The 51,715-nt window shown below is 66.2% G+C and carries 45 protein-coding genes and 4 pseudogenes; 34 read left to right on the top strand and 15 right to left on the bottom strand.

The features are described 5' to 3' along the window. Positions 1–448: 448 nt before the first annotated feature. Both C1I98_RS02070 and C1I98_RS02065 read left to right on the top strand, forming a co-directional pair. On the top strand, positions 449–1,576 hold the full coding sequence (locus C1I98_RS02070) for an NAD(P)-dependent alcohol dehydrogenase (protein ID WP_199536662.1): 1,128 nt from the start codon (positions 449–451) through the stop codon (positions 1,574–1,576). Between the two features lie 20 nt (positions 1,577–1,596). Further along, positions 1,597–3,072, top strand: coding sequence for an aldehyde dehydrogenase family protein (locus C1I98_RS02065; protein WP_111165330.1), 1,476 nt, complete (start codon positions 1,597–1,599; stop codon positions 3,070–3,072). A 38-nt stretch (positions 3,073–3,110) separates the two neighbouring features. Here the strand turns inward: C1I98_RS02065 and C1I98_RS02060 are convergent, their stop codons facing one another. Continuing rightward, positions 3,111–3,860, bottom strand: a complete 750-nt coding sequence (locus C1I98_RS02060; RefSeq protein WP_111165329.1) for an IclR family transcriptional regulator — start codon at positions 3,858–3,860, stop codon at positions 3,111–3,113. Between the two features lie 182 nt (positions 3,861–4,042). Here C1I98_RS02060 and C1I98_RS02055 point away from each other — a divergent pair, with 182 nt between their 5' ends. From C1I98_RS02055 to C1I98_RS01990, 16 genes and pseudogenes are all read left to right on the top strand, one after another. Further along, on the top strand, positions 4,043–4,687 hold the full coding sequence (locus tag C1I98_RS02055; protein ID WP_233507026.1) for a nuclear transport factor 2 family protein: 645 nt from the start codon (positions 4,043–4,045) through the stop codon (positions 4,685–4,687). Continuing rightward, complete coding sequence (locus C1I98_RS02050; RefSeq protein WP_199536661.1) at positions 4,684–5,772, top strand: maleylacetate reductase; 1,089 nt, start codon at positions 4,684–4,686, stop codon at positions 5,770–5,772. Before C1I98_RS02055 ends, C1I98_RS02050 begins: the two co-directional genes overlap by 4 nt. Then, a pseudogene (locus C1I98_RS45475) lies at positions 5,769–6,263 on the top strand (dioxygenase); the annotation flags it as partial. The gene C1I98_RS02050 and the pseudogene C1I98_RS45475, both read left to right, overlap by 4 nt. 46 nt (positions 6,264–6,309) lie before the next feature. After that, positions 6,310–7,101 (top strand): annotated as a pseudogene (locus C1I98_RS02040) (urea carboxylase-associated family protein); the annotation flags it as partial. Position 7,102: 1 nt separating this feature from the next. Further along, a complete protein-coding gene (locus C1I98_RS02035) occupies positions 7,103–7,930 on the top strand; it encodes a LamB/YcsF family protein (protein WP_111165326.1) in 828 nt (275 codons plus the stop codon). After that, positions 7,927–9,324, top strand: coding sequence for a dipeptidase (locus tag C1I98_RS02030; protein WP_111165325.1), 1,398 nt, complete (start codon positions 7,927–7,929; stop codon positions 9,322–9,324). The genes C1I98_RS02035 and C1I98_RS02030 overlap by 4 nt, the downstream gene beginning before the upstream one ends. Then, a complete protein-coding gene (locus C1I98_RS02025; protein ID WP_233507022.1) occupies positions 9,321–9,959 on the top strand; it encodes a 5-oxoprolinase subunit B family protein in 639 nt (212 codons plus the stop codon). The genes C1I98_RS02030 and C1I98_RS02025 overlap by 4 nt, the downstream gene beginning before the upstream one ends. Beyond that, positions 9,956–10,630 carry a 5-oxoprolinase subunit C family protein gene (locus C1I98_RS02020; protein WP_111165324.1) on the top strand — a complete coding sequence of 225 codons (675 nt, stop codon included), beginning with the start codon at positions 9,956–9,958 and terminating at the stop codon, positions 10,628–10,630. The genes C1I98_RS02025 and C1I98_RS02020 overlap by 4 nt, the downstream gene beginning before the upstream one ends. A gap of 907 nt (positions 10,631–11,537) precedes the next feature. After that, entirely contained in the window at positions 11,538–11,783 is a 246-nt protein-coding gene (locus tag C1I98_RS40280; protein WP_146607250.1) for a hypothetical protein, read from the top strand. 194 nt (positions 11,784–11,977) lie between these two features. Continuing rightward, entirely contained in the window at positions 11,978–12,148 is a 171-nt protein-coding gene (locus tag C1I98_RS41090; protein ID WP_158557863.1) for a hypothetical protein, read from the top strand. 712 nt (positions 12,149–12,860) lie between these two features. Beyond that, complete coding sequence (locus C1I98_RS02015; protein ID WP_111165323.1) at positions 12,861–14,789, top strand: sigma factor-like helix-turn-helix DNA-binding protein; 1,929 nt, start codon at positions 12,861–12,863, stop codon at positions 14,787–14,789. Positions 14,790–14,809: 20 nt separating this feature from the next. Then, positions 14,810–16,918 (top strand): DEAD/DEAH box helicase family protein, encoded by a 2,109-nt coding sequence (locus C1I98_RS02010; protein ID WP_199536660.1) that lies wholly within the window; start codon positions 14,810–14,812, stop codon positions 16,916–16,918. 17 nt (positions 16,919–16,935) lie between these two features. Next, a complete protein-coding gene (locus C1I98_RS02005; RefSeq protein ID WP_111165322.1) occupies positions 16,936–17,121 on the top strand; it encodes a hypothetical protein in 186 nt (61 codons plus the stop codon). Continuing rightward, a complete protein-coding gene (locus C1I98_RS02000) occupies positions 17,118–19,187 on the top strand; it encodes an AAA family ATPase (protein WP_111165321.1) in 2,070 nt (689 codons plus the stop codon). The genes C1I98_RS02005 and C1I98_RS02000 overlap by 4 nt, the downstream gene beginning before the upstream one ends. Continuing rightward, positions 19,184–19,660 (top strand): DNA phosphorothioation-associated protein 4, encoded by a 477-nt coding sequence (locus C1I98_RS01995; protein ID WP_111165320.1) that lies wholly within the window; start codon positions 19,184–19,186, stop codon positions 19,658–19,660. The genes C1I98_RS02000 and C1I98_RS01995 overlap by 4 nt, the downstream gene beginning before the upstream one ends. A 16-nt stretch (positions 19,661–19,676) precedes the next feature. Beyond that, positions 19,677–21,125: a DNA phosphorothioation-associated putative methyltransferase gene (locus tag C1I98_RS01990; RefSeq protein ID WP_233507020.1), complete on the top strand. Its 1,449-nt coding sequence runs from the start codon at positions 19,677–19,679 to the stop codon at positions 21,123–21,125. Here C1I98_RS01990 and dndA read toward each other — a convergent pair. Continuing rightward, positions 21,112–22,275, bottom strand: a complete 1,164-nt coding sequence (gene dndA, locus C1I98_RS01985) for a cysteine desulfurase DndA (protein ID WP_233507018.1) — start codon at positions 22,273–22,275, stop codon at positions 21,112–21,114. The genes C1I98_RS01990 and dndA overlap by 14 nt on opposite strands. A gap of 68 nt (positions 22,276–22,343) precedes the next feature. Between dndA and dndB the strand changes: the two genes are divergently transcribed. The 5 genes from dndB to C1I98_RS01960 all read left to right on the top strand — a co-directional run bounded on the left by dndB (position 22,344) and on the right by C1I98_RS01960 (position 28,564). Beyond that, the gene (gene dndB, locus C1I98_RS01980; protein ID WP_233507017.1) at positions 22,344–23,486 is read left to right on the top strand and encodes a DNA sulfur modification protein DndB; all 1,143 of its coding nucleotides are present in this window, start codon (positions 22,344–22,346) and stop codon (positions 23,484–23,486) included. Then, the gene (gene dndC, locus C1I98_RS01975; RefSeq protein ID WP_233507015.1) at positions 23,483–25,006 is read left to right on the top strand and encodes a DNA phosphorothioation system sulfurtransferase DndC; all 1,524 of its coding nucleotides are present in this window, start codon (positions 23,483–23,485) and stop codon (positions 25,004–25,006) included. The genes dndB and dndC overlap by 4 nt, the downstream gene beginning before the upstream one ends. Further along, on the top strand, positions 24,993–26,981 hold the full coding sequence (dndD, locus tag C1I98_RS01970) for a DNA sulfur modification protein DndD (RefSeq protein ID WP_111165318.1): 1,989 nt from the start codon (positions 24,993–24,995) through the stop codon (positions 26,979–26,981). Before dndC ends, dndD begins: the two co-directional genes overlap by 14 nt. Continuing rightward, entirely contained in the window at positions 26,971–27,348 is a 378-nt protein-coding gene (gene dndE, locus C1I98_RS01965; RefSeq protein ID WP_111165317.1) for a DNA sulfur modification protein DndE, read from the top strand. Before dndD ends, dndE begins: the two co-directional genes overlap by 11 nt. A 493-nt stretch (positions 27,349–27,841) precedes the next feature. After that, positions 27,842–28,564, top strand: coding sequence for a transposase (locus C1I98_RS01960; protein WP_111165316.1), 723 nt, complete (start codon positions 27,842–27,844; stop codon positions 28,562–28,564). Positions 28,565–28,593: 29 nt separating this feature from the next. On the opposite strand, the gene C1I98_RS01955 is transcribed toward C1I98_RS01960, so the two are convergent. Further along, positions 28,594–29,331: a tetratricopeptide repeat protein gene (locus C1I98_RS01955; protein WP_111165315.1), complete on the bottom strand. Its 738-nt coding sequence runs from the start codon at positions 29,329–29,331 to the stop codon at positions 28,594–28,596. 309 nt (positions 29,332–29,640) lie between these two features. Further along, complete coding sequence (locus tag C1I98_RS01950) at positions 29,641–29,898, bottom strand: hypothetical protein (RefSeq protein WP_146607249.1); 258 nt, start codon at positions 29,896–29,898, stop codon at positions 29,641–29,643. Between the two features lie 113 nt (positions 29,899–30,011). On the opposite strand from C1I98_RS01950, the gene C1I98_RS40275 reads away from it, so the two are divergent. From C1I98_RS40275 to C1I98_RS01925, 6 genes are all read left to right on the top strand, one after another. Next, the gene (locus C1I98_RS40275; protein WP_146607248.1) at positions 30,012–30,242 is read left to right on the top strand and encodes a hypothetical protein; all 231 of its coding nucleotides are present in this window, start codon (positions 30,012–30,014) and stop codon (positions 30,240–30,242) included. 578 nt (positions 30,243–30,820) lie between these two features. Next, the gene (locus C1I98_RS01945; protein WP_111165313.1) at positions 30,821–31,006 is read left to right on the top strand and encodes a hypothetical protein; all 186 of its coding nucleotides are present in this window, start codon (positions 30,821–30,823) and stop codon (positions 31,004–31,006) included. Positions 31,007–31,014: 8 nt separating this feature from the next. Then, positions 31,015–32,577 carry a hypothetical protein gene (locus tag C1I98_RS01940; protein WP_146607247.1) on the top strand — a complete coding sequence of 521 codons (1,563 nt, stop codon included), beginning with the start codon at positions 31,015–31,017 and terminating at the stop codon, positions 32,575–32,577. Positions 32,578–32,749: 172 nt separating this feature from the next. Then, a complete protein-coding gene (locus tag C1I98_RS01935) occupies positions 32,750–33,220 on the top strand; it encodes a hypothetical protein (RefSeq protein ID WP_146607246.1) in 471 nt (156 codons plus the stop codon). After that, the gene (locus C1I98_RS01930) at positions 33,133–34,038 is read left to right on the top strand and encodes a lanthionine synthetase C family protein (RefSeq protein ID WP_111165310.1); all 906 of its coding nucleotides are present in this window, start codon (positions 33,133–33,135) and stop codon (positions 34,036–34,038) included. Before C1I98_RS01935 ends, C1I98_RS01930 begins: the two co-directional genes overlap by 88 nt. Further along, complete coding sequence (locus C1I98_RS01925; protein ID WP_111165309.1) at positions 34,035–36,986, top strand: lantibiotic dehydratase; 2,952 nt, start codon at positions 34,035–34,037, stop codon at positions 36,984–36,986. The genes C1I98_RS01930 and C1I98_RS01925 overlap by 4 nt, the downstream gene beginning before the upstream one ends. Before the next feature lie 10 nt (positions 36,987–36,996). On the opposite strand, the gene C1I98_RS01920 is transcribed toward C1I98_RS01925, so the two are convergent. From C1I98_RS01920 to C1I98_RS01910, 3 genes are all read right to left on the bottom strand, one after another. After that, positions 36,997–38,769 carry an N-acetylmuramoyl-L-alanine amidase gene (locus C1I98_RS01920; protein ID WP_111165334.1) on the bottom strand — a complete coding sequence of 591 codons (1,773 nt, stop codon included), beginning with the start codon at positions 38,767–38,769 and terminating at the stop codon, positions 36,997–36,999. A gap of 408 nt (positions 38,770–39,177) precedes the next feature. Further along, positions 39,178–39,819: a phenylacetate--CoA ligase family protein gene (locus tag C1I98_RS01915; RefSeq protein ID WP_111165308.1), complete on the bottom strand. Its 642-nt coding sequence runs from the start codon at positions 39,817–39,819 to the stop codon at positions 39,178–39,180. A gap of 150 nt (positions 39,820–39,969) precedes the next feature. Then, complete coding sequence (locus C1I98_RS01910; RefSeq protein ID WP_199536659.1) at positions 39,970–40,875, bottom strand: hypothetical protein; 906 nt, start codon at positions 40,873–40,875, stop codon at positions 39,970–39,972. Positions 40,876–41,582: 707 nt separating this feature from the next. On the opposite strand from C1I98_RS01910, the gene C1I98_RS01905 reads away from it, so the two are divergent. The 4 genes and pseudogenes from C1I98_RS01905 to C1I98_RS45270 all read left to right on the top strand — a co-directional run. Then, on the top strand, positions 41,583–42,470 hold the full coding sequence (locus C1I98_RS01905; RefSeq protein ID WP_111165333.1) for a phosphorothioated DNA-binding restriction endonuclease: 888 nt from the start codon (positions 41,583–41,585) through the stop codon (positions 42,468–42,470). Positions 42,471–42,679: 209 nt separating this feature from the next. Further along, complete coding sequence (locus C1I98_RS01900; RefSeq protein ID WP_233507031.1) at positions 42,680–44,041, top strand: IS1380 family transposase; 1,362 nt, start codon at positions 42,680–42,682, stop codon at positions 44,039–44,041. A 377-nt stretch (positions 44,042–44,418) separates the two neighbouring features. Next, a complete protein-coding gene (locus C1I98_RS40270) occupies positions 44,419–45,369 on the top strand; it encodes a hypothetical protein (protein ID WP_146607245.1) in 951 nt (316 codons plus the stop codon). A gap of 56 nt (positions 45,370–45,425) precedes the next feature. Continuing rightward, positions 45,426–45,605: pseudogene (locus tag C1I98_RS45270) on the top strand (hypothetical protein); the annotation flags it as partial. Here the strand turns inward: C1I98_RS45270 and C1I98_RS42560 are convergent. The 6 genes and pseudogenes from C1I98_RS42560 to C1I98_RS01875 all read right to left on the bottom strand — a co-directional run. Next, a pseudogene (locus C1I98_RS42560) lies at positions 45,581–45,902 on the bottom strand (IS701 family transposase); the annotation flags it as partial. The pseudogenes C1I98_RS45270 and C1I98_RS42560 overlap by 25 nt on opposite strands. Before the next feature lie 10 nt (positions 45,903–45,912). Continuing rightward, positions 45,913–46,260 carry a transposase gene (locus C1I98_RS01890; RefSeq protein WP_146607244.1) on the bottom strand — a complete coding sequence of 116 codons (348 nt, stop codon included), beginning with the start codon at positions 46,258–46,260 and terminating at the stop codon, positions 45,913–45,915. 100 nt (positions 46,261–46,360) lie between these two features. Further along, a complete protein-coding gene (locus tag C1I98_RS01885) occupies positions 46,361–47,023 on the bottom strand; it encodes a hypothetical protein (protein WP_199536657.1) in 663 nt (220 codons plus the stop codon). Between the two features lie 48 nt (positions 47,024–47,071). Further along, positions 47,072–47,347 carry a hypothetical protein gene (locus tag C1I98_RS42555; RefSeq protein ID WP_199536656.1) on the bottom strand — a complete coding sequence of 92 codons (276 nt, stop codon included), beginning with the start codon at positions 47,345–47,347 and terminating at the stop codon, positions 47,072–47,074. Between the two features lie 291 nt (positions 47,348–47,638). Then, complete coding sequence (locus C1I98_RS01880; RefSeq protein ID WP_158557861.1) at positions 47,639–48,064, bottom strand: SRPBCC family protein; 426 nt, start codon at positions 48,062–48,064, stop codon at positions 47,639–47,641. Next, positions 48,061–48,399 carry an ArsR/SmtB family transcription factor gene (locus C1I98_RS01875; RefSeq protein ID WP_111165305.1) on the bottom strand — a complete coding sequence of 113 codons (339 nt, stop codon included), beginning with the start codon at positions 48,397–48,399 and terminating at the stop codon, positions 48,061–48,063. Before C1I98_RS01875 ends, C1I98_RS01880 begins: the two co-directional genes overlap by 4 nt. 87 nt (positions 48,400–48,486) lie before the next feature. On the opposite strand from C1I98_RS01875, the gene C1I98_RS01870 reads away from it, so the two are divergent. Then, positions 48,487–48,975 (top strand): DUF1579 family protein, encoded by a 489-nt coding sequence (locus tag C1I98_RS01870; RefSeq protein WP_111165304.1) that lies wholly within the window; start codon positions 48,487–48,489, stop codon positions 48,973–48,975. 133 nt (positions 48,976–49,108) lie between these two features. On the opposite strand, the gene istB is transcribed toward C1I98_RS01870, so the two are convergent. Then, positions 49,109–49,894 carry an IS21-like element helper ATPase IstB gene (gene istB, locus C1I98_RS01865; RefSeq protein ID WP_111165303.1) on the bottom strand — a complete coding sequence of 262 codons (786 nt, stop codon included), beginning with the start codon at positions 49,892–49,894 and terminating at the stop codon, positions 49,109–49,111. Further along, positions 49,891–51,534 carry an IS21 family transposase gene (istA, locus tag C1I98_RS01860; protein ID WP_111165302.1) on the bottom strand — a complete coding sequence of 548 codons (1,644 nt, stop codon included), beginning with the start codon at positions 51,532–51,534 and terminating at the stop codon, positions 49,891–49,893. Before istA ends, istB begins: the two co-directional genes overlap by 4 nt. Positions 51,535–51,715: the final 181 nt, after the last annotated feature.

Here is a 51,715-nt window from a genome sequence, read left to right as displayed (position 1 = left end):
AGTCACCGCCGCCATCACCGGCGCTCGCACCCCGGCCCAGGTCACCGGCTGGCTCTACGCCTCCACCCTCCACCTCACCCCCGCCGACCTACAAGAAATCGCCACAGCCCTCCACAAAACCGCCGCCGGCCACGGCCCCCTGACGCCCTAACACCGCAAAACCGGGCCGGACGGACTGTGGTTCCGTCCGGCCCGCGGCTTTTCGGCTGTGGGTCGTAAGCGTGCTCGTGGTCGTTCACCCAGTGCACCCGCTCCGACGTCGGATTGATCCAGATGTAGGCCATGTGCATCTTTGCTGAGATCGACATCGATTGGGTATCGCCACCGGTAGAGGACGCGTGCCTCTGCCACTGAGCAGCAACCGTCCGTGGGCAAGCGCACGCGCTCGGCATAGCCTTTTGCTTTCGCCGCGCTGTCTGCGGCATCCGGCAGGAAGGCAGAAAGGGGGGTGGGCAACGCCATGCAGGTGCGTGCGGCGGTCGTCGCCCGACCCGGCGGCGCTTTCGTCATCGAGAGCCTCGACATGGAAGCGCCGCGCCATGACGAGGTGCTCGTGCGAATCACGGCCTCGGGGATGTGCAGGACCGACCTGCACATCCGCGACCAGACGTACCCCGTACCGCTCCCGGTCGTTGCCGGGCACGAGGGCGTGGGAGTCGTTGAAGAGGTGGGATCGGCGATCTCGTCCTTTCGGCCCGGCCAGCGGGTCATCTTGTCCTACCCGCGCTGCGACCAGTGCGCGGCGTGCCTGGCGGCGCGGCCTCAGTACTGCGCGCACGGCTTCGCGCTGTCCTTCGGCGGCTCGCGACGAGACGGGAGCACCGCCCTGCGGGACCCGCGATCGGCCGGCCCGGTCCACGGACACATCTTCCAGCAGTCGTCGTTCGCTAGTCACGCACTCACGTGGCCCTCCAACCTGGTCCCCGTCCCTGACGGTGTGCCTCTTGAGGCAATGGCGCCCCTCGCCTGCGGCATGCAGACGGGGGCAGGGGCGGTCGTGAACGTGCTGCGCCCGGCTCCCGGTTCGTCCCTGCTCATCGTCGGCTGTGGAAGCGTCGGATTCGCCGCCCTCATGATCGCCGCGCGACTCGGACTCAGCCACCTGATCGTCGTGGATCCCGACCCCGGCCGCCTGCGTCTGGCGCGCGAACTCGGGGCGACCTGCGCATTGGACCCTCGCGACGGCGCCGTGTATGACCAGATTGCGGACATCTGTCCTGATGGCGTGTCCTACGCCATAGACACAAGCGCGTCTCCCGATGCCATCTCCGGCGCGGTCGCGGCCCTCGCCATGGACGGCACCCTCGTCCTGCTCGGGGCACCGCCGACGGGGACCACCGCATCGGTGGATCTCAACACGATCCTGAACGGACGGACCATACGTGGCGTCATCCAGGGAGACGCCGTCCCGCAGCTCTTCATCCCGTCCTTGATCGAGCTGCACCGTCGCGGTCTGTTCCCAATGGATCGCATCGTGACCTACTACGACTTCGACCAGATCAACCAGGCGGCCGCCGACATGGAGAGCGGATCGACGATCAAGCCGGTGCTGCGCATGCCCGAGCAGCACTCGTGAAACGACCAAGGAGCACACGAATGTCCGGGGTAATCCGGCCGCGCCCAGTGGCCCTCAACCTGATCGACGGCCAGTGGGTCGACTCTCCCGACCACCGTCCGAGCCACGACCCCGCAACAGGCGGTGAGCTGGGGCACTTCGCCTACGCCGACAAGGTCCTCACGCAGACGGCGATCGACGCCGCGGCGCGGGCGTTCGAGGAATCGGACTGGAAGCAGAACCGCCGGCTCCGCCACAGAGTGCTGAACAGCATGGCTGACCTCGTGGAACAGCACAGCTCGCAGCTCATCGAGATGCTGGCGCTGGAGAACGGCAAGGTCCGGGGCGAGGCCGCCTTCGAGGTGGGCATGATCCCGCCCAAACTGCGCTGGTGGGCGGCCATGGCCCTCACCGCCCAGGGCCGGTCGGCGGACATGGGCGAGGGGCGCACTTCGATCCTGCTGCGCGAACCGGTCGGCGTGGCGGGCGTCATCGTGCCGTTCAATTCACCCCTCATTCTGTCCGTTCGCTCGCTGGGGCCGGCGTTGGCGGCCGGCACGACGGTGGTGGTGAAGTTCCCCGAGGAGACCGCGCTGGTCAACTCGTTCTTCGCGGAGGTACTGCACCGGGCCGACGGGCTCCCGGACGGCGTCTTCAACGCTGTGAACAGCGACCGCGAGGGAGGGGCCGCGCTGGTCGACTCGCCGCAGGTTCCCGTCATCAGCTTCACCGGTGGCACGCGGACCGGGCGGGCCATCGCGACGGCCGCGGCCGAGCGCCTCAAGCGCTGCTCTCTCGAACTGGGCGGCAAGAGCCCGATGATCCTGTTCGAGACCGCCGATCTGGACGCCGCCGAGCCCGTCCTGGAGAAGGCGATCACCACGTTCGCGGGTCAGTTCTGCATGGCGGGCTCGCGACTGCTGGTCCATGAAAGCATCGCCGACCAGGTCCGCGAGCGCATGACGGCCAGGCTCGGCAAGGTCGAGGTCGGTCCCGCCGCCGATCCGTCCAGCAGCATGGGACCGCTGATGAAGCCGCAGGACGTCGAACGGGTCGACGCGGTCGTGCGCGAGGCGATCGACTCGGGCGCGCGGGTCCTCGTGCGCGGGGGTCCGGTGACCGAAGGTCCCCTGTCCCGCGGGGCGTTCTACCGGCCGACGCTGCTCGAAATCGACGACCCCAAGCTACCGATCGTTCAGGAAGAGACGTTCGGTCCGGTCCTCACGCTGCAGACCTTCTCCACCGAGGACGAGGCCGTCAGGCTCGCGAACGACTCCGACTACGGTCTCGCCGCGAGCGTGTGGTCGCGCGACCTGGACCAGCCGCTGCGGGTGGCTCGAAAGCTCCGGGTCGGGACCGTGTGGATCAACGAGTGGGCGGTGGTTCACGACGAGTTCGAAGAGGGCGGGTACAAGCAAAGCGGCCTCGAGCGTCTCAACGGCTTCTCCGGCATGGACGATTTCCTGGAGGCCAAGCACATCACGCAGAGCGACGCGGCCGGCCGATCAGGCCACTGAGGCTCGGAGACCGCAGTGGTGACCGCGTCAAAGCGATGTCAAGCGATCTGGCGCGAGATGGTCACGCTTGAGGTCAGGACCGCAGCGGCGAGGTTGTCGAGCCGCTTCGCGGAGCGGACCACAATGCCCAGGGCCCCGTGCAGGCGCCCCTGCCCGGTGAGGATGGGCGCGGCCACGGACACCGCTCCCAGGGTCATCTCCTCGCGTGAGTACGCCACTCCCCGGGCGCGCACCTGGCGGAGGTGGCGGTGCAGCCTGCCGGGCTCGGTGATGGTGTACATCGTGCGCCGGTCCAGGCCTCCCTCGATGACCCGGGCCAGCAGGTCGGGCGGAGACCACGCGAGCAGGCACTTGCCGACCGCCGTGGCGTGAAGAGGCAGGCGACCGCCCACCTGGGTCTCGTTCCGTACCGCGGTGGTCCCCGACACCTTCTCGACGCACAGCGCCTCAGTGCCGTCCAGGACGACCAACTGGACGGCCTCGCGCGTGGCGAGGAACAGGTCGTTCATGTACGGCAGCGCCGAGTCGGACAGCCCTCGCCGTTGCGGGGCCAGGGTGCCGACCGCCCACAGGCGCATCCCGATCCGGTAGCGGTCCTCGGGCGTCCGCTCCAGGGCGCCCCACGCGACGAGCTCTCCGATGAGGCGGCGAGTCGTGCTGATCGGCAGTCCCGTGGCTCGCGCGATCTCGGTCAGGCTCAGGTCCGGCCGCGCCATCGTGAAGCTCCCGAGGACCGCGAACAGCCGGCCCGCCAGCGAGGCTCCGGGTGAGCCGGTGTTGCCGGCCATGGCTCGCTCCTTTGTCCGGCGGACAATGTCGGGCCATCTTACGCATCTTGCCACTGAGCGGCACCAAAGGGTGGGCGGTGAGCCGGCCGGTCGCGTAACTTCGCTGGCTGAGCGGGCGGATGGATCGATCCGCTGCTGTGAGCACAGGCGAATGTGTCGTCGGTCAGAGGCGGAAAGAGAACATGGCGCGTGAGATGCGGGAGCGGGCGGTCGAGTCGTCCGACCTCCAGGACGTACTGGCCATCGAGCAGGTCATCGCTCGCTGGGCGGTCTGGCGCGACGCCGGAGACTGGGAGCGGTTCGGGACGCTGTGGCACCCCGACGGCTACATGACGGCGACGTGGTTCCAGGGGCCGGCACGAGAGTTCATCGAGGTCAGCCGGACAGGCTTCGAGAAGGGAGTGCGGATCAGTCACTTCCTGGGCGGCAGCTCCGTGGACGTCGTCGGGGGGCGCGCGATCGCGCAGACCAAGATGACGATCACTCAGCGGGCGTACGTGCACGAGGTCGAGGCGGACGTGGTGTGCCACGGGCGCTTCTACGACTTCATGGCACGCCTGGGCGACGCGTGGAAGATCGTGCGCCGGCAGCCGATCTACGAACATGACCGCATCGACCCACTGGATCCCGCCGCGACCCTGGATCTGGACCCGACCCGCCTGAGCCGGTTCCCGGTCGGCTACCGGCACCTGGCCTACATGCAGTCCGAGGCCGGGTTCACGGTGAAGCCCGGACTGCCCGGCTTGACCGGCAGCGCGGTGACCAGGCTCTACGCCGAGGGTGAAGCCTGGCTGCAGGGGTCGGACCGTCCAGGCGTCCCGCTGTGACCGGCGACGCCCTGCCGGCATCGGCCACCCGGCTCTCGTTCGTCCAGGAGCTGCCGTCGACTCGGGTCGTCTTCGGCAGGGGCTCCGCGGCGGACCTGCTGCCAGAGGTCGAGCGACTGGGCCTGGAGAGGATCGTCGTGATCGCGGACGCCGGCGCGGCCGAGGTCGCATCGAACTTGATCGCACCGCTCGGCGGGCGCGTCGCGGCGAGCTTCGACGGTGTTCGACCACACGTCCCGGCGGAGATGGCCACGCGGGCGCGCGAGCTAGCGGCCGACGCGAGAGCCGACGGCCTGCTGGCCATCGGCGGAGGCTCGACGACCGGCACCGCGAAGGCCGTCGCGCTGACCTCCCGGCTGCCGGTGCTGGCCGTGCCCACGACCTATGCCGGATCAGAGATGACCCCGGTGTGGGGAATCACGAGCGGGTCCACAAAGCGGACCGGCCGGTCCCTCGACGTGCTGCCCAGGACCGTGGTCTACGACCCCGGCCTCCTCGACGGGTTGCCGGCCCGTCTCGCGGCGACCTCATCGCTGAACGCGATGGCCCACTGCGTCGAGGCGCTGTCCGCGCCGGCGAGCAGCCCGCTCATCCGTATCGTCGCGTTGGAGGGGGTCAAGGCACTTCGCGAAGGACTCGACAAGATGGCGGCCGGTGCGACCCGCCGACCGGACGAGCTGCTCTACGGGGCGCACGTCGCCGGGACGGCCTTCGGCGTCGCGGGTTCGGGCCTGCACCACAAGATCTGTCACGTGCTGGGCGGCAGATTCGACCTCGCGCATGCGGAGCTGCACGCGGCGATCCTGCCGGCGGTGATCGAGTTCAACGCCCCCGCGTTGCCGGCCCGGATGGCGGACCTGGCGGCGAGTCTCGCCGCCGCGGATGCCGGGGTGGGGCTGCGGGCCCTCTACGACCGGCTGCGCCTGAACCCCACGCTGGAGTCGGCAGGTCTGCACCCGGCCGACTTCGAGGCGGCGGTGGACGCGGTGGCCGGGGTCTTGCCGCTCGACAACGTCCGGGCCGTCTCGCGAGCAGACGTGCGCGCGATTCTTGAGTCGGCATTCGCGGGAAGGAGGCGTACATGAGGACGAGTCCGACCGACCAGATCGAGCAGGCGGCACGAGAGCGGGCGGTTACCGAGGAGGTCGTCCGCAGCTTCGACCGGACGGAGTCCGAGCGTCTCCGCCAGCTCATGGCGTCCCTCGTGCGGCACCTGCACGCTTTCGCGCGAGACGTGCGACTGACCGAGGACGAGTGGCGGTACGCGATCCGGTACCTCACCGAGACCGGCCGGATCTGCACCGACACCCGGCAGGAGTTCATCCTGCTGTCCGACGTCCTGGGCCTGTCCACGCTGACCGTCGGGATCAACTCCCCGGTGCAGGGAGCCGCCACGCAGTCCACCGTGTTCGGGCCCTTCTTCGTGGAAGGCAGCCCCGAGGTCCCGCTCGGCGGCAGCATCGCCGGTGACCTCCAGGGCACACCGTGTTACGTGCAGGGGCGGGTCACCGGCACCGATGGACGGCCGGTGGCCGGCGCCCGGATCGAGATCTGGGAGGCCGACGAGGACGGCTTCTACGACGTGCAATACGCTGACGAGCGATACGGAGGCCGGGCTCAACTTCTACGATCGGCTGGCCGAGCGCACCGGCGAGCGCGAGATGACCGAATCGTTCGTCATCCCGATCCGGTCCGGCCGGGCATGGGAGGTCCCCGCGGGACATCTGTGCCGGATCATCACGACGGACGAGGGGCCACAGGTCGGCGACTTCAACGTCTGGAACCGCCACAACCCCAGGGAACGCCTCTGGGCCGCGCGGACCCGCCAGCTCCAACGCGCTCACGTGAGCCGTTACGACCGGCTTTGGTCCACACTTCCCTACCTGCGACCGCTGTTGACGGTCACCGGCGACTCCCTGGAGTCCTACGGGGTGGACGGCGACGGCGGACGGGTGCACGACCTGCTCGGCTCACGCTGCGACCCCTACGTCAACCGCATCCTCACCGGCGAGGACTTCGACTTCCACTGCCACTCCAACCTGGTCCGCGCCGTGCTGCCGTACGGCCTGACCGAGTCGGACGTCCACGACGTGCTCAACATCTTCCAGTGCACCGGCCTGAACGACGAGGACCGCTACTTCATGAAGGCGTCGCCCGCCAAGCCAGGGGACTTCTTCGAGTTCTTCGCCGAACAGGACCTGCTGTGCGCGCTGTCCACGTGCCCGGCGGGCGACCTCTCCCTGCCGTTCTGGGGTCCGGAGGCCCGCGATCCTCTGGAGGTGTGCAGGCCGCTGGCGGTCGAGGTCCACCGCCCGGCCGCCGGTCTGATCGATGGCTGGTCTCCGACGCCCCCGGCGTCGTATCAGGGCGTGCACGGCCTCCGTGCACCGGTCTGGTCTGTGAACGGGGGCTGATGTGTCCGAGCGCGCCCGGCCGGCCATCGACCTCAACGCCGACCTCGCCGAGGGGTTCGGCCGCTACGCGCTGGAGGGCGACATCGCGGTCATGCCCCTGGTCGACTCGGCCAACATCGCCTGCGGGTTCCACGCGGGCGACCCCAGGACCATCGACGCGGCGGTGTCCGCCGCCAAGCGGCACGGGGTGCGCGTCGGGGCGCACCCCGGGTTCCCCGATCTGGTCGGCTTCGGCCGCCGGATGATGGCGCTCGGAACCCATGAGATCACCACCGACCTGGTGTACCAGATCGGCGCGGTGGACGCGTTCTGCCGGCGGCACGGGGTCAGGCTCCGGCACGTCAAGCCGCACGGCGCGCTCGGCAACCTGGCATGGCAGGACCCCTCCGTGGCCGACGCCGTCGTGGCCGCGGTGGCGTCCGTCGATCCTGAGCTGGCCGTGCTGGCGATCAGCGGCTCCGCGCTGGAGAGCCGCGCCCGCGCGGCCGGGCTGCCCGTGGCCAGGGAGGCGTACCTGGACCGGGCCTACCGCGCCGACGGGACACTCGTGCCGCGCGCGGAGCCCGGCGCGGTGCTGCACGACGAGCACGCGATCGTCGAGCGGGCTCTGGAACTCGTCCGGCACGGAACCGTACGGGCCGTCGATGGCACCGTGCTCGACGTCGGCCCCGACACCCTGTGCCTGCACGGCGACACCGACATGGCCGCTCCCCTCCTCTCCGCCGTACGGACCGCGCTGGAGTCCGAGGGGGTGGCGCTGCGCGCCTTCGGTGACCCCGCTGATCTCCCGCGAACCGCCCACCCCGCCCCGAGGAGCACCCGCCGATGACCGTGGAAGCCGACGTCAGGGCCTTCATCCAGGCGAACGGCGATGCGTTCTTCGCCGACCTCGCCGAATGGCTGGCCATCCCCTCGATCTCCATCGACCCTGACCGAGCCGACGACGTCCGGCGATCCGCGGACTGGATCGCCGGCGCCCTCCGGCGGGCGGGCTTCCCGGCGGTGGAGGTGTGGCCGACGGCAGGCCATCCCGCGGTGTTCGCGGAGTGGCCCGCCGCGGAGCCGGACGCCACCACCGTGCTCGTGTACGGGCACCACGACGTCCAGCCGGTCGATCCGGTCGAACTGTGGGACACGCCGCCCTTCGAGCCGACGGTACGCGGCGAGCGGCTGTACGCGCGGGGCGCATCGGACGACAAGGGACAGATGCTCTTCCACGCCCTCGCCGTACGCGCGCACCTCGCGGTCACGGGCAGGTCCGCACCCGCGATCCACCTCAAGCTCCTCATCGAAGGCGAGGAAGAGGCCGGGTCGCCCAACCTCGACTCGCTCGTGCGCGGGCACGCCGATCGCCTCGCCTGCGACGTCGTCGTCAACTCCGACGCCAGCATGTGGTCCAAGGACGTCCCCACCACGTGCACCGGGATGCGCGGCGTCGTCGGAGCGCGGATCGTGTTCCGCGGGCCGTCGAGCGACGTGCACTCCGGGTCCTTCGGCGGTGCCGTGCGCAACCCTCTGACCGAGCTGTGCCGGGTGCTCGCCCGCCTGCACGACGACCAGGCCCGGGTCGCCATCCCCGGCTTCTACGATCGCGTGGCCGAGATCACCGAGGCCGAACGGGACCTGTTCGGGCGGCTGCCGTTCGACGAACGGGAGTGGCTGGCCAAGGCGCGGTCGCGGGTCGCGTACGGCGAGCAGGGCTACACCACGCTGGAACGCGTTTGGGCCCGGCCCACCGCCGAGCTGAACGGCATCTGGGGCGGGCACCGGGGCCCCGGGCTCAACACCATCATCCCCAGCGAGGCCGGGGCCACGGTCACCTTCCGGCTCGTGGCCCACCAGGAACCCCTGGAGATCCAGCACGCCGTCCGGCGGTGGGTGGAGGACCTGACGCCCCCCGGCATCGAGGCTCAGGTCGAGTTCTACGCCGATGGCGTCCGGCCCATCCTCACGCCGCTCGGCCATCCGGCCCTCGGGGCGGTGACCCGTGCCCTGGAGCGCGCCTTCGACCGTGAGGTGCTCTACACCCGCGAGGGGGGATCGGGCCCCTCGGCCGTCCTTCGCGATGTGCTCGGAGCCCCCGTCGTGTTCGTCGTGATGACGGTGCCCGACGACGCCTACCACGGGCCGAATGAGAAGGTGGAGATGCCGTTGCTGCTCAAGGGCGCGGAGGCGGTCGCGTACCTGTGGGACGAACTCGCGAGTCCCGGCGAGCTGCGGTGACCAGCGGTGCGGGCAGGGTCGCCGGAATCCGCCCGGCCGGCGACCGGGCGGTCCTGATCGAGCTGGACGACCTGGACAGCGTGCGGCGGCTGCACGAGGAACTGTCGCGGGCCCACATCACAGGCGTGGCCGACATCGTCCCCGGGGCTCGCACGCTCCTCGTGATCGCGGACCGGCCGCACGGCACCGCCCTGGCCGCCGCCGTACGCCTCGCCCGCGGACCGGCGGCCCCGTCCGGCGGGACGGCGCCGCCGGCGACCGTGCGGCTCCCCATCCGGTACGACGGCGCGGACCTCGCGGACGTGGCGAGACGTTGCGGGATCACCGTCGCGGAGGTGATCGAGCGGCACAGCCGTCCCAGGTACACCGCCGCCTTCCTCGGACTGTCGCCTGGGTTCGCCTATCTCGTCGGCCTGGATCCGGTCCTGCGGCTACCGCGGCGAGACACCCCCCGGACCTCGGTACCCGCCGGCGCGGTCGCCATGGCCAGTGAGTTCACGGGCGTCTATCCGAGGTCGTCACCGGGCGGCTGGCACCTGCTCGGCACCGTGGAGGAACGCCTGTGGGATCTCGATCGCGACCCCCCGGCACTGATCACGGCCGGGGTCGCCGTGCGTTTCGAGCCGATCGCATGAGAACCATCGACGTACCGTACTTCCTGGTCCGAGAACCGGGACCGCTCACCCTGGTGGAGGATCTCGGCCGTCCCGGCCACGCCGCCCTCGGCGTCCCGCCGTCGGGAGCGCTCGACGCGCCCGCGCTGAAACTCGCCAACCGCCTGGTCGGAAACCCCGAAGGCGCCGCGGGTCTCGAAATCGCCTTCGGGCACCTGATCGGCGAGTTCTCCGACGGCCGATGGTTCGCCGTGACCGGCGCCGATCTCGACGCCCGGCTCCACGAGACCCCGCTGACCCCCAACGTGCCCTACTACGCCGCACCGGGGCAGGTGCTGCGCCTGGGGGGCCGCCGGGGGCGTGGTGTGCGGGCCTACCTCGCGATCTCCGGCGGTATCGAGGTGCCCGCGGCACTGGGCAGCAGATCGGCGGACCTGATGTCGGGCCTTGGCCCCGCCCCGCTGCGCCGCGACCGGCGGCTCCCGCTCGGGCGTCCGTCCGGCCGGCTGCCCGGCGTCGATGTCGCACCCGTCGGCGCGATCGTCCAATCACCCACTCTGGAGATCGTCCCGGGCCCTCGCGACGACTGGTTCACACCGGACGCTGTCTGGAACCACCGGGGCCCCTCAAGCGGAGGCCAATCCGCGCCCTCAGGTGGCTTGAGCTGGGCAAATAGCCCATGCGTCGCGTAGGTTGCGCAAGATCACCCCTCGAATATCCCCAGCTCTGGATCGTGAGGGCAAGCCAACCTCACGATGACGATCGAGAAGGACCATGCGATTGAGGCAGGAGTTGCTACTGAACGCGGCGCCTTGTTTGACGTTCGTTGAACGCTAGTTCCCATGGTTGTCGAAACTGCGCAGGATCGCCACCAAGCTGACTCACCAGTCGCTCAAGGGTTGGCCAGCTAGGCAGATAGCGTCCAGCAAAGATCGCATACGCCGTCGATCGCCCCATTCGTGCCCGGAACGCATGTAACTCCACTTTCCACGGCGACCCGTTGCGAAGTTCGTCCAGCATGTTCAGGAGTTGCTGGTGAGCCGGGCCAGGTTTCTGATGTTTCTTATCGGGGAGGCTGGAATCTACGCTCCGTGACTCATCGACTGCATCTGTCCAGAGGCGAAGAAGCTCCTTCGCCGCTTCCTGTCCCGCGAGTGCCTCCGCAAGAGTCTCCGTGATGGCGTGACTCGGTAAGTTTGGGCCGGTCAGAGCCTTATAGACAGCTTGATGAGAGCAGGGAACCATCTTGGCAATAGCGGCAACGGATAGGTCACCGTTCTCTAGGACAAGCTTCTGCATAGACCTAAAGAAGTCAAGCTGTCTCCCTTCAGGAAGGGATGGGAGACGGAGCCGCTTCTTCGCCATGACTCATTCACCTCGGCGAACATCGTAGCGAGTTCGGTGCTACTCCTACGACCTCATCTTCATATCAACCTTATGGACGTTAAATATCAGAATGCATGAGACGTGTGACCTGGGGGTTTGTGTGTGTGCAAGACTGAATTTCCATAGACAGCATGAGGACCCGTGTGTCACGCCGACGCTGGCGGCCAACCTGACCGGCGCGTCACACGGGCCCTCTCAAGACGAAGGAGCACGATGACCGAACTCCGTCCGCATACCATCATGCCTGAAGAAGGCAGGCCAAAGGCCAAGAAGGCATCATCCGCACACAGCCACATGAGCGCTCGGGCCAAGTCGTTCGTGGATTTGGCCGCGCTCGTCGTGGTCGTAGCTGCCCCGGTCCTCCTGGTGTGGGTGGGGCAGGCGAGCGTGGCCGTGATCCTTGCTGTCGCCGAGTTTGTGGCGATCGTCCTGCGCGCGTGGTGGCGCGGGCACAACTAGCTAGGTGGGCGAGCCGGTTCTGGCTGGTCGGGCAGCCGGAACCGGCCTATCGGTCATGGCCACGTCGAAGGCAGTGCCTCGGAGGTTCTCGAAGCGCCTGGGGAGAGCTGGGCATCCGCACCAGACAGTCAGGAGGGCGGCGGGTCTACGCATGCCCGCTCGTAAGCGGTAAGGACGTAGTCAGGGATCGGCTCGTGAACGACAAGATCAATGCCGTGTCCGAGTGCCCACTGCCGGACGGTCCTGGCGTCGTGCTGGATTTTCTCAGCAGGGATCTTAACGCCAGATATCTTGGGCCTTGGGCGTATCAGGAGGTCGAGAAACTCATCCACCGAAGGCACTTCGGCTCCGCGGTCCGCGCGTGAGGGTGGTTCCTCCCAGAGGGGAATCTGTGACATGCAGGGGCGCTCCTGGTCGATCGCGGCGGTTGCTCAGGGGGCGGGCAGTACGTCGCTCGCTCACAGTCCGGCTTGTCGGCGACTCTCACATGCGGCAATGCTGACCCAATAGGAAGGTAGTGTGACAAAGGGGATATTTAGTGCATAGGGTCCACTTTGGCGGCGATCTAGTCGAGATTAAGTATGCTAATCCATGCTGGCATGCCGCTCTGTGTCTCGGATGTCGGGTATCCGGCTGGCAGGCTGGCGACCGCGTCCAGGGATGCGGTGTGCGAGGCTAGGTTCGTGTTGAATTGCAGGGTTATGAACGAACGAGTCCCCGCTCTCGGCATCACCTGTGACGCTCCATTGCTGGCCAGGTCATCGATGAGGAAGTCGTGGCCAGCGCTGACTGCTGGCAACGGTCTGCCCAACCATCGCCACGACGATCGCCAATCGCCGGTCTCGCTGATTTGGACTTCTCCAAGAGGATGTAGAAAACAAGATATTGTGTGCAGATTCTTGGTGGATCGGCCTCGCTTAGGATCAGCTTCTATTCAGTCCTATCAATCGATCTGCAGCAGGTGACCCTGTTGTATACAGTGAGGGTAGCCTCCGCTTGTAGAGGAGGCGCACTCCGGAAACTGTCGGTGCGCTCTACTAGACATGCCGCCGTGCCTAGTTGTTGAGGAGGTAGATCATGACTCTCAATGGCATGCTGGAAGCGTTAAACGCCGCAGCTCCGGATGCGCGTCAAGGACTGGTTTCCGCCTATGCTGGGCAGTTGGCGTCATACGAGGGCTCCGAGTCCCTAGGGCAACTCCTGGGTGTGCCGGATCCGGCGGCGAGCGATGTGGCGCGGCGTTGTAAGACTGTGCGAGCGCGCAATATCCTGATCAACAACGCCATTGGTGATTCGAGGGACTTGCTGCGCTGGGTCGTCTCTGACATTCGGCACCTCCGCACCTGCGGTAGGCAGTCACTTGTTGATATCTTGAGCGCCCTGCTTATCTCGCTGGTGGATGGTAATACCGGGGATCAAAACGACGGCGAACAGACGTCTCGCCTCAGGATTGATGCGACCCTAGGCGATCTATTGGAACGATGGGCGGCCTCGCTAGATGAGCGACGGCGGCTGATCTTTCGCCATCGGGTGGTCCGCAGAGATCGGAACCTTGATTACTTGGGCAACGAGCTGGGTGTGAGTCGTGAGCGGATTCGCCAGCTCGAAAAGAAAGTGGCTGAAGACTTCGCCGGTTGGCGCGAAACGACAGCGGTTGCGGAGCGTGTCTCAGAGCTGAGCGATGCAGTCCGCGTACACGCATCCCCGCTCATGACGATTGAGCAAGCGATTGCGAGGATCGCCGAGCTTTCCGCTGAAATTTATTCGTTCAGTCTCGAGCTGTCCGCCTTCCTCGGGGTGCTACTGCCCGATCTTGACATCGACGAACCTTGGCTGGCGATGACATCGCTGTCGGATCTCCGTGATGCAACCTTCCATGCAGCCGTCTGTTGTGATTTGGTCGAGGGGCAATGTGCAACCCTGGACCAGATTCGCGCTGAGCTGCTGCTGGACGCTGCGGACTGGGCTGCCTGGCTGAATTACTGCGGGCTTCGTTCGCTTGGGGATCTGGTGGTTCGCAAGGGTGCGTCCCAGCCTGAGCTGACGGTCGCTGTCCTCAGAGCGGAAGGACGTCCCTTGAGCGTAGAAGAGATCGCAGAGCGGATTCAGGTCGATACGATCAGATCGCTACGCAATCGACTGCAGGAGGACGATCGGATTTCAAGGGTGGGCCCCAACTCATATGGGTTGCCCGAGTGGGACCTTGAGACGTACGAGGGCATCCGCGAGGAGATTGTTCAACGCATCGAACGCGGCGGCGGCAGGGCATGGCTGTCTGACGTGGTTGATGAACTCGTCGAACAGTTTGGCGTCTCGCCGGCCAGTGTTCGCGCCTACGCGGCGCGGCGGGAGTTCTCTCGTAGGGATGGGTGGATCAGTTTGGCAGGGAATGGAGATGACGGGCCAAGCCAGGCACCACGCAGAATGCCCACCCCTGGAGAGACCCGTAGGTGCTTCTTCCTCAGGGGACAGTGGTGGTTCCGTGTAGACATCAACAAGGAGGTTCTGCGCGGGTCGGGCTTTACGGCGCCACGTGGCGTAATGGCCTTGTTCCAAGTCGCGGAGGGGACTGAACGCGTCTTCGCTGCTCTGGCCCAGGAGATCCGCATCTCCTGGGCAGCACCCCAGCCGCAATTCGGAAGCATCCGTTCACTGGCCACAGAGCTTCAGGCCAAGATCGGTGATGTGCTCTGGCTCGCACCGACCGACCATGGCACGGTTCGTGCCCGGCTGGTTCGGGCCTGGAGTAAGACCGAGGATGACGAGATCGCGCTTCGCGCCGGTGCCCCACGGGGATTGAGTGGAGAGGACCTGCGATCCGCCATAGCCGGCGCCCTTGCACTCTCTGCGCAAACCTCCTGGGCTGCTCTCGTGATGGCCTTGCGTGCTCGCGGCGACCTTAACCTCGCCGAAATCTTAGAGAGCTACACCCTGAGTGAGTCTTTTCGAGCACACGATTCTGTTCCTGATCTCGATGACTTCTTCGCTGCGCTTGGTGGCCAGTGATGGCTGAAATGCTGCGCGCCTTGACCATCGAGGACAGTTACAGGAGCGACCGTAGCAACGCCGTGGGCGAGTTCTATGTCCCCTGCCTCTCGCTCGCGAACCGATACGACCGAGCAGTCGGATACTTCACCAGCAAGTCTCTCGCACTGGTCGCTCGCGGGTTGGAAGGCTTTAGACGTAACGGAGGTCGTATTCGCCTCATAGCCAGTCCGCACCTAACGGACAGCGACATCGAGGAGATGCGGGCTGGGTATGCGTACCGAGAGATCATCGCCAAGGCAGTGCTCCGTGAGCTGGACCTAGACACCGAGCGTCCTCGGAAAGAACTCGCCGGGCTTGGGCTCCTCGGCCATCTCATTGCTCAAGGCGTGCTGGATGTGAAGATCGCTATCGTCCACGGCAGGGAAGGCCTTGCGCTCTACCACGAGAAGATTGGCCTCATCTCCGACAAGTATGGGGACACCGTCGCATTCACCGGTTCGATGAACGAGACCAGCTCCGCCTTCCTTGACAACTTCGAATCGATCCAGGTCTTCAGATCGTGGGAAGAGAACGACAAGGGCCGGGTGGACATCCTCCGATACGACTTCGATGAGCTGTGGGCCGGACGCACGCCACGGCTGGAGATCCTCCACTTTCCCGCTGTCGCGAAGGAGCGGTTCATCGCATTGGGCGAACGTGCCGGCGAGTTGCCGACCGGGACCGAAAGTCCTGAGCCACTGGTCGTGTCCACCGATCTCACGACCATGGGATGGGTGCGAGTGCCGCATGATGTGGAGCTGCGGGACTACCAGAAGACTGCGGTAGCGAAGTGGCTGAGCGCCAATGGCCGTGGCATGCTCCAGATGGCTACCGGCACTGGAAAGACGATCACCGCATTGGCGGCGCTCGACCAGATGGGGCGACAGCTTCACGCTCGTGATCTGTCCTTGGTCACGGTGGTTGTCGTCCCGCTCCTGGACCTTGTCGAGCAGTGGTCCGCAAAGCTTCGCAACTTCGGCGTTGTGCCGATCAAGTGCCGTGACTTGGTCGCGTCGTGGGAGCCGGCGGCGCGCAATGCGATAGCCGCTCTTCGGGCGCGCCGAGAAGGGAGCATCACATTGGTGGTCACCAATGCAACCTTCCGCGCGGCATCCTTCCAGGGGCTCCTTGCCGCCGTCGATCTGCCTCTGCTGATCGTCGCCGATGAGGCGCACCATCTGGGGGCAGAACATCTGCTGACGGCTCTCCCGGCACATGCCCAGTTCCGCCTCGCCCTTTCCGCCACACCGGAGCGATGGTTCGACCCGACGGGCACCGACGCCCTCAAGGACTACTTCGGGGACATTCTCATCGAACTTGGTCTCAAGGAGGCGATCGACCTAGGGGCGCTGACGAGATACAGATACCACCCAGTCCTCGTCCCCCTGGGCGACGACGAGGCAGAGCAGTACACCGAGCTCACCGTGAAGATCGGCGCGCTTATGAGATCGCAGGAGCCGGAGTCGGTGAGCGAGGATGAAAACTCACCGCTCGGAATGCTGCTAGGGATGCGGTCTAAGGTCCTCGGGCACGCTCGAGCCAAGGTGCCAGCCCTTCGGGAGGCACTGGAAGGACACAGGCACAGTTTCTTCCAGTTGATCTACTGCGCTGAGGGCGGCACACCGCTGATTGACGGCGGAACCGGGCCACGTCAGGTCGAGCAAGTCATCGAGCTGGTGGGCAAGGAGTTGGGTCTCAGAGCTCATACGTTCACCTCCAGAGAGCACAAGCGGCAACGCAGGGATCTGCTCCGATCGTTCGCGACTGGGCGTGACCTACAAGTTCTTGTGTCCATGCGCTGTCTGGACGAGGGGGTCGACCTCCCGGATGCTCGCGTGGCGTACATGCTCGCGAGTAGCACCAACCCTCGACAATTCATTCAGCGCCGTGGTCGGATCCTTCGAAGGGCGCCAGGGAAGAGCTTCGCGGAGGTTATCGACTTCGTGGTGACGCCCCCACAGGACCCTGCCCTGTTCGAAATCGAGCGCCGGCTCTTCCGGCGAGAGCTGGCTCGATGCGTCGAATTTGCCGGGTACGCGGAGAATCACGGCGAAGCCCTCGCCAAACTGAGGGAATTGCGCGATTATTACCAACTTCTTGATGTGTGAAGGGTGGAGAATAGACAGTGAGCGACCAGAACGAGCGCGAGATCGTCGGTCGTATCTATGCGGAGCTAAGCGATGAGGCGAAGAAGCTTATCGTGGACGTTCTGACTTTGGAGAAGGAGAACCTGCATCTGGGAGACACCGCGACGGTGACGCGCAACGTGAGCGACCAGATCATCCGGAGGGTTGAGGGCATCATCAAGTGAAGCTGCTGTCGATCGAGCTTGAGAACTTCAGACCGTACGGCGGACGTAGCAGCATCTCGTTCGCCCAGGAGCCGGGGCACAACGTCACGCTGGTATACGGCACCAACGGTGGCGGTAAGACGACCCTGCTCAACGCCTTCACCTGGGCCCTCTACGGGCATCTCAGCGCAGATGTCGAGCAGCAAGACAGATTGATCAACAACGGGATCTGGCAGGAAGCACGCGTCGGTTCGTCGGTGGACATGTCGGTGACCATTGAGTTCGAACACGAAGGCCGCACCTACACTGCACGCCGGTTTCTCACAGCGGAGAAGCAGAGTTCAGACCAGCGTTTGCCCAAGGCACAGCTGCTCCTCCTCGAGCGTGACGACAGGGGCGTCACCAAAGAGCTCAAGAGCGCTCAGGGACACATAGACAAGATTCTTCCCGAGCGCCTCAGCAAGTTCTTCTTCGTCAACGGTGAGCGCATCGAGCAGTTGGTCCGCAAGGAGGCCTACGCGGAGATCCAGCATGCGATCAAGACACTCCTCGGCCTAGAGCAGCTCGAGCGAGCCCTCAAGCACCTACCTACGGCGGCGAACAAGCTGCGTCACCAGCTGAAGTCCGAGGGGGCTAACAGTGAGCTCGCCGAGCGCCTGACTGCTGAGATCGATGCCATCTTCAAGGAGACGGAAGAGAAGAAGCAGGAGAAGGAGTCTCTTAACACTGAAGTTCAGCACCTCAAGGATGAGATTGAGCTACTCGCGGCACGTCTCAAGTCCCTGGACGGTGCCAAGCAACTTCAGCTTGAGCGTGAGCGCCTGGAACGGGAACGTGAGAGCGCCCATGAGTCACTGCGCAAGCTCGAAGACGAGCGCTCTCGGGTGCTCGCAGATTCAGGTTATCTAGCCTTCCTTCCTGATCTGCCTGAGGAGATCATCGCTGCCTGTGATGCACTTCGCGAGCGCGGTGAGCTGCCCGCACCATTAAAGCGCACGTTCATCGACGACCTTCTCGTAGAGGGCGAGTGCATCTGCGGTACCCATCTCACCGAAGGCTCGCCCGAGCGAGCAGCATTGGAAATGTGGCGTGCGCGTGCTGGCCTTGCCGACGTGGAAGCGGCATGGAATCAACTTCGCGGCGCTGTAGCCGGCTTGGAGGAGCGGCGTCGTGGCACGATGGATCGGTTGGCGGAGACGGATCGGCTGATCGGTGAGGCATCAGACAAAGAGCGCACGCTGGTTGAGCAGCTCAACGAGGTTTCCATTGAGATCAAGAAGCTGCCGGCGGAAGACATCAGTGCAATCGAAGTGCGACGCAGCAAGATGATCGACAAGTTGAGCGAGACGAGCAGACGCCTCGGCACAATCGACGAGCACCTCGACTTCCTGGCCAACCAGAAAAGGCAGAAAGAGGAGCAGGTCGACAAGATTCAGGTCAAGGACGAGAACAACCAGCGGATCCAGCGCCGGATCGCCGTGATCCGAGAGACCGAGACCGCGCTCCGGCAGATCCTTGAGCTCTTGTCCGACAGCATCCGCCGCCGTCTGGACACCCGCATCCGAACCCTGTTCAAACAGGCGTCGCTGAAGAACTACGAGCCGGAGCTTACGCCGGGATTCCAGCTGGAGTACTGGGAGCGGATAGGCGATGAGAAGGTCCCGGCCCCCAAGTCCACTGGTGAGAACATGCTGCTCTCACTCTCCTTCGTCGGCGCCATCGCGCAAGAGTGCCGCGACGCTGCCACGAATCCGAACCCCTTCTTCGGAGGCGTCGGCGGCGAGTATCCGATTGTCATGGACGCGGTGTTCGGCAACCTAGACGATGACTACCGTCGGCAGATCGCCAGGTTTCTCCCAGAGATGACCTCTCAGGTGGTGGTCCTGTCCAGCAAGGCCCAAGCCGAAGGGGTCGCCGAGAACTCGCTGCACCCGCGCGTGGGCAAGCAGTATGTGATTACGACCCATACGACGAAAAGTGACCTGCAGGACGTTACGAAGAAGATCGCTGTGAACGGGAGAGAGTACCCGTACCAGGTACTGGGATCTTCCTTCGACGGCGCAGAGTTCACTGAGGTGGCGCAATGATGACGAGCCCCAGTGAGCAGCGAGTTCGTCGGCCCAAGGGGCACGAGAGTCTGATCCAGCAGCTGAGCAAGGACGGCGATGGTCCATTCACCAGTATGGCCGCGACCTTACTTTTTGCAGCGTCCGTCGGCTACGCCCATGAGCGTAGGGAGGAGTTCAGCGAGACCGGCGAACCCATTCGGTACGAAGTCTTGCGCCGCTCTCCGACTGCCGAGGCATTCATCGACTCCCTCGGGGTACTGGAGCACCCTGGCGACGCTTCCATCCTGAGTGAGGAGCGCCTCGGGGAGCGGGTCACAATCTTCGAAGAGTATGCAAACGGTGGTCTCAACTACATCCAAGGCGAGATCAACGCGAGCAAGTCGCGGGTCATGGACGTGTTGTTGGAGATGGTACGACGAGCTGGCCGGGATCAGAGGTCCGGAGGGCTTCCCCCAGAGCTAGGCCAATTCTTCAGCCCTCCGGAGTTCTGAACCCCATGATGGGCATGTGACTCTCGCAGAGCAGATGGGCGGCGCTTGGGAAACCGAGCGTCGCCTGACCGCCATCGGCAGAACGGGACTTTCCGTACCCGCGCGTCAGGCTGTGGTGGACCAGCAGATCACGTCTGACTCGTCAGTCCTGGACTATGGCTGCGGACGAGGGGATGATGTCCGGGCTCTACAGGGGGTCGCCATGAGAGCGGTCGGCTGGGACCCCCACTATCACCCCGAAGGCAGCCTCAACCCATCGGATGTCGTGCTGCTGACTTATGTCCTCAACATCATCGAGGACCCGGAGGAACGGCGTCGTACGCTCGTCAAGGCGTGGGGGCTTGCTAAGGGGATCTTGGTGGTCTCCGCTCGTCTCACCTGGGAGAAGTCCAAGATCAAGGGCACGGGTTTCGGCGACGGAGTCCTTACCAGCCGGCGGACGTTTCAGCACCTGTTCAGTGCTGGAGAGCTCCGAAGTTGCGTTGAGGATGCCACAGGCGTCCGGTGCGTCTCTGCGGCTCCCGGAATCGTCTATGCCTTCAAGCGTGATGAAGCGCGCCTGGGCTATCTGGCTCGTCGGATCGCACCCGCGGCCATTTGGCTGGCCTCTGACGACGCGGCATCGGCGATAGCCTCGGTAGTCGACTACACAGAGCGACGCGGGCGGGTGCCGCGTGTAGAGGAGATGCCGGCGCAGATGGCGGAGCTCCTAGCCCATTTGAACACCGCAGAACTGCAGCGGATCGTCCGGGTGTCGGCCGATCCAGACAAGGTCGTGGAAGGTGCGAAGAGATCCACCTTGACCACGCTGCTGTTCCTAGGTGTGGAGCTGTTCAATGGGCGTGCCCCCTTCGGATGCCTCCCCCTTCCCGTGCAGCTCGACGTGAGAGCGTTCTTCAACTCCTACAGGGAAGCATGCATGCGGTCCGATCGTCTGCTGCTCAAGCTGCGCGATGATGCCTATGTCCGTGGTGCGATGAACGGGTCAAAGGCTGGCAAGCTCACGCCAACAGCCCTGTACGTGCATCGCCGGGCAATTGATCACATGCCCGTTGTGCTACGCCTGTATGAGCACTGCGCTTCGCTCGCGGCAGGACGTCCGCAGGAGTGGACCCTGGCCAAGCTGCGCCATCAGGGTAGGGGAGTGAGTTGGCTGGACTATCCCGAGTTCGACACGGATCCGCATCCGCGGCTGCGATCGTCCTACATGGTCGATCTCACCACATTCAAGACCTCACACATGCCCTACGAGCAGTCGGAGAACAGACCTCTACTCCATCGCAAGCATGAGTTTCTTCACCCGGATGACCCCAGTGTTCCGAAGTATCGGCGACTAACCGAGAGCGAGCTGCGAGCCGGCCTATACGCCAATCCCCATCTCATTAGGACGGAGCAGGGCTGGGAGGCCGAGCTAGTCCGCTGCGGCCGCCAGCTCCGTGGTCACCGACTGATCAAGAGGAAGTGACCGGTGCGATGCCGGATTGGTACTCGGCGATGATACTTGCGAACTCGTCGACGTCCAGTGCCTGAGCCTGGTCGGGGAACCAAGAGAGGCGCAGCCCGTTGCTGGCCTGTTCTTCGGGCAGTCCCATCGCTGCGAGAACATGGCTTGGGGTGTACGACGCACTTGTACAGGCGGATCCGGTGGCCACCGCGGCGTAGTTCTTCAGCTGCAAGATCAAGGCCTCAGTGTCCACGCCCGCGAACGACAGGTTGAGGATGTGCGGGACCACGTGCTCTTGGTCGCCATGGAGGTTGAAGCGGGTCTTGTCGAGTCCCTTCAGCAGACGGGCGCGGAACTCGCTGGCCGCTTGCAGCCACTGTGTACGTTCGCTTTCGAACACCTCAAGAGCTTTGGACAGACCCATGATGAGGGGAACCGGAAGTGTGCCGGGGCGGAGCTTGCGTTCCTGGCCGCCTCCGTACATCAGCGGGGTCAGCGGCACGGAGTCCCGCCCGCGGCGTCTGATGAGCAGGCCGCCCACTCCCTTGGGCGCTCCAATCTTGTGCCCGCTGAAGCTGATGAGATCGATTGGTGCACGAAGGTCGTCTGGCAGCTTGCCGAAGCCCTGGGCCGCGTCAACGTGAAGATACGTGGAAGTGGAGCGGAGATGCTCGGCCAGCGCGGCGACGGGCTGGATGACACCAGTCTCGTTGTTGACCTGCATGACAGATACAAGCAGCGTGTCAGGACGTAGCCGTTCCAGTACGGCTTCCGCGCTCACGCGGCCGGAGGAGCCCGGTTCGATCAGCTCGACCTCGAAACTCTGTGACTGTAGGTGCTCCAGTGGCTCCAGCACAGCCTTGTGCTCAATTGCGGTGCTGATGATGTGACGGCGTTCAGCCTTAGCGCCGAAAGGAGCCAGCCCCAGGATGGCGATGTTGTTGCTCTCGGTTGCACCGCTGGTGAAGATCAACTCATCCGGGCGTGCGCAGAGGTGGGCTGCGATGCCTTCACGAGCGCGGGCTACTGCCTTCTTGGCGCGAGTTCCATACTCATGGGTACGCGAGCCCGCATTGCCGAAATCTTGGGACATCCAGTGCAGGACGACCTCGGCGACCTCCGGGAGCACCCTCGTCGTTGCCGCAGCATCCAGGTAGGCGACCACATGCACCCCAGCTCTCATCATTGTTGGCATCACATCACGTGTGTACGTTAAAACGCACACGTACCTACGGTACCGTGGACTACGTGGGATCACATGCGCTGGTGCAGCAAGGTGGGGGCGCCACCACTGCGGGCTTCGAGTACATCTTCCCGGCTATCCGCGGTTTGCAGGCAGGACGTGAGTACTACGTATCGATGTGTCCGTTGCGCCTCATCCCCAAGATCTTTTTGTTCGATGAGGATGAGCTAGCGCCGGAGGTTCGAGCGCAGCGAGTCCTGAACAAGGGACGAGTTCCAGCACTCGCGCAGTACATCCTGGAGAACCCTGACGATTACGTCTTTTCTGCGCTAACCGCCTCCGTCGATGGCTCCATGCGCTTCGTGGGCGTGGCGGACCAAGGCCCAGGGTTGCGGGTCGGTCAGCTGCACATCCCGATGGCCTCGCGCTTCTTGATCAATGACGGCCAGCACCGACGTGCAGCTATCGAGGCGGCACTCAAAGAGAACCCATCACTCGGTGATGAGACCATCGCTGTCGTCTTCTTCCACGACGCGGGCCTCGAGCGCAGCCAGCAGATGTTCGCTGACCTGAACCGCCATGCTGTGCGGCCGGCCCGTTCCATTGGAGTCCTCTACGACCATCGGGATGAGCTCTCACAGCTGACGCGGCTCCTTGCGCTGAAGTGCCCGGTGTTCCGCAACTTCGTTGAAATGGAGAGCAGCAACCTCTCAGCTCGATCGCGCAAGCTCTTCACGCTCAGCGCCCTGTACTCGGCGATGAGTGCCCTTCTACAAGGGCTGGAGCTGACTAGCGGCAAGGACGGGGAACGCCTGCCGTGGGACTACTGGGAAGCTATAGATGCACTCATCCCGGACTGGGGAGAAGTGCGGAGACGATCTCTCTCCGCCTCCGAGATCCGCAAGCAGTACCTACACACGCATGGGATCGCCCTTCACGCGCTAGGGCTGCTCGGAAACACACTACTTCGCGGTTCCCTTGATCCAGAGGCGTGGAAGCCGCGGCTGGCGCCGCTTCGAGATGTGGACTGGTCGCGGACCAATCCTGACTGGGAGGGACGTGCGATCATCGGTGGCCGTGTCTCGAAGAATCACCAAAACGTCGTACTTACCGTGAATTATCTACGCAAGCAGCTCGGTCTCGAACTGACTGCCGATGAGCAGCAGGCAGAAGACGCCTACCAGCGAGGAGAGCGATGAGCACCCCGACGCGCAGTGCCGTCATGCTGAACACCCCCATCCGGCGCGCTGTCCCCTTTGAGAGTCAAGGCGGTCTCGCCGCGGTGGTGAACGAGCTGACCGCAGAGATCCGTGAGCTGTACCTGGCCGATCAGGTTCCTTGGGTCGTGGGCTACAGCGGCGGCAAAGATTCCACTGCGGTACTGCAACTCGTGTGGCTGGCGCTACAAGGCCTAGAGCCCGATCAGCGCACCAAGCCGGTCTATGTCATCAGCACGGACACCCTGGTTGAGAATCCGGTAGTCGCTGCTTGGGTGACCCAATCACTGGAGACCATGCGCAAGGCTGCAGAGAAGCAGCAGCTCCCGATCCAACCAAACCGGCTGGTGCCTGATGTGAAGGACACCTTCTGGGTCGGCTTGATCGGCAAGGGATACCCCGCTCCGAAGCCGAAGTTCCGCTGGTGCACCGAACGCTTGAAGATCAAGCCTTCTAATTCGTTCATTCGCCGAGTCGTGCATGACCACGGTGAGGCGATCTTGGTGCTGGGCATCCGCAAGGCCGAGAGCCAGGCTCGCGCCCGAGTGATGGAGCGCCACGAGAAGCGCCGTGTCCGTGACCGTCTCTCGCCCAACGGCAACCTTCCCAACTCCCTCGTCTACAGCCCCGTCGAGGCATGGAGCAACGACGAGGTCTGGACGTTCTTGATGCAGCAGCCCAACCCCTGGGGGCATCCGAACAAGGATCTCCTCACCATGTATCAAGGAGCCTCGAGCGATGGAGAATGTCCACTCGTGGTGGATAACACCACTCCTTCCTGTGGTGACAGCCGCTTCGGCTGCTGGACGTGCACCCTCGTCGACAAGGACAAGTCCATGTCGGCGATGATCCAGAACGACGAGGAGAAGGAGTGGATGCTTCCCCTCCTGGAGCTACGGGACGAGCTCGACGCTCCCGACGACAGCCACCTGCGTGACTTCCGGAAGATGAACGGCACGATTCAGCTCTTCCACGATCGCAACGTTCCTGGACCGTACACACAGAAGGCCCGTGAGGAGTGGCTCCGCAAACTCCTTAACGCGCAGACCTGGATCCGACAGAACGCTCCAGAGCATGTGCGGGGTATCGAGCTAATCACCATGGACGAGCTGCATGAGATCCGACGCATCTGGGTCTTCGAGAAGCATGAGGTCGAGGATTCGCTGCCCCAGATCTACAAGCAGGAGACGGGCGAGGAGTTCCCCGGCAGTCCGCTCGACCAGCACCTTGCAGTGGCCGCGGACGAGGTGGAGCTGCTTCGTGAGGTCTGCGACGGAGACGACCTGCACTTCGAGACGATGCGTGAGCTACTTGCGGTTGAACGGAAATTCCGCACGATGACTCGTCGCTCCGGACTGTTCGAAGCACTTGAGAAGGCGATCAAGAAGGGTTACTACACGGATGCGGAGGATGCGGTCGAGCTAGCCAAACGCAATCAGCAGAACAAGGTCGCCCCCACCCTGATCGGATTGGATGAAGAGAGCACCGATGCTCCTGCATGAGATCACTCTCGAGAACTTCGGAGCGTACCTCGGCAAGCAGGTCCTCTCTCTGAATCCCAAGCCGGGCAAGCCGATCATCCTGATCGGAGGTCTCAACGGCTGCGGGAAGACGACGCTGCTAGATGCTATCCAACTGGCGTTGTACGGCTCCCGGGCACGGTGCAGCGGTAGGGGAAATCGCTCCTACGACGCGTTCCTCCGTGACAGCGTGAACCGTCAGGCCATGCCTAAGCAGGCAGGTGTGAAACTATGGTTCTCGACCACGATTGAAGGGGAGCAACGTCATTACCGTATTGAGCGAAACTGGTCGATCTCGGGAAAGACCCTCCGGGAGTCGCTTGCGGTCTTCGTCAACGGCGAACACGATAAGGCCGTCAGTGACACATGGGCGGACTATGTAGAGGATCTCCTACCGCTGGAAGTCGCATCTCTCTTCTTCTTTGATGGCGAGAAGATCGAATCGCTTGCGGATCCTGAGCGGGCTGCTCCAGTCATCGAGTCGGCGGTTCAATCGCTTCTAGGAGTCAGCACAGTCGAACAGCTGCGGACCGACCTGCTAGCTCTTCAACGACGCCAGAAGGTGAGCCGAGAGGACAAGGTAGCCCTGGAGCTGATCGCTACCATCGAAGCTCAGCTTGAGGAAAACGAGGTGGCCAGAGCAGATGCGCTTCAGCGAGTCGCTTCCGCAAAAGCTGGTCTCCTACATGAAAAGAAGGAGCTGAAGGCCGTCGAGGCCGCCTTCGCTAAGGAAGGGGGAGACCTCTTCCGCCGTCGGGCGGAGCTAGAAGCAGAGAGTGCCCACGCGAAAGGCCGGCTCGAAGCTGTAAGCGCGACTCTTGCCAACACCATTGCAGCAGGACCGCTCCCACTCCTCCTCCTCAAGGGTCAGCTGGAGGCTCTGCGTGCACAGGTAGCTCGAGAGGAAGATGCGGTCCGCGCGGAGCAGCTACTCGACGCCCTGCACAAGCGGGACCATGAGATTCTCTCGCTACTCGGCAACGGCATACCGGATGTTCAGCTTGAGCAGATCGCCCAGTTCATGGAAGAGGACCGTGCCCAGCGCGCGGCTGATGCAGGCGTTCCTAGAGTGATCCGGATGTCGGCGACAGGCATTCAGCAACTCAACTCGCTTGACCAAGTTCTTGAAAGCGAATCACTGCATGCGGAAGAGCTGCTCACTGAGTCTGGAGAGCTCAGAGCGCAGCTCGACGCGCTAGATCGGCAGTTGGCCGGCGTTCCAGCAGAAGATACGATCGCCGACCTGATCGCCCGACAGGACAAGGTTCGTCAGCGCGTGGAAGACCTCGAGAGGGAACTGCACGCCACGGAGGAGGCTCACGCCGCACGCGGCCGGGAACACACGCAGCTCCAGGCAGCCCGCGAGAAGGCATATGCCAAACGAGCCAAGGGACTAGCCGAGATCGAGCACCGTGCCCGTTTGGTTTCATACTCCGGCCGCGCTCGTAACACTTTGGACAAATTCGGAGAGCTCCTGCTGCAACGTCATATCAGTCGGTTGGAGGTTGCTGTACTAGACAGCTTCAACCGCCTAATGCGCAAGGACGGCCTGGTCAGGGACCTACGTATCGACACTAGCAAGTTCACCTTGACCTTGATTGGCGCGGACGGCGATGACCTCAATCCTGCACGCCTGAGCGCCGGCGAGCGTCAGCTCTTGGCGGTATCTCTCCTCTGGGGTCTAGCTCGCGTAGCGGGCAACAGGCTCCCGAGCGTCATCGATACTCCGCTGGGTCGACTGGATAGTCGGCACAGACAGAATCTTGTTGAGCGTTACTTCCCGCAAGCGAGCCACCAAGTGCTTCTGCTGTCGACAGACGAGGAAATCGACGATGAGCTGCTGCAGCGCCTCATTCCGTCGATCGCCCAGACGTACACATTGGTCTACCACGACTCGACGTTCACAACCACGATCGAACGCGGATACGGATGGGGGAAGACTCGGTATGTCGCTTGATACAATCCGGTTGTCCCAACCGGCAAAGGATCAGCTGATCAAGCTCAAACGAGTCACTGGCATAAAGAACTGGAACGTCCTGTGCCGCTGGGCTCTAGCTGTATCTTTGCAGGACGAAACGCCCCCGCTGGTGCGCGACGTTGTTACCGATTCCAACATCGAGATGTCTTGGCGAACCTTCGCTGGAGCTTGCGGAGACATATATGTGGCGTTGATCAGATCCCGGTGTCTGCGTGATGGCAGCGAACCAACCGAAGAAGCTTGCGGGAGGACTCTCATCACGCATTTGCATCGCGGCATTGGGTATCTGGCGGGACGACGTGACCTTAATTCCGTGGATGATCTGATAAAGATTGTTGTTGTTTAGATCCTAAGGCTGGAGATTTGCGCCTCTTGCCTTCGTTTCGACGGGAAGGCAAGAGGCGTCACGGAGCCTTTTTCACCGTGGCGCCGCAGGTCACAGGCTCGCAACGGATGATGGCTCTTGATCCACAACGCAGATAGCCCCTGGTAGAAGGGTTGTCGACCAAGATCAACCAGTACAACCAGGGGCCTTGGATGCTGTTCTATCAGTGAGACTGGTGCTATCGGGAATCACTGCTGCTGCTGATGAAGTTGCAGAGGCAGGAAGTGTTCCTCCCTGAGGCTGACCCTTGTTCTACCTGGCCCGGGCATCCTGGTGCCATCGGCACGATCTGTCGCCTCTTCCCGGGGGAGCACTCCCGAAGGTGTGTGTCGGGCCGGCCGGTGTATGGCTTGATAGAAACCTCGACGAGAGAACCCGTCCCGTCACTGGTCTGCCTGCTCGGCCACCCCGGCGCGCACCGCCTTCGGATATCGCCCAGCCGATAAGGGTGCACATGACGGAGTTCAAGAAGCCCAAGGCGCGACGGATCGTGGGCGGGGTCGACACCCATGCCGACACGCACCACGCCGCAGTGGTGCTGATGAACGGGCGCAGGGTCGCCGATCGCGAGTTTTCAGCGACCCGAGCGGGATATGCGGACCTACTGGAGTGGATGCGTTCCTTCGGCCGGCTACAGGCGGTGGGGGTGGAGGGTACCGGCTCCTACGGTGCCGCCCTATCCAGCGGCAGAACGCGGCGCCACCGGCTCAACCATGGCGGCGACCGGCAGGCCAATCGAGCTCTGTACGTCGTCGTGCTGTCACGCATGTCCTGCGATGAGCAGGCCCGGCCCGAGTTGCCGGCCATCAAGGGCGTGGGTGTTGAGACCGCTGCACAACTACCGGTCACATGTGGTGACAATCCGGAGCGGCTGAGCTCGGAGGGGTCGTTCGCGGCCCTGTGCGGGGTGTCGCCCGTCCCTGCTTCCAGCGGCAGAACGCGGCGCCACCGGCTCAACCATGGCGGCGACCGGCAGGCCAATCGAGCTCTGTACGTCGTCGTGCTGTCACGCATGTCCTGCGGCCCACCCACCCGCGCCTATGTCGAGCGCAGGACCGCCGAGGGGCTCTCCAAGAGAGAGATCATCCGCTGTCTGAAGCGATACGTCGCCCGCCAGCTCTACAAGGTCATCGTCCGCCCTCAGGCACCAGCAGCCGAATCGCCCGTGCTCTCTTGACAAGCCATAGAAGCATCAGTGAGACTGTGCTATCGGGAACGACTGCTGCTGCTGATGAAGTTGCAGAGGCAGGAAGTGTTCCTCCTTGAGGCTGACCCTTCGTAGTTCTGCCGTGCCTCGTCATCACGGCCGAGCTGCTCCTGAGCCTCGGCGAGCTTCAACAGCGCCGAGGATCGGTCCGCTCCGGCCGCCACGCCGCGCTCCAGCCAGCCGATCGCCGCTTCCAGGTTCCCCCGGTCCAGTTCCAACCCGCCGAGATTGCCCAAGGCGAGGTCGTCGCCCTCCTCGACCGCCTCCAGGAACATCCGCTCGGCCTCAGCCCAGCGCGACTCGTCATCGGACAGGAAAGCCCCGTAGTCGTTCCTGGCCCCCGGCACCCCCTGATCGAGGGCCCTGCGGTACCACTGCTCGGCGGTCGCGCGGTCGCCCACCGAGTCGGCCCAGATCGCCCCCACCCGCAGCACTGCTCCCGGCAACCCTAGCTCGGCCGCCTGCGCCATGACCTGCGCCGCCTCCGCCGCACGGCCGGTCCGTACCAGGACGTCGGCGAGCCAGTCAAAGGCGTCCGGATCCTGGTGGGCCATGGCCTCGCGCAGGATCCTCTCGGCCGCCGGGTAGTCCTCCAGGAAGAACAGCGCCGAGGCATGCTTCACCTCCGCGCCGACCTCGCCCGCGCGTGCGGCCAGCGCGTAGAGCTCGGCGGCCTCTTCGTATCGCTCCTCCTCGGCGAACCGGTCGGCAGGGTCCATCAGATCGTCGGTGTCCATCCGGCCACCCTCCCCTTATGGATCTTTGAGATCTAGCGCATACGGGGTTAATTCTGCCGCTTGTTGAAATTGGGATTTCTGCGTCGCCCGCCGTGGCGGTCGACCTTCTGGTGCTTGTCGCTCCTCGATTTGGAAGCTCCCTTACGATGCCCCTTCCGGCTCTCCTGGTAGGGCGGTTCCATATCCTTGCCACCTCTGGCCGGCATTCGCTCGGACCTGTCGCCCCTTGGGCCCGGTGAGCGAAGGCGGCCCCCTCAGCCCCGCCTGGGAAGGTTCTCCAGCGCCCGCTTGTGCCGATGAGCTCCTGCATTAAGGCTCGGTTGACCGTGCTCGCGACCCGGAGGGAAGCGTGGTGGGCGTGCTCAGGGCGGCGGGCAAGTCGGGCAGGTACGCGATGAGCTTGACCCGCTGCGCCGGGGTGGTGCCGCGAAGAGTGATCAGGAGCACCACCAAGGCGGTCAACGTCTGGCCGCCGCCGATCGTGGCACGGCGTGCTGGCCGGTGCGATCGGTAGACCGTTCCGGGCAGGGTGAGGGCGATCGGGATCATGAACAGGGGATCGAACATCACTACCTCCATGCCCACAGCCTGGGATCGCCTCCGATGTTCCCGCCAGAGGTGGGACAAGGGTGGGAACATCGGGGGGACGGGACTTCGGGGCCGCAGGGTGAGGAGCGCGGGTGGAGTCGGTACGTCGGGAATCGAGCGCGCCCGAGCGCGAGTTCGCTGCGGCGGTCGAACGCTCACGGGCCGCCGCGGGGGTGACCCAGATGCGGGTGCAGTCCGCTGCGATGAGCGCGGCCAACTGGCGGTCTGGGCGCTGGTCACGGGTGGACACGCGGGCGTATCCGATCAGCGCGCCGCTGGGGGCGGGTTCGGGCACCGGCGGGTCCTCGCCGAGCGAGCCTTGAAGCGGCGTCCCACCAGGGAACGCGGTGAACTCACCGGCGGCTTCTCCCCCGGCTGCACCAGGGGCATGACCGGCCGTCGGGGCGCAGCGGGGGGAGGGTGACCGTGAGCAAAGCCCCGGGCGAGACGCCGTCCGGGCGCAGGTTCGGGAGCCGCGTTCATCCTCTCGGCGTAGAGAAACGGGTGCTGTCGGAGTTGTTGAACACTCGACTTTGCAACACGTTACTCAACGCCCCGGCGGGTCGGATCGTCCGGTGACCGCGCCTGTAGCCCTCGTTTGCGGCTGGTGACACGTCCGTTGAAGGCACCCGCAGTTCGTGCTTTTGGCACGTCAAGATGCCGGGCAGGTCGACCGCGTTGACACGGTCGAAACCCGCGGCCCGGCTCCCGTTCGGATGTGACGGCGATCCTGGCCGTCTCCTTCCCTCGCCACCGCGCAACGTCTCTGCCTGATCACCGGCAAGCAGCCATGATGGCCCGCGTCCGGGTGGAAGAACCTTGGAGAAGCCGATGGTTCTCGCTTGCCCGACTTCGAGCAGGACAAGCATCGATCCGATGAGCCCGCTGAGTGGGAGTACCGATGGGCCAGCACATCAAGGGGCCGATGGTCCTGCGCATCACCGAAGCAGAGATCGTCGAGAGCCAGCTCTCCGAGGACGATCTGAGAGCGTTGTGCGACAAGGACGAGGGAGCCGCAGGCACGGCCAGGGTCAGATGCCCCGTCCTGTACTGCGCCGCCATGTACGACTCCGGGCCCCCGCGCTGAGGCGCCCGGTGAACACCACTCAGGCGAGGCGGCAGATGGAGGAGATCCTCGCTGGCGACCGCCCGTTCGGCGACTGCGACTACATCCGTCAGCGCGCCCGCCTTCACTACCGCCACCGCCTGCTCCTCCTCAAGGAGCACTCCAAGGGCGCGCATCTGCTGCTCACCGCACAGGAGGACGCCTGCGGCGACCGGCACCATCAGGTGCTGGGCGACCCGGCGGTGCGGGTGGCGACGGACACCTGGCTGAGCGCCGTGCGCGGCGGCCGTGGGCTGCCCTGGCCCGAGGAGGAGCTGGACACCGTTCTGGAGACCGCGGCGGCTCAGGGTCTTCGCGCGACCGTGCCGCCGCTGGCCGAGGGCGCCGCGGACCTGGTGAGGCTGCACGAGGCCGCGGGCACGTGGGTGTGGTCCGAGCCTCGGGCGGAGGTGGACCCGCTGGGAGAGTTCTTCCGCCGTGTTTTCTCCGCGAGCTTCGAGGGGCTCACCCTAACGAACCCTGAGGGCCGCCTGTGCGAGACGCTCCTGCGGGGTGCGGAACTGCTGCACGAGCTGTGCCCCATGCTCGCGCCCAGCGCGCTGAGCCACGTGCACCTGGTCGTCGTCGCCGGCAAGGAGTTGTCGTCCGGCCCTGCGTCGCCCGGGTTCGCGTCGCTCACCCATCCCCGCATTCCAGGGGTGATCTTCCTGTCGGCCGCCGTGCTGGGCGACGCGTGGCAGGCCGCCGAGTATCTCCTTCACGAGGCGATGCACGTCAAGTTCACCGACCTTGAGCACACCCACTCCCTGCTGGACGAGGACTACGACGCGGCGGCGTCGCCGCTGATCCGTCCGCACTGGAACAGGGCCAGGCCGGAGGCGGGTGAGGGCTGGCCGCTCGATCGTGCCCTCACCGTCAGCCACGTCTACACCACCTTGGCGCTGTTCCACTCCACCGTGGCCGCGAGGCACGAGGAACTGGCCGACCGGTACGGGCCGATCACCGGCGCGGATCCCGCCCGGCAGGCAAGGCGGTCCTTCGACCGGGCCCAGTACCTCCTTCACCGTCTCGGCCGGCATACGGAACGGCTCGGAGCCGGTGGCCGGCTCTTCCTGCGCTGGCTGGGCGGGATCAACGAGGCGTTCGACCCGTCGCCCGCGCCGGAGGGCGCGTACGCGCACCTCGTGCTCGACCTGTACGAGCGTGAAGCGGACACGATCCGGAGGGCTCTGTCCCGGCCGGACGCCGGACGCGCCGATGAGGACGCCGCCGACCTGCGGAGTGCCGCGAGGCAGGAGATCAGCGGTTGCCTCGCCGTTCTGGCCGCGACCGGCGAGCCGAGCGGTCAGGGGCACGAGCTTCAGGACCAGGACAGGGTGCTCACCGAGCTCGAATCCTCGGGGGCGTCGTTCCGCGACAGTGCCGAGGCATTCCTGCGGACGAGGAACCTGGTGCTGCGGGCACTAGGCCCGGTGCCGCCCGCCGCGTTCCTGAGCCCCGTGCCCCACAGGCCGGAGGAGACCGTCGCCGAGATGGTACGGGCGATGGTCGAGGAGTCCGGCCGCCGCCTGGGCGCCCTGCTGGAGCGCTGATCAAGGGGTCGCGGGGCCCACGCCCCGGCGACCCGGTAACCGCGGACGTCAAGGAGCGCAGGCGATGCCCGACGAGGATGAGACAGCACCCGGAAGCGCCGGCAGATCGCAGGACCCGATCGTGGAGAGGGGGCGGCCCGATCCGGCGCAGGCGCCGGCGGCGGTTCTGCGTATGACCGGCTTTCTAGGCGACAGCGACCGGCCGGACCACCGGCGGCTGTACTTCACGCGCGCACTCGACTACTACGCGGAGTTCAGCACCGGCGACGTCATCGACATGACCACGGTCGCCCGCGACGAGGAGCCGTTCCGCGGCGAGGAGGCCACCCAGGTGTCCCTGCGCCGCGACGCGATGGTGGAGTTCACCAGAACTCGGACGGGCCGCCCTCTCGACGAGTTCGACCTCGACGTGCGGTTCGGCCGGTCGAGGAGCGGTCAGTGCATCCCGGGCCTGACCGACACCCGCGATCACGACTGCCAGGAGCCGACGGCGGCGGGCGGCGGAGACTGCGTGACGCCGGGCACCTGCGCCGGGACGGTACACGCTACCGGCGGATGCTCGCCGCGCTGGACGACGCCCTGGCACCCCTCGCCGCGGCGATCGGCAGGCGGCTCGGCGAAACCCGCGAGCCGGGCCCCGTGAGCGCGTTCGACCTGATCTCCGGAGCCTGCGGGGTAGGCGCCCACCTGCTGACGCACGACCCGCACGGGATCCTCCCGGAGATCCTCGCAGGGCTCGTGACGCTCGCCCGGGAGCAGGAGCCGCCCGCCTGGATGACGCCCGCCCACCTGATGGGCGACGAGACGATGTCGCGGCTGCACCCGCACGGCGCTCTGGACTGCGGTCTCGCGCACGGCATCCCGGGGCCGCTCGCCCTGTTGTCGCTCGCCCTGCGCGCGGGCATCGAGGTACCGGGCCAGGCGGACGCCGTCAGGCGGATCGCCGACTGGCTGGTCGCCCACCGTGCCGGGGACGACTGGCCCGCGTTCGTACCGCTGACCGGCGAGGGGCGGCCCGGCCGGTCCGCCTCCTCACGCAGCGCGTGGTGCTACGGGACCCCCGGGGTCGCCCGCGCCCTGTGGCTGGCGGCCCAGGCGCTCGACGACGGCCTCCTGGGCGAGGTGGCGCTGGAGGCGATGGACGCCGTCCTGCGCCGCCCGGCAGAACTGCGCGCGATCCCGTCGCCCACGTTCTGCCACGGGGTCAGCGGCCTGCTGCACATCGTGCTCCGCTTCGCCGGCGACACCGGCCTGTTCCGCCAGGCGGCGGCCGAGCTCGTAGACGAGCTGCTGGCCGCCTACCAGCCGGAACGGCCGCTCGCGTACGCCTCGCTGGAGCCGCAGGGCAACTCCGTGGACCGCGCCGGGGTCCTGGACGGCGCGGCGGGCGTCGTCCTGGTGCTGCTGGCCGCGGCGACAGACGTCGAACCGGCCTGGGATCGGCTCTTCCTCCTGTCATGACCCGCGCGAACCGGAGCCTGTACACGCCGATGGACTGGGCGCTGGTGCGCGCCCCGCTCCTACCAGTGGACACCGCCGTGCGAGCGGGTGAGCCGGCGGATCCGGGCTGCCTGCTGCCCGGATCCCCGGAGGTGGTGGCGGCCATCCAGGTGGCGAGCGGCGATCTGGCCGCCGCGCTGGCGCGAACGCAGCCCGGGCATCCCAAGGCTCGCAGGATCGGCCGCAAGCTGCTGCGCTACCTCATCCGCATGAGCACGCGGCCGACCCCGTTCGGCCTCTTCGCGGGCGTCGCCCTGGCGGACTGGGGACACTGCACCGACCTGGCCCTCGCCAAGCAGGAGCCGCGCACGCGCACCCGTACCCGCCCGGACCTGGGCTGGCTCACGGACCTGGTCGCGCACCTCGAAGCCGATCCTGAGGTCCGCACCCGGCTGCGCCTGGTGGCCGACCCGTCCGTGCTGGTCCGCGCCGGACGGGCGTTCCCGGCGGGCGGCACGGCCTCCGTGCGGGCCACTTCGGCGGTACGGCGGGCCCTCGCCCTGGCCCGTGCGCCCGTCTCGCGCGCGGAGCTCGTCGAAGCGCTGATCACGCTCCCCGGTGCCACGCCGGAGAAGGCGGACGGGCTGATCGAGGACCTGCTCCGGCAAGGGTTCCTGCACCACGATCTGCATCCGCCGCTCACCCGCGACCCCCTCGACCACGTGCAGGAGCGGCTCGCCGGCCACCCCGTCGCAGAAGACCTCGCCGGGTTGCGCGCGGCCCTGCAGGAGTGGGACGCCCGCCCGCTCGACGAACGGGCCCGTACGTGGCCGGGCCTGCTCGACCGGATCACCACGATCGCGTCCCCCACCGACCCGCGCAACCTCCTCCAGACGGACCTCGCGCTGACGCTGTCCGGGACCGGCTTGAACAGGCGGATCGGGGCGGAGGCGGCGGTCGCGGCCGAGGTGCTGCTCCGGTTGAGCCCGCACCCCGCGGGACCGCCCCACCTCGACGCCTGCCGCCGGGCGTTCGAGAGGCGCTACGGCGCGGGCCGCGAGGTCCCGCTGCTGGAGTTGGTCGATCCGGACTTCGGGCTGGGCCGTCCCACTGACGGCGGTGACCAGGTCCACGCGCCGACCACCCGGCACCGGCTGCTGACCGACCTGGCCGTGAACGCCTGCCGTGACCGGGTGACCGTTGTCGAACTCGACGACGACCTGCTGGAACGCCTCCAGACCTGGACCCCGGCGGCCGCACAGGCCCCGCCGACCCTCGACCTCGCGGTCCTGGTGGCGGCCCCCAGCGCCGAGGCCGTGGACAAGGGCGACTTCCTGCTCGTCGTAGGTCCGAACCTGGGCGCGAACGCGGCCGGGCGCACCCTCGGACGCTTCGCCGATCTGCTCGGCCCCCCGGCGGCCACCGCGCTGGCGCGGGCGGCGGAGGCCGAATCCCGGCACGCGCCCGGCCGCCTCCTCGCGGAGGTGGTCTACACGCCGGAGCGCGCGCGTTCCGGCAACGTCGCCGTACGCCGGTGCGGGCACCACCACGAGATCCGTTTCGGCCCTTCCACCGGCCTCGCGAAGGAGTGGGTCGTACCGGTCGACGAGCTGGTCGTGGGCCTGCGCGACGGCCTGTTCACCGTCCGGTGGCCCGCACGCGACGTGGAGGTCGTCGCCACCCAGTGCCACATGCTCAACCCATCGCACGCGCCCCCGGCGGCCCGCTTCCTGCTGGACGTCGCCCGCGACGGCCGGTGCGTGTTCACGTCGTTCGACTGGGGGCCGGCCGCCGGTCTTCCGTTTCTGCCCCGGATCCAGCGGGGCCGCGCCGTCCTGTCCCTGGCCCGCTGGCGAGTCGATCCCGCGGACCTGCGCGGGGCGGGCGGCCCGGCCGCCTGGCGGCAGGCGCACCGCGTGCCGCGCCATGTGTACCTGGCCGGTGGCGACAACCGGCTGCTGCTCGACCTGGACGACCCCGAGCAGGCCGGACTGCTGCGCGAGGAACCGCCAGGACGTCCCGTTCTGCTCCAGGAGGCCCTGCCCCACCCGGACCACGCCTGGCTGCCGGGCCCGGAGGGCTTCCACCTCAGCGAGGTGGTGGTGCCGCTCGCGCTCAGGGAGCGACGGACCGTCCAGCCGCGGCGCCGGAGCCCCGGCGTCGTGCCCGCCGGGGCCCGCGTACGGCCGCCCGGCAGCGACTGGCTCTACCTCAAGCTGTACGGCCCCCGCCGTTTCGAGGACGAGCTGATCGTCGATTCGCTGCGCCCCTTCGGGCAGTTCGTCACCGGAGCGGGGCTGGCCGACGGCTGGTTCTTCCTGCGTTACACCGATCCCGACCCGCACCTGCGCGTCCGCTTCCACGGCGACCCCGCCACGCTGCTCGGCCCGCTCATGCGCCACGTCTGCGACTGGGCGGCCGATCTGATCTCCACGGGCGCGTGCGCGACCTTCGCCTTCGACACCTACGAGCGCGAGATCGAGCGGTACGGCGGCCTTGCCGGCATGCCGGCCGCCGAGGGCGTCTTCATCGCCGACAGCCCGGCCGTGGCCGGTCTGCTCGCTCTGTCCAGAAGCCACGGATTTCCCTACGACCGGGCCACCGTGGCCGCGCTCAGCGTCGACGACCTGCTCGACGCCCTCGGGCTGGACGTCGAGCAGCGCACGCGCTTCTACCGTGACGGCGTCTCCCCCTCACCGGGCGGCGGCCGGGACTATCGCAGGCGCTCGCGCGAGTTGCGCCGGCTCCTGCGCGATCCGGGTTCGCTCGGCACGACACCGCACGACCGGGCCCTGACGTCCCTGCTCGCCGTCCGCCGCCGGAACCTGCCGTCCGCCTACTCCTCTCCCGCGGTGTGCCGCAGCCATGTGCACCTGCACTGCAACCGCCTGCTCGGCACCGGCCACGAGCTCGAACACCGCGTTCTGGAACTCCTTCGCCGTACCCGCGAAGGTCTCGCCCACCAGTGACCGCGGGCGCTCACGTCTCGGTCACCACGACGTCCTCGCTCCTGACGAACATGGCGCGGTGGCCGAACTGGATCTGGTGGTACTCCTGGGTGCCACGGACCACCCGGTGCTGCGTGGCGTCGAAGGTCGTCGCCTTGTAGAACTCGCCGGTCGTGGTCAGGCCCACCGTGTACGACTGCCCGGCCGGGAACGTGTACTGCAACGGGACCAGCGGTTGCACCTCCACCTCCGGCGGGTACGCCGCCGCCTCCGGGTACGCGCGGCCGTACACCGGAACGGAGTTCAGGCCGGCCCGGGGCGTCGCCATCCGGGTGCGGCTGGGCACGGCCACGGGATCGGACGCCGGGCTGTGGAACCACGCCTTCTGGCCCAGGTACCAGATGGCGGTCCAGTCGCCGCGCCGCTCGGCGACGACGTAGCGCTGGCCGGTGACGGCGCGAGCGGCGTGGTCCTTCACGCCGAACGTGGACTCGCCCGTCGGGTGCTTGCCGATGTCCTTGACGAGGGGCGCCCCCTCGCGCGGCTCGGTGTGCAGCCAGATCGAGGCCGACCCGTGCGCCGGGCAGGCGGTTTCGGGGTGCTTCTTGTCGCAGCCGATGTAGTGCGGACGGTTGCGGTCGTAGTCGGGCAGGATCATGACCGTGGCCGTGCCGGAGTCGCCGTCGGGGCGCAGTGGAGCGCCCAGCAGGTCGAAGTAGTGGGCCCAGTCCCAGTACGGGCCCGGGTCCTCGTGCATCTTCTCCACCGTGGCCGGCAGCAGGCCGGGCACGTTGTCATGGCCGAGGATGTGCGCGCGGTCCAGCGGGATGCCGAACCTGCCGGCCAGGTAACCCACGAGCTTGGCGGACGCGCGGTACATCGCCTCGGTGTACCAGGCGCCGCCGGCGACGAGAAAGCCCTCGTGCTCCAGGCCGATCGCCTTGGCGTTGACGTACCAGTTGCGGGCGTGCCAGCCGACGTCCTTGGTGAGCAGGTGCTGGGCGAGGTGGCCGTCGTGTGAGCGCAGCGTGTAGTGCCAGCTCGCCGGTCTCGTCGGGTTTTGGATGAGGCCGATCGTCGCGTCGTAGAACTCCTCGGTGTCGTGGATGATGATGTAGTGAATCGTCTGGCTGTCGGGGCGCTCGGCGATGTCGTGGTTGACGTAGCTGCCGTCCGGCAGTTCGACGTAGACCGCCGGGATCCACTCGCAGGCCAGCGAGCCGGGGCACTCCACGGCATCCGCGCGGGCCAGATGGGGCAGGTCCAGCCTGGCCAGCCAGGAGCGGGACGGCCGCACCTCCGGAGAGGGCGGCAGCGTCACCTCCGCACCGATATCGGTCATCCGGGTGGCGCCCTCGTGGATGACCTCGTACACCTCGTCGGCGAAGTTCGCGGCGGTCTCCTCGGCCGTGGCGCCCGAGTAGCGCGCCACCGCGCCGTACCAGTCGGCGGGATCGGCGCTCGGCGGGGCGCCCAGGGCGCGCTGGTAGTCGGCGAGCAGCGCCGCGCCGCCGTCGATGTTGGCGGCCGGGTCCATGCGCAGGCGCTCGGTGCTCTCCCCGGTCAGCTCGGCGGCACGCTCCAGGGTATGCAATGAGGAGGGAAGGCCGTCGGCGTGGTGGCGCCGCGAGGTGCTCGACGCGTCGCCGTCGGTGAGGTGCATGGGTCCGAACCCGGCCGCCGTGCTGAGCCTGCCGCCGTTGCAGTCCCAGCGCGACTCCATGTACGAGACGGCGAGCAGGATGTTCTCCGGCACGCCGTGTCTCCTCGCAGCCTGTTCGAACGCTTGCGGAATCGTGGGCATCACCACCACCTCCACCTGCACCGTCGCACGGATGGATGTCCAGTTGGGGGGTGTATGTCAGAGTTTTCCGCTTTCTTGTTGCAGTACAAGACCCTGCCGTAGTGTCCGCCGGCGATCCAACATGTTCGCCTGACCCGGACCGTGGCGCGGTCAGGGGGCCAGGTGGATGATCCTGCGGAACTTGCCGCCGGCCGACCGCTCCGGAGGCTCTTCGGCGTGTTCCAGTGCGACGTGCTCGGCCCCGTGCTCGGCCAGCAGGCGCGGCGGGGAATTCGAGCATCTCCGCCGCGCGGCCCTGCACCTGGACGGCGGGCAGCGGGCTGCCGCACGGGCAGGCGTCGGGCCGCACCAGGACGTTGTCGCCCAGGTCGTAACGGAGGATCGGCTGGACCCGGTTGGCGAGATTGCTCAGCAGGACCGTGTGCGAGGGCGCCCCGGCGGGACCGGCCGGTGGTCGGCGTCGACCGGCTCCAGCACCACCCAGTCGGTGTCGACGTGCAGCGAGTTGTGCGCGCAGCCGTACGCGAGGAAGCCGCACTCGGTGGCGGCGTAGGCGGAGCGGACCTGGGCGTGGAACGCGGCGGCGATCCGGGCGCGGTTCTCCGCGGTCAGCGCCTCGCCGCCGGCGATGATCATCCCCGGGTGGATGCGCAGGCGGCCGGCCTCCTGCTCGGCGGCCAGCAGCCCGAGCATGCTGGAGAAGCCGGTGAGCGAGCTGGGGTTGTACCGGTTCAGCTCGGCGGCCAGTTGCGGCAGGGGCTTGTGGATGGAGAACTCCCGCAGCATCCAGCCGAGCCGCGGGTGGTCGCGCCGGAACCGCACGGCCCCGGCGACGGTGGAGAAGTGGCCGGGCGGCGCGGAGACGATGGCGGTGCGACCGGCTCCGCGCATGAGGCGCACGAGATCGCCGACCCCCAGCCCGGCTCGCGCGCGCTGCCCGACCGCGTTGCCCACGGCCAGGCTCCGTTCGTCCTGCAGGAAGATGCCGCGCAGCCCGCTGGTGCCGGACGTGGTGGCCACGAGGTACCGCCCCTGGAAGCGCTTGCCCACGAGGGCGGGTCGGCGACGAACTCCCGGGCCTTGGCCAGGGTCACATCGGGGTCGGTGACCCAGTCGTCGAAGCGCGCCATGAGCGCCTTCTTGCCGGTGACCGGGAGCCGCGCCGGGTCGTCGATGTCGTCGGGCAGCGCCCGGTACAACTCACGGTAGTAGGGCGAGTGGGCGCGGGCGTGGGCCACGGCCTCGCTCGTGGCTGACGGTAGGGATCGGGTACTCGGCGAGGAACGCGGTGAACCGGGCCTCGATCCGGTCAATCGCAGCCACCAGGAAGTGCCCCGAGCCCATCGCCAAGTCCGCCACCCGGAAGTCGAAGAACAGCTCGGCCGCCGCAGCCTCGTCGCCAACCTCCAGCAGCGCGCGGACCCGGCCAAGATGAGTGGCGAGCGCCGGCTCCAGAGCGGCATCCAGCAGGTGCTCGACCGCGAATGACTTCGTGAAGTACGAGCCGGTCGACTTCCGCTTCCCGGAGCGGTTGTGGAAGTAGACCTGTCCAGCGAGAACCTCGACATGCTCGTCGTCATTCGCCGGAACGAAGGCTCCATCCTTGTTCAGGCTGAGCGGCCCCGGTGCTATCGACAGTGAGGACTCCAGCAGCCCTTCATAGAGGGTGCCGAACTCGCGAACGCTCAACGAGCGGAAGTCCACCGGGCCCTGGGTGCCATCGGGGCCAGTGTCCACTAGCAAGGCGCGTAGAGCGGGGCCGAACTCCGCGTCGGTTAGGCGCATGGCGGCTAGGGCCGCGCCGGATGGATTGGACTGTGAGTCACGAGAGAACAGGCCGCCGTTGTAGGCAGGCACGTCCCAGTTACTGTTGCCAGCATCTACGGCGTTCCAGATGCTGAGCATATCGTCCCAGAGAGCAGTAGCCGTACCGTCGAAGGACTGAGTGAGGTCAGCGGCGAAGTCCTTGGCCAGCGTCTTGATCGCATGCCGATCGTAGCGAGGATTCCGCCCGTACGGCAGCAGGGCACGGTCCTCGGCGAAGCGGCCGTCGATGCTGCCGAGAACGAGAGCGGCTCCGCCAGTCGTCGCGGCCTTCTTTATCACGCGGCAACCACGATCCGTACGCATAGTGTAACGCTGAGGTGTAGAGTCGCTATAGTCCAATGGACGATAGAGGCGATCAAATGAGCTGATGAGGCGTCGTCATGACCGTACCTGCCAGCTGGAGCACCCGTGGGAGTTCGCCCATGGTCCACGCCATCCGCGCTCTCCATTTGCGCCCAAGAGTTGTCCGCAGCTACCGACCCAATGGATGTGGGGCTTCGATCCTGCAGCGCTGTCGTAGCGCTCTGAAGTCACTCGCTGGGAAGAGCCGAGGACAAAGCCGACCGCTGATAGGAAAACTGCCGGTCGCCAAGTGGCGAGCCCCGGACCTTACCTGTTGTGGCTGTGTAAAAGGAGCAAGTGGCGGCCCGCGGGCACCAGGTCGCCCGAGGAGGTCGGCGATCCGATTGACACTCTCCACCTGCCGAGCCCGCCGCACCGCGTCGTTCCCGCTCCGTACGGCACGCAGGGCATGGCGGCGTAACCGCGCCCAGGTGCCGGGCCAGGGTCTCGTGGGAGTCGGCGAGGCCCAGGAGCGCCGGTCGATCAGGCCGCGATCGGACATCGCACGCAGCAGGCCGGCTCACTAGTGAGCAGATGTTGATAGACGCCCGGCTGAAGACCGCTCACCGGGCGACCATAGGGTACGGCCCGCCAACGCGAGATACGTATGCCGTGACTGAATGATCGTCCTACACTGGCCGATCGTGGATTGGATCGAGCGGGTCGCTGAGATCCGGCGCTGGAGCAGAGGCGGCGAGCGCGCACCGCACAAGCCGCTCCTTCTCCTCTACGCCCTGGGCAACTTCCAACGGCACGGCAACGCTCCTATCCCGTTCAGCGCCGCCGAGGCGGGGCTGAAGGCACTGCTCAAGGAGTACGGCCCGCCGCGTGACACCAGCCCCGGCTACCCGTTTCACTACCTGACCAACGACGGCCTGTGGCTGGTCGACACCCGCGACGGCCCTGGCAGCCCGGGTACGGGGTTGGGTCGCCTGCGCGAGAGCCAGGCCGCCGGCCGTCTGCATCCCGACCTGGCCCGCGCGCTGGCGGAGGAGCCGGGCCTGCTGGGGCGGATGGCCCGATATCTCCTGGACGCCAACTTCGCGCCGTCCCTGCACACCGACCTGTGCCTGCTGGCCGGCCTGGACCTGGAGACCCTCGAAACCACCGCGACGACCAAGAGGCCGCCTGCCGCGCGCCGTGACCCCGGTTTCCGTGACCGGGTGCTCATGGCGTACGAGTACTGCTGCGCGTTCTGCTCCTACGACGGCTGGCTAGATGGCGCGGTGGTGGGCCTGGACGCCGCGCACGTACGCTGGTGGGCCTTCGACGGGCCCGACGACGTGACGAACGGCCTGTGCCTGTGCGCCATCCACCACAAACTGTTCGACAAGGGCGTCCTCGGACTGACCACAGAGCGCGCCATTACCGTCTCCGCCAGATTCGTCGGCCGCTCGCAGTCCGCCCTGGACATGGTGCTCTGCCTGGCGGGCCGGCCCGCCCGGTCTCCCCAGCCCAGCCTGGACGCGGTCGCGCAGAATCACATCGACTGGCACGGCCACCAGGTGTTCCGCACACCTGCCCGCGGCTGAGGCCATCGGCCTCGCTCGGTGATCGCCAGCCCTCGGCCCTTGGCCTGTCGGCAGGTTAACCTGCGGCTTTCACGGCGAATTTGAGCCGACTTGATCGTTCACATAAGAAAAGTGCCCTTGACCTGGAAGGATCGGACTTGTCTAAGGCCCCGTCCAACCCAGATCAAAAGGCACTTTCCGAGTGAACTCTACCGCCTCACCCCCGCAAGATCACCGTGTCCGCCGACGGCCGCGGGCTGGTCTCACACGCCGGTGGCCTGCTGCTGTCCCAGACGCTGCGCATCACCGGGCTGGACAAGACCCTGTCGCAACAGCTGGAGCGGTGGCGGCCCGGCCGAGCGGTACACGACCCCGCGAAGATCATCACCGATCTGGCCCTTACCCTGGCGCTCGGTGGAGACTGCCTGGCCGACATCGCCCTGCTGCGCTCCCAGCCCGAGCTGTTCGGAACCGTCGCCTCCGACCCGACCGTCTCGCGCTTGATCGACCGGCTCGCCGCCGATGAGGCCCGCGCACTGAAGGCCATCCGCGCCGCCCGCGCCACCGCACGGCGACGCGCCTGGCACCTGGCCGGCGACCGCGCCCCCGGAACAGACGGCCGGCCCGTGATCGTCGACCTGGATGCCACCATCGTCGTCTCTCACTCCGACAAGCAGCACGCGGCACCGACCTGGAAGAAGAGCTACGGCTTCCACCCGATGACCGCCTTCGCCGACCACCAGGACGACAGCGCAGGCGAGCCCCTGGCCCTGATGCTGCGACCCGGCAACGCCGGATCCAACACCGCCGCCGACCACATCGAGACCACCCGCCTCGCCCTGGCCCAGCTTCCCAAGCACCTGCGGCGCAACGTCCTCATCCGCACCGACCCCGGCGGCGGCACCCACGAGTTCCTCGCCTGGCTCACCCGCCCCGGACGCTGGCTGAAGTACTCCATCGGCTTCACCATCACCGACACCATCACCGACACCATCGCCGCAGCCATCGACAAGCTCCCGGCCACCGCCTGGACCCCCGCCTACAACGCCGACCGCCGACCGCGGCCCGGTGCCTGGGTCGCCGAGCTCACCGGCCTGCTGGAGCTGACCGGATGGCCCAAGGGGATGCGCGTCATCGTCCGCAAAGAACGCCCGCACCCCGGCGCCCAGCTGCGCGTCACCGACCTCGACGGGCACCGTTTCACCTGCTTCGTCACCGGCACCCGAGGCGGGCAACCCGCCGACCTGGAGCTTCGCCACCGCCGCCGCGCCCGCGCCGAAGATCGCATCCGTGCCGCCAAAGACACCGGCCTGCGCAACCTGCCCCTGCACGACTTCTCCCAAAATCGGATCCGGCTCGAGATCGTCGCCCTGGCCTGCGAACTCACCGCTTGGATGCAACTGCTCGCCCTGCACGGCACCACCGCCGGCCGCTATGAGCCCAAACGCCTGCGGCTCCGCCTCCTCGCTGTCGCCGGCCGTCTGGTACACGGGGGCCGCCGCCTGCACCTGCGCATCCCCGCGCAATGGCCCTGCCCCCGCCCGATCATCACCGCCCTGGCACGCCTGCACGCCCTGCCGACGCCGATCTGACCACCACCCAACCGCCCCCGCGACGAGGAAAGGAAACCGCGGGCCTGTGGAACCCGCCCACCCGGCGCGACAGCCGGGCATCCACGCTGACCGCAGCGGGGCAATCGACCTCCAGCCGAATCCCTCAGCCGGCCAGCTCAAGGTCGAGAAAGATCGAGGTTAATTCGCTTTCTAGCGGTCCCGGAACCCTGCATCATAGAGAAGCGCAGCACAGTAGCTGTGATAGAGCAGCGAACAGACCACCCAGTAGGTTCGACAGCGGAGCGTTCCTCATGATGGCCCCATCGCCCCTGTACGACGAAACGCTTGCTGCCATGGCTAGCGCTATGCTTCGACTCGGCGTTGCACTCCAAAGCTCCCACGAACGCAGAACGGAGATGTCCGCGAAGCTTCTCAACAACATCCGCCTTCAGGGGGCGAACGAACTTCTCGTTCAACTCGATCAAATTGCGAGAGCTTTCGAGGTGGAGGCGAGCCTAAAGCATCTGAATTTCCTGATCGACCGTTGCATAGCGGATTTCGAAACAGCGATCGAGGTGACGCTATCCGGCTATTGGGCAGTGGCATTCGATGCGATGCGCGACATCCTTGAGATCCAATTTTTCCTTATGGACTTCGCGCTATGCACTGCACATGTGGATGAGTGGCTGTCTGCAGACGATAGGACCCTGAGGAGGAAGTTTAGTCCCGTAGAGGTCCGTCGGCGACTCAAGGCAGCCGATGTAGGGAACCTTGGGGAGGACGCGGCGTCGATCGACTATAAGGGACATAGCATGGGACTGCATGTGCGTCCCAATAATATGCTGGTACCAACCAAAGGCTTGTCTTCCCCCCATCCGCTACATCGCGACATGGGGTCCTGGGAAATTTTTGAGCATTCGCGCACACTTTTCATTGCAATAGCAATGTTCACTCACTCGGTCGCTCCAAACTCTGAAGCCGATCGACTGGCTGGCCAGGATCCTCCACTTGTCGTATCAGCCTGGATGGAGGCGAATAAATCTCAAACTCTTTTCAGGGCGATCATACGATCTGAGGAAAAACGCCGTAAGCGCGATCTCGGGGCTGCAGCTATGGAGCTTGTGCGCCCTCTGTATGATATGGGAATTATAACCTCGGATACCATAGGCCGGGATGCAAAAAACGAGGAAATCAATGCCGCTCTACTTGAGCTCGGGAAGGGGAAGAGTCAAGCCGTCAAGCGAGCTCTCATCGCCCTGGCCTTCATACTACAAGACCAACCGGTACCCCCACAGCTTGCAGGGGTCCTGCTGTCTGAAGCAGACGAGGCAGTAGATCCAACGGCTGAGATGACACTCCAACCTTGAGGGGCCTGGCAGAACTCCTCCGTGCTTATCTGCGTGACAATAGGCGCAGACGATCCGTCGAACGCCTCCGGGCCGGGCTGAAGGCGTTCATCGCCAACACCGCCGTTCTCTGGCCTGGGCGCCTCGGACAAATCCACGCCTTCTTCCGTGCCTGCTCACCCGACCAGCTCCTGACCGCTGCGACCCCTAGTACTCCAATGACATCTCACGATCATGGTGCGGATCTGCGCTGGTAGTGGCAGCGCTGGGCCGTGGCCTGGCATCGGCCAGTATGACCAGCGCAGAATGTCCGTGACGGAACGGTGCGGGTCAGCACGAGCACGGCGAGCAGCCAGAGGATCTCGGGCATTGTCAGCGGGATGTGATCCTGGCCGCTGGGCGGCGGTGATGGCGGTCAGCACGGCCAGGGTGAGCATGGCCAGGGTCATGTGCCGGTGCCAGGCCGTCCAGCCGCGCACCTGGTAGTGGTCCAGGCCGAGCTGGCCCTTGGCCGCCTGGAAGGACTCCTCCACCGCCCAGCGAATCCCGGCGATTGGAAGCGGTTCACCAGTTTGTCTCGCCCGCGAAAAGCTTGGTCGCCTTGCGCAGGATGTCCCGTTCTTGCTCCAGCTCCCGGATCCGCGCCTTGAGCTGCTTGTTCTCCTTTTCCAGCACGTCGTCCGAGGGTATGTGCCCGGATGACGACGGCCGAACGGCAGCGGCACCACCGGTCCCGTCTTGCGCGCCCTCACCCCGAGCTTGAGCGGCTCGTACCCACACCCGCAGCGTCTCGCGGCTGACCCCCAGATCCCGAGCGATCGACGTGATCGTCCGATCCGGTCTCGACAGCACCAGCGCCACCGCGTCGGACTTGAACTCGGGCGGGTAGTTCTTCATCACCATCAGGGACATCTCTTCCCCTGGACCTCAAGATCCAGTCTCCAAGGTGTCCACGTTCAAGGGGGAACATCCCCTTCTTGCGGCGTAGGCGTTTGTGCTCGAGGCCTTACGGCTACGAGAACGGGTGCATGTACGGACGTTCTTTGACCCGGTCGTAGATGCGGTGCAGCCACGGCTGCCGAATCGGCGCCAGTCGCTCCAGCGCGCGGAGGAACACCTGCCCATCAGGGCGAAAAGGAGCGATTGGCAGCAGCGGGGGTGAATCGTCACGGCGGACCTCGGCAGGCATTCCGCGCGTCGCCGGCACGAGTCGCCGGTCATCGTTGTAGGCCAGGTACGTCCACACGTCCGCGGCCAGCGGCACCACCGTTCCCGCGTCGCACGGCCATGCCTCGCCGGTCTGCGGATGCTGCGGTACCAGGGCGATGTCGGTGATGCCGGTGGATAGGCCGGGGCCGGCCAGGGTGAGGTGTCGTTCTGGTGGTCCCGGCGGGAGCAGGCCGTCGATCGCCCGGCGGAACGCCTGTGCGACGGGTCCGTCGGGGACGGTTACGCGCTTGCCGTCCGAGGCCACCAGCAGGTGCGCCAGTGCCACTGCGACTGCCGCCTCCCAGGGGGCGCTCCAGCAATCACGTGGGTCGGCGGGTGGCGTGCTCGACAGTTCCTCCCAGTCCATCACTTGCTGGACGGGGCCGGCGACGGCGACAGGGTGTACGGCGTCGGGTTCGAGCCACACCACTTGCCAGAACCCGCAGTCGTCGACACGGGTCGCCACCGGGGAGCCGCATGTCGCGCAGGCGAGGTTGGGGCCGTATTGGCCGTCTCAGCCGCAGCAGCAGCCGCCCAGCCGTTCGGGGATGAAGGCGGTTCCGCGGACGTCGCCCGGTGCGATGCCGATCCTGTTCGGGGGCCCGGTGATGCGGTACATCTGCAGTCGGAGGCCGTGTTCTTCCGGCTCGGGTTCCCATGGTTGCCAGGGTTGGCCGTTTCCGGGGTCTACGGCGTATGTTCCTGGCTCCAGCAGATGGGGGAGCAGGTCATGGCCGTACTTCTGGCTGGAGTGGTCGGGGAGTGCCACCCGCGCCACCTTCGCGGTCATCACGGCGCCGCATTGGCTATGAAGGTGGACCCGAGAGCCATGTGTCGGTCGGTTTGAGAGCCACTTGCTGATCAACGGCCTTGGAGTGTTAGTGAAAAAGAGAGCCATGCCCGTGGGTCTGGGGCATGGCTCACGTGACGCTGTGTGAGTGTTGTCGGCGCACACCTCCCGCTGCGGAGGCGAGTGTGCACAGCCCCATGACGGTAAGCCGGTGGCGGTGATGTGGCTTTGACAGCGGCCAGGGTGCGTGAGGCGGCAGCAGGGGTGCGACGTACGCATGTTCGACCAGGTTCAGCGGAGTTCCTGGCGTTCTGCCGTTTCGCCCAGACGATGGAGCAGGTGCGCCCAGCCGTCGCTGGTCTCCTCTTCGAGTACGGCCGGCAGACCGCTGTGGCGCAGGGTGAGCTCGGTACCGTCACCGTCCGGGGTCAAAGTGACTTCGACCCGAGATGCCTCTGGTGCCATGTCGGGCGCTCCCGGTGTGGCCTCCCAGCCGAAGGTGAAGACGAGACGTTCATACGGCACGAACTCCACGAACCGTCCGCGCATCACCGGGCGTGGGCCCTCGTGCATCGCAACCTGCAAGGTGCCGCCGGGGCGGGCGTCCAGCTCGGCCGTTCCCCACCATCGCGCCAGGCGTGCCGGGTCGGTGAAGAACCGCCAGACCGTCTCGGGACGCGCACGGATGTGCAATGTCTGCTCAATCGTCCTGCTCACAACGATCCCTTCACGTCCTGGGCACCAGTGTGCGCGCGTTCTTCTTTCTCGGCTTCGTGCTGGAGGCGGCTGAGCGAGGTGGACCACATTGTCTCCAGGAACGTCACCGCCTCGGCCAGCCCCTCCGGACGTAGCCGATAGAAGCGGCGATTGCCTGCGCGGCGGACGTCGACGAGGCGGGCTGCTGTCAGCGTTCGCAGATGCTGGGATACCGCCGGGCGACTGATCGCGGGAAAGCGCTCGGCGATCTCGCCTGCCGATACCTCGCGATCCCGCACCAGGACGAGGATGGCGCGGCGGGTCGGGTCCGCCACAGCGCGAAGCGCGTCGTCCATGGGCCACCGCCTTCGTTTGCGCACTGCCGGGACAGTATGTGAGTGTTTAAGCAACATCTTACACTCTATCGATGGCGAGGATTCACCATGTCAGGAGACGACAACACCCGTGCCCCGCGATCGGAGAACCAGCGCCTGAATGCGCTGGTTGGCCATTGGCGTTCGCAGGGGCGTATAGCGGCCACCGCGATCGACCCGGAGATCCGCATCGCCGGGTCGGACACCTACGAGTGGCTGGCGGGCGAGCACTTCCTCATTCACCGTGTGGACGTGCGCATGAATGAGGAACACGTCGAGGTCATCGAGATGATCGGGCCCTACGATCCAGCGAGCCGGACCTACCCCATGCGCTCCTTCGACAATCACGGCAACTTCGTCACCATGCGGGCAAGCGTCGACGACGAGGGTGTCTGGACGTTCGCCGGCGAGACGGAGCGGGCGACGCTGGTGATCGCCGAAGACGGCGACTCCATGACGGCCGAATGGGAGCGCACTGACAACGGCTCGAACTGGCGGCACTGGATGGACATGAGCTTCACGAGGGCTCCCAGCCCCAGCGCCATCCCTCGGCGCTGAATCCCTCGCAGATCAGAAGCCTCACCGTCGAGCTCGCCTCGCCGTTCCTGGCGGAGGCACCACAACACCATCATGCTCTGCGCGTCTATCCGTACGCGCCTTTGCACATGGAGGTGTACGCCGACAACTGTGGTCAGCTTGCTTGTTCGGCTCTGGCTCGGGTCTGGGCAAGGCGGTAGGAGTCGGTGCCGGTCTCGATGATGTTGCCGGCGAAGGTGAGCCGGTCGACGATCGCGGCGCAGAGGCGCGGGTCGGTGAAGGTGCGGGTCCAGCCGGAGAAGGACTCGTTGCTGGCGATGGCGACGCTGTTCTTCTCTTCGCGTTCGGTGAGGACCTGGAAGAGGAGCTCGGCGCCGTGCCGGTCGAGTTCCATGTAGCCGAGTTCATCGATGCAGAGCAGGTCGACGCGTCCGTAGCGGGCGACGGTCTTGGCAAGGACCTTCTCGTCGGCGGCCTCGACGAGTTCGTTCACGAGCTTGGTAGCGAGGGTGTAGCGGACCCGGTAGCCCTTCATCGCGGCCTCGGTCCCGAGGGCGATGAGCAGGTGGGACTTGCCGGTGCCGGAGTCGCCGATCAGGCAGAGGGGCTGGCCCTTTTTCACCCATTCGCAAGTGGCGAGCGTGTGGATGGTGGCGGGGTCGATGCCCGGGTTGGCGTCGAAGTCGAAGGCGCGCAGGGACTTGTCGCGGGGAAACTGGGCCGCCTTGATGCGGCGTTCAGAGCGGCGGCGAGCGCGGTCGTCGCATTCGGTCAGCAGGAGTTCGGCGAGGAATCCCAGGTAGGACATCTGCTCGCGGGCCGCCTGCTCGGCCAATTCAGGGAAGGCGGTGCGGATGCTGGGCAGGCGGAGCATCCGGCAGGCCTGGTCGATGGAGGCCTGGGCGGCCTGCTCGGTCATGCCGCGGTGGGCGACGCTCATGGTGTTTCTCCTTGGGCTGGGCGCTCGCCGGGCGGCCGGGCGCGTTTGAGGAGCTGGTCATAGGCCGTCACCGACGGCAGCGGCCGGGTGTCGCGGGGAAGCTGGGCCAGGCGCCGTTCGGTCAGGAACGTCACCGTTGCCTCGTGGTTGTCGTGCTGGGCGGGCTCGGGAGCGGCTTGTTCGTCTTCCTCAGCGGCCTTGCGGGCCTCCAGGGCGACCGCGTCCGCGGTGAGGGCGCCGGCCCGCAGCGCGGCGGCCAGGCCGGTGACCAGATGCTCGGTGGGGAGATGACGGGCCAGGAGCAGCACTTCGATCAGCGCGCGGGTGCCGTCGCGGTCGCCGTGGGCCTTGCAAGCCGCCGCCCACCAAGTGTCGTGAACCGGGGTGAACTTGCCCGCGGCCCGCGCCTGCTCCAGAGCGGTCGCGCCCGGCAGCGCGCCGGGCTTGCGGATCAGGACCTCCAGATAGTGGTCCAGCTCCAGGCGCTGGCCGCCCTTGGCGAACAACCGATCGTGCTCGGCCACGACCTGCTGCCCGTCATAGACGATCAGGTGGGAGGCGTGCAGCATCACCCGCAGCTGGCGGCCGATGAACCGGGCCGGGACCGAGTAACGGTTCGTCCGGACGGTGATCTGGCTGTAGCGATCGACCCGGACCGGGAGCAGCAGCCCGGTCTCGAACGGCTCCTGCGAGACCGTCCGCAGCAGCGGCCGCTCGATCGCGAAGTACTCGCCGACGGTCCTGGCCCGCGCCCCGATCCGCCGGCCCTCGTCGGCCTCGTCCCAACGGTCGATCATCTCGTTCAGCTCATCCAGCGAGCCGACCTCTGGAATCGGGACCAGGTGATTGCGGCGGAACCAGCCGATGTCGCCCTCGACCCCACCCTTCTCGTGGGCGCCCTTGATCCCCGGCTGACAGTAGAACGCCTCGACCCCGTAGTGCTCGCGAAACGCCGTCCAGCGGGCGGACTCCGTCCGGGCCCGGGTGAACCCCAGCACCGCGGAGACCGCGGCCTTGAGGTTGTCGTAGCGGACCTTGCCTGTCGGAACTCCGCCCAGCACCCTGAAAGCGTGGACGTGTCCCTCGAAGAACGCTTCCTGCCCTCCGGTGGCCAGCACCCGGTGGACCGCCTTGCCCGAATACGACAATCGGAACGAGAACAGGAAGCACTTCACCTGCTCGCCCGCGATCCGCACCGTCACGTCCCCGAAGTCGACCTCGGCCTCGACTCCCGGCAGATGCGACTGCGGGATGAACGCCTCCGGCGGACCCCTGCCTGCCTCGACCCGGATCTCACCCCGCCGGTGAGCGACATAGGCGCGGACGATCTGATACGAGATTTCCATCGCCTGGTGCTCATCCACCAGTCGCGCGAAGATCCGCTTCGCCGTGTGCCGCTGCTTGCGCGGCGCATCCAAATCGGCCCGCAGCATCTCGTCGATCAATGGTTTGAACTCATCCAGCCGACTCGCCCGCGGCGCCATCTTCTTCCTCGGCTCCGGCCACGGCTGACGCAACGCCTCAGCCACCGTGTTCCGGCTGACCCGATACTTGATCGCGATCTGCCGACCCGACAGCCCTGCACGAGAATCCCGGCGAATCGCCGCGAATACCTCCACCTTGGACTGGGGGTGTGTCACCAGCGTCTCCTCACACGGAGTAACGCTTCGATACTCGCACCGCTAACCCTCAGTGCGTGTTTGAGAAGATCGTTCATGTCCGGCGTGGCGGCGTGACGAGACATGCCGATACCGCCAAAGTGGCTCAATGCCCCCCGCTCGCTACCCCTCCGACCTGACCGACGCCCAGTGGGAACTGATC

The organism is Spongiactinospora gelatinilytica (assembly GCF_003236385.1).
GTDB lineage: Bacteria > Actinomycetota > Actinomycetes > Streptosporangiales > Streptosporangiaceae > Spongiactinospora > Spongiactinospora gelatinilytica.
This window is presented reverse-complemented; position numbering and strand designations above follow the sequence as displayed.

Coding starts and splice junctions, on each gene's coding strand:
- C1I98_RS02065 (WP_111165330.1), top strand. CDS start 1,597: ATGTCCGGGGTAATCCGGCCGCGCCCAGTGGCCCTCAACCTGATCGAC.
- C1I98_RS02060 (WP_111165329.1), bottom strand. CDS start 3,860: ATGGCCGGCAACACCGGCTCACCCGGAGCCTCGCTGGCGGGCCGGCTG.
- C1I98_RS02055 (WP_233507026.1), top strand. CDS start 4,043: ATGGCGCGTGAGATGCGGGAGCGGGCGGTCGAGTCGTCCGACCTCCAG.
- C1I98_RS02030 (WP_111165325.1), top strand. CDS start 7,927: ATGACCGTGGAAGCCGACGTCAGGGCCTTCATCCAGGCGAACGGCGAT.
- C1I98_RS02020 (WP_111165324.1), top strand. CDS start 9,956: ATGAGAACCATCGACGTACCGTACTTCCTGGTCCGAGAACCGGGACCG.
- C1I98_RS40280 (WP_146607250.1), top strand. CDS start 11,538: ATGACCGAACTCCGTCCGCATACCATCATGCCTGAAGAAGGCAGGCCA.
- C1I98_RS02015 (WP_111165323.1), top strand. CDS start 12,861: ATGACTCTCAATGGCATGCTGGAAGCGTTAAACGCCGCAGCTCCGGAT.
- C1I98_RS01995 (WP_111165320.1), top strand. CDS start 19,184: ATGATGACGAGCCCCAGTGAGCAGCGAGTTCGTCGGCCCAAGGGGCAC.
- dndC (WP_233507015.1), top strand. CDS start 23,483: ATGAGCACCCCGACGCGCAGTGCCGTCATGCTGAACACCCCCATCCGG.
- dndD (WP_111165318.1), top strand. CDS start 24,993: ATGCTCCTGCATGAGATCACTCTCGAGAACTTCGGAGCGTACCTCGGC.
- dndE (WP_111165317.1), top strand. CDS start 26,971: ATGTCGCTTGATACAATCCGGTTGTCCCAACCGGCAAAGGATCAGCTG.
- C1I98_RS01960 (WP_111165316.1), top strand. CDS start 27,842: ATGACGGAGTTCAAGAAGCCCAAGGCGCGACGGATCGTGGGCGGGGTC.
- C1I98_RS01955 (WP_111165315.1), bottom strand. CDS start 29,331: ATGGACACCGACGATCTGATGGACCCTGCCGACCGGTTCGCCGAGGAG.
- C1I98_RS01950 (WP_146607249.1), bottom strand. CDS start 29,898: ATGTTCGATCCCCTGTTCATGATCCCGATCGCCCTCACCCTGCCCGGA.
- C1I98_RS01945 (WP_111165313.1), top strand. CDS start 30,821: ATGGGCCAGCACATCAAGGGGCCGATGGTCCTGCGCATCACCGAAGCA.
- C1I98_RS01935 (WP_146607246.1), top strand. CDS start 32,750: ATGACCGGCTTTCTAGGCGACAGCGACCGGCCGGACCACCGGCGGCTG.
- C1I98_RS01930 (WP_111165310.1), top strand. CDS start 33,133: ATGCTCGCCGCGCTGGACGACGCCCTGGCACCCCTCGCCGCGGCGATC.
- C1I98_RS01925 (WP_111165309.1), top strand. CDS start 34,035: ATGACCCGCGCGAACCGGAGCCTGTACACGCCGATGGACTGGGCGCTG.
- C1I98_RS01920 (WP_111165334.1), bottom strand. CDS start 38,769: ATGCCCACGATTCCGCAAGCGTTCGAACAGGCTGCGAGGAGACACGGC.
- C1I98_RS40270 (WP_146607245.1), top strand. CDS start 44,419: ATGTCCGCGAAGCTTCTCAACAACATCCGCCTTCAGGGGGCGAACGAA.
- C1I98_RS01890 (WP_146607244.1), bottom strand. CDS start 46,260: ATGTCCCTGATGGTGATGAAGAACTACCCGCCCGAGTTCAAGTCCGAC.
- C1I98_RS42555 (WP_199536656.1), bottom strand. CDS start 47,347: ATGACCGCGAAGGTGGCGCGGGTGGCACTCCCCGACCACTCCAGCCAG.
- C1I98_RS01875 (WP_111165305.1), bottom strand. CDS start 48,399: ATGGACGACGCGCTTCGCGCTGTGGCGGACCCGACCCGCCGCGCCATC.
- C1I98_RS01870 (WP_111165304.1), top strand. CDS start 48,487: ATGTCAGGAGACGACAACACCCGTGCCCCGCGATCGGAGAACCAGCGC.
- istB (WP_111165303.1), bottom strand. CDS start 49,894: ATGAGCGTCGCCCACCGCGGCATGACCGAGCAGGCCGCCCAGGCCTCC.